Below are 57,030 nucleotides of genomic sequence, written 5' to 3' on the forward strand. Positions count from 1 at the left end.
GGCGAGGACGAGCTGGACCGCACCGTGCGGGGTGTGATGACCACCGACCTCCGCGACCCCAGCCGCTACCTCGCGGGCGGTGAACTGGTGCTCACGGGCCTGGCCTGGCGCCGGGACGCCGACGACTCGGAGCCGTTCGTCCGGATCCTGGTGCAGGCGGGCGTGACGGCCCTCGCCGCGGGCGAGGCCGAGCTCGGGGACGTACCGGAGGACCTGGTCGTCGCCTGCGCCCGTCATCGCCTCCCGCTCTTCGCGGTGCACGAGTCGGTGGCGTTCGCGACGATCACCGAGCACGTCGTACGGCAGGTCTCCGGCGAGCGCGCCGGCGACCTCGCGGCGGTCGTCGACCGCCACCGCCGGATGATGACCTCGGGCCCGGCGGGCGGCGGCCCCGACGTGGTCCTGGACCTGCTCGGCACGGACCTGGACCTGCGGGCCTGGGTCCTCTCCCCCACCGGCCGCCTGATCGCGGGCTCGAAGGCGGCGGGTCCCGCCCTGCCGCCCGAGGCGTGCGCCCGGCTCGCGGGAGAGCACCTGGCCGCCACCCGCACGGGCCGCCGCGGCCCCCACCGCGTGGTCCTGGGCGCCATGACGTACTCCCTGTTCCCGGTCCGCTCCACGGGCCGCTCCCCGCAGCCGGCCCGGGACGACCGCGAGACCGTCCTGTCGGACTGGCTGCTGGCCGTGGAGGCGGACGCCGGGGACTGGCCCGAGGAGCGCCTGGACCTGCTCTACGGCGTCACCCAGCTGATCGCGGTCGAACGGGACCGCCGCGACGCGGCCCGCTCGGTCCGCCGCCGCCTGGCCCAGGAGGTCCTGGAACTGGTCCAGACGGGCGCGGCGCCCGCCGAGATCGCCGCCCGTCTGCGCGTCGCCGCGCCGGTGCTGCTGCCCGGCCTGGGCGCCGCGCCGCACTGGCAGGTGGTCGTGGCCCGCGTCGACTGGGAGGGCGAGGAGATCGAGGCAGGCCCGGTGGCACAGGCACTGCTGGAGGAGGTCCTCGTCGACCCCGCGGTCGCCGGGCCGGAGCACTCCGACCGCATCGCCGTGGCCCACACGGGCGGCGAGGCCATCGCACTGGTGCCCCTCCCGGCCGTCTCCTCGGAGCACGACGGCTCGGAGACGGGCGTTCTCGCGGAGGTCCTCCTGGAATCGGTACGGGACCCCCTCACGGCGGGCCTCGACGACGGCCGCCTCACCCTGGGCGTCAGCGCGGCCGTCCACTCGGCGGAGGGCCTGCGCGGCGCGCTGGAGGAGGCCCGCCACGCACGGCGCGTCGCCGCGGCCCGCCCGGGCCGGGTCTGCGCGGCCGGCCACCAGGAGCTGGCCTCGCACGTCCTGCTGCTGCCCTTCGTCCCGGACGACGTCCGCCGGGCCTTCACGGCCCGCCTCCTGGACCCCCTGCGCGACTACGACCGCCGCCACCGCGCCGAGCTGATCCCGACCCTCGAAGCCTTCCTCGACTGCGACGGCTCCTGGACCCGCTGCGCCACCCGTCTGCACCTGCACGTCAACACGCTGCGCTACCGGGTCGGCCGAATCGAGCAGTTGACGAGCCGTGACCTGTCGCGGCTCGAGGACAAGCTGGATTTCTTCCTGGCCCTGCGCATGAGCTGATACGCGGGGTGTCCCGGCGGCAAACCGGGGCACCCCCGAGTCCCACGACTTTGTGAAATCCTTCACCCGCCCCCTTGGCCCGGCCCGCCGATTCGTGCTGAGATGCCGCCACCACTCAACAGCTCGATGGCGTGCTCGGGGAGGGCAACGTGGCGCATACCGCCATGTCTGGTAACGGAACGACCGCCGGTGACGATCCCCTCCAGACCGCGGTATGGCGGCTGCGCTCCCGCGGGTGCTGGGCCGACGCGGCCGCCCTGCTGCTGCCGGCCACACCGGCGGCGGCGCTCCAGCGCGCGTCGTTGCTGGTGGAGCGGTGTCTGTACACCGAGCAGGGCTGGGAGGAGGCCGAGGACGCGCTGCGCACGGCCGAGGCGATGGCCCACAGCGACGACGAGCGGGGCGCGGCCGCTTGTGAACGCGGGTACTTGGCCTACGCGGCGACGCTGCTCGCGGTGCGGGACCGGGCCGACGAGGCGCGGGCCGCGCTGGGGCGGGCGGCGGCGCTGATCCCTCCGGGGGCTCCGGCGCGGGCTCTCCTCGACTTCCGTCGCGGGCTCCTGGCGGAGAACCTGACGAGCGCGCCCCAGGCCGCCCGCGCCGCGTACCGTCGCGCCCACGCGGGCGCGACGGCGCACTCCGACCCGCTCCTGCTGTCCTTCACTTGGCGCCACCTGGCGGGACTCGCCCTGCGGGAAGGGGAGTTGGCGGAGGCGCGGCACGGTTTCGCGGAGTCGCTGCGGATCCGGGAGGAACTGGGCTATCTCGTGGGCACGGCCCCGGCGTTGGTGTCCCTCGCCGACACCGAGACGGAGCCGGAGGCCTCCCGACTGCGGGAGGAGGCCCGCCGCTTGTTCCGCCTGCTCGGGGGCGTACCGACCTGGCTGTCCCGCCAGTTGGCCCCGCCGGTCCCACCGGCCGCGACGGCCTGAGGGGGTGCGGGGCGCTCGGCGCTGTCGCTGAGGACGGGTAGGCGCGCGGCCCGGCGTGACGGGGTGCCTCCCCCGAGCTCTCGGCTTCGCTCGAGCAGGGGACCCCGATCGCCCACCCGTGGCCCGCAGCTCAGCGGAAGCGGCGGCCCGCCCCCACGCGCCCGCAGCCGCCGCACGACGGAAGGGGCCGGGTCGGGGGGTGTCCGCCCGCAGAGGTTGGCGCGTCAACGCCGGTCAGTCGGTATGACACCCCATCGCGCCGTTCCGAGGACGGACACCCCCCGACCCGGCCCCGACTCACCCCCCGGCATCACGCGAAGCACGCGCACCCCCACCGCCGCTCAAGCTCAACCGGCCGCAGCCGCCCCCGCGAAATGCTCCCCCACCAGCGCTCGCACCACATCCAGATCCCGTGCGACCAGCGCGTCCAGCAACGCCATGTGCTCGTGCGCGTCCGCCACCAGGTCGGCCCGCCCCCGGCCCGCCGGTCCACCCCCGACGAGCGGCCACTGCGCCCTGCGGTGCAAGTCCTCCGCGATCTGGACCAGTTGCCCGTTGCCCGAGAGGGACAGCACGGCCCGGTGGAACCCCCGGTCGGACTCCGCGTAGGTCGCACGGCAGCCGGAGGACGCCGCGCGGACCGTCGCCTCGGCGAGGGGCCGCAGCTCGGCCCAGCACTCGGCGGGAACGGTACGGGCCAGCCGCAGCATCACCGGGACCTCGATCAGCGCCCGGACCTCGGCCAGTTCCGCCAGTTCCCGCACACCCCGTTCGACCACCCGGAACCCACGGTTCGGCACGACCTCGACGGCCCCTTCGAGGGCCAGTTGCTGCATGGCCTCCCGGACCGGCGTCGCCGAGACGCCGAACCGCTCGCCCAGCACCGGCGCCGAGTACACCGCTCCGGGCCGCAGATCCCCGGCCACCAGCGCGGCACGCAGCGCGTCCAGGATCTGCCCCCGCACCGAGGCCCGCTGGACCACCGGCCGAACCCGCGGAGCGACCGGCACGGGCGGCTCACCGTGCGTGTGCTCCCCTCGCACCGCCCCGGCCTGCTGCGGCACCCGCGGCTGCGACTGCACCTGAGGCTGCGCCTGCGCCCGCCCGGCCGGCACACCCGGTCCGGCCGCCGAACCTGCCGCCGCCCACGGAGTCCCCGTGTCCGCGGAGCCCTGCGCTCCCTGCTTCACGGGTCCTCCTCCGGACGTATCAGTACTTGGGGTCATTACGACGGGTTGTTACTCGTCCGTCAAGCACCATAAGCGCCCCGGCCCCCAGTTCAAATCCCAGTTCAATTTCCCGCGATCTTGAGTAAGGTTAGGCTTACCTTCAAAAGACCCCGTTTCACCCGGACGGATCGGTGATCACATGCCTGCGCCCCTTTCGGCCGTCTCCGGCGCCTACGCCCGCCTGGCCGAGGTCCTCCCGGGGCTCGCGGTCACCGAACTGAACGCCGGCGACGAGACCCCGAACGGCGGCGGCTGGACCGCGGCCGCCGACCTCGCGGCCGCAGGCCCCGCCCTCGACCGCTTCCTGGCGTGGGACGTGGACCAGATCCAGCGGGACTACGACCAGCAGGCCCGCCCCGACGTCGTCGCCAGCTTCGGCCTGCACCGCTACGCCTGGCCCGCCTGCCTCCTGATCACCGTGCCGTGGTTCCTGCACCGCCGGGTCCCCCGCTACCCCGTGACACACGTCTCGTACGACCGCACCGCCCCGGGCCACACCCTCGGGCACCTGGCCGTCCGCCCCGCCGGCTTCGCCTGCCTGCCCGACGACGAGGCGGCCGCGCTGCCCGGTGCCCGGATCGTCCCCGACGAGGAGGCGCTGCGCGCGGAGGTGCGGGCGGCGGTCGCCGAGCACCTGGAGCCGGTCCTGACCGGATTCGGCCCCCGGATGCGACGCCGCGGCCGCGCCCTGTGGGGCATGGCGACCGACGAGATCGTCGAAGGGGTCTGGTACATCGCACAGTTGCTCGGCGAGATCGAGGAGCGGCGCGCGATGCGCGAGCTGGAGCTGCTCCTGCCGGGCGCGACCAAGCCGTACGTCGGCACGGCGGCGTTCCGGGAGCTGACCGGCCCCGGCGGCGAGCCGCTGCTCACCCGGGACCGCGCGAGTTGCTGCATGTTCTACACGCTGCGCCCGGAGGACACCTGCGCCACCTGCCCGCGCACCTGCGACACGGATCGCGTCACCAAGCTGCTGGCCACGGCCAGTTGAGCGCTCGCGGACCCCACCGCTCCCGCCGTCCCGTAAGATCATCGCGGAACCGGGCCTCCACAGGCCCGCAGGCGATTCACAATCCCCTCACGCGTCACGGGAACTATCCGGAGAACCACTCGTACGGGTAGTCTTGTTCGAACTCAACTCCCGCCCCTCAAGCGGCAGTTCGAGCAGAACGCCGCCCTGGGCATTCCCTTGCACTTCCTTGGCGGCCTCTTGCCCCGAAACCCCCTGAGGGCCGATGGGATTGGGCCACTATGGCGGGCGTCACGCCCTATCCCAATGCAAGGGACCACCCAGATGAGACTGACCGACATATCGCTGAACTGGCTGCTTCCGGGCGCCGTGCTTCTCCTGGGCATGCTGGCGGCGGTGGCGGTGCTCGCGCGCGGCAAGCGCTCCTCGGTCAAGGACACGAGCGCGGACGACTCCTGGGAGCGCAGCGAGGAACGCCGCAGACGCAAGGAAGCCGTTTACGGCACCCTCTCCTATCTCCTCCTGTTCTGCTGTGCGGCCGTCGCCGCCCTGCTCTCCTTCCACGGCCTGGTCGGCTTCGGCGAGCAGAACCTCGGACTTTCCGGGGGCTGGCAGTACCTCGTCCCGTTCGGCCTGGACGGCGCGGCGATGTTCTGCTCCGTCCTCGCGGTGCGCGAGGCCAGCCACGGTGACGCGGCGCTCGGCTCCCGGATACTGGTCTGGACGTTCGCCTTCGCCGCGGCCTGGTTCAACTGGGTGCACGCGCCCCGGGGCATCGGCCACGCTGGTGCCCCCCACTTCTTCGCGGGCATGTCCCTGTCGGCCGCGGTCCTCTTCGACCGCGCGCTGAAGCAGACCCGCCGGGCCGCCCTGCGGGAGCAGGGCCTGGTGCCCCGCCCGCTGCCGCAGATCCGTATGGTGCGCTGGCTGCGGGCCCCCCGGGAGACCTACCGCGCCTGGTCGCTGATGCTCTTGGAGGGTGTGCGCAGCCTGGACGAGGCGGTCGACGAGGTGCGCGACGACAAGCGCAAGAAGGACGAGACCCGCCAGCGGCGGCGCGACCAGCAGCGCGTGGAGCGGGCCCAGCTGAAGGCGATCAGCCGCGGTCACCGCGGCCACTTCGGCCGTGGCGGCGGACGGCAGCTGGAGGTGCAGGTGGAGCGCGGCTCCTCGCAGGTCTCCGCGGAGCCTGCCATATCCGCGCCGGAGCCCCTGCCCGTGCGCTCGCGTCCCTCCCTTCAGCCGGTGCGCAAAGGAGCTGACCCTGTGACCGTCGACCTCACCGCGGAGGACGACACCATGGCGCTGCCGCGTCTGGACTCCCTGGAGCGCAAGCTCAAGGACCTGGAGCAGCAGTTCGGCTAGCCGAGCCGCATCAGAGCGGCGAGGGGGCGTGGCCTGCGGGCCGCGCCCCTTCGGCGTTCACGCCGCCTCGGACTCCAGCTCGAACCAGACGGCCTTGCCCACGCCGTGCGGCCGGACCCCCCACGCGTCCGCGAGGGCCTGTACCAGGAACATGCCTCTGCCGTTCGTGCCCTCGTCGGCGACGGGCACCCGCACTCGGGGTCTGCGGGCCACGAAGTCCCGTACCTCCACCCGCAGTCCGCGGGGTCCGACGGTGGCCGTGAGGACCGCGTCGTGGTCGGTGTGGACGATCGCGTTGGTGACGAGTTCGCTGGTGAGCAGCTCCGCCACGTCGGACCGCCCGTGCCTCCCCCACTGTCCGAGCAGCTCCCGCAGTGCCCTGCGGGCTTCCGGGACGGCCCGCAGGTCCGCCCGCCCGAGTCTGCGCCGCAACTGCGGCGCCGGATCCCGCTCCGTGACGTCGTCGGTCCTGTCCTCCACCGTCTTCGCCGAGAAGCCCCCGATCGTTATGGGACCGCCTCGTCGTACCTGCCTCTCCATGACCCCCGCCCGCGCGCCGATGTCGGTTCCCCTCCTGCTCGAACACGTTCACGGGGATCCATGCCCAGGCGGGAACGCGGCAGTCATGCCGAATCGTCAACGACCGGGTGTTCGGCCACCGGAACGGGGCGGGCGGCCCGGGCGGCGGGCGACCGGGCAGTACGGCGGTGGAGGGGAGGGGGACAAGAGGGTAGCCGGTCAAGGCACTCGGGCGGAGCCCGACCGCCGTAGATCGGACGATGGGCCGATGACCGGCTGTCGATCGCGGCGTACGCGGTGAAGGGCTGGGGCGGCGGGCCCCCGTGGGCGGGGCTCCGGTGAAGTTGGCCGAAGTGCGACGGTCTTGACGGCCGCCACGACCGGTACGGGGCCGTCCTCCCCACCCCCGTGGCGGGAGGACGGCCCCGGTCTTCCGGCGGAGGCGCGGTCAGTACAGCTTGTTGACGGCGGTGGTCGTCGTCTTCTTGAAGGCCGCCACGGGAGCGTCGTCGAAGTCGCCCATCTGACCCCACGACACGACGGTGACGGTCCTGCCGTCCCGTCCGACGGACAGCAGCGAGATGTCCGTGGCGCCCCAGGACGTCTCGGTGTGCAGGCCGCGGACGCGGGCGCCTTCCTCGACCGGCAGCGAACCGTAGTCCCGGCCCTCGGCCTCGACGTCCGGGTCGTTCTCCTCGATGCGGTCGGCGCAGGTGCGGATCAGGTCGTCGTAGTGCTTCGCCAGGGCCTTGGCCTGGGCGGCTGTGCCCGTCACAACGGTCAACTGCACGGCGCCGGTGTCCAGGTCGGTCCGGAACTCCCGGTGCCGGTAGTCGTAGTCGAGCACGCCTTCCGTGCTCACGCAGAAGCCGAGTCCCTCCGGGAAGCCTTCGGTGACCGGGCCGGCCGTCCAGGCCGAGGTCGGGTGCGGCGGCAGCTGGGACGCCGACAGGAACTTCGGTGCGGCGGCCTTCGTCGCGGCCCCGGCGGCCGGTGCCGTGAGGACCGTGCCCGCCGCGAGGGCGGCGACGGTCAGGGCGGTGAGAGCGCTTGCTCGAATGCGCATGGGCATGGGTGTTCCCCCGTGGACGAGTGCGTGGGTGACGAGTGCGTGGATGTGGATGCCGCGGTGAGGCCGGCTGGTCGGCCCGGGCCTGGTCGGTGCGACACCAAGAGCATCGGCGGTCCCACCGCCCGGATGCAACAGCTCGCGTCCGATCCGGCACGGTGGAACCATCCCAGCCCGTCTGACGTGCAGGTACATGGGGTGCCTGGGATGCCGTTCCGGGCCGGGCCGAGCGATGAGGACGGGGGAACGGTGTCGGTACAGGACGACGTCGACGACGTCGGGGAGTTCGCGGCGCTGCTGAGGACGCTGAAGGAGCGCACGGACCGCAGTTACGGTTCGCTGGCCCGGCGCCTGGCCATGAACACCTCGACCCTGCACCGCTACTGCGCGGGCGAGGCGGTCCCGCTCGACTTCGCACCCGTGGAACGCTTCGCCGCCCTGTGCGGGGCGTCAGCGGAGGAACGTCTGGAGCTGCACCGCCGCTGGCTCCTCGCGGTGGCGGCCCGGCAGCGTCCCCGGCCGGCGAGCGCTGCCGGTACGGCGGACACGAATACGGACACGGACGCGGACACCGCCACGGTGGACGGCCCTGTCGACATCCCTGCGGAAGCGGACCCGCTCCCCGGCCGCCCCTGGTACCGCCGCAGACGCCTCACGGTCGGACTGGCCGCCGCCTGCGCGGTGTTCGCGGCGCTCGGGAGTCTCGCCGCGCTGCCGGACGGGCGGCGTGCGTCAGCCGGCGACCGGCCCGGCACTGCCGCTGCGGCGCCGTCCGGTACGGCGAAGACGGAAGCCCCGGACGGGAAGAGCCCCTCCCCCACCTCGAGCGGCGCCACCCCCGCTCCGCGGCGGTCCTCACCCTCCGCCACCCCGAAGCGACTGGAGCCCTCCCCGTCATCCTCCGCCCGCACCACCCCGCCCACCGGCGGTACCGCCTCCGCCCCACCTCTCACCTGGTCCGCCGACTCCCAGGCGTGGAAGCTGGGCTGCGGTCACGACTACGTCGTCGCCGCGCCGCCCGAGCAGGTCCCACCGCCGCCGGTCCCCCAGGACGCCGGGGTCTGGGCCGCGTCGCAGAACGCGGTGCACGGAGGCGAGACACTCGTGCGACTGTCCGTGCAGGGGCGGACCGACACGGCCGTCGTGCTGGAGGCCCTGCGCGTGCGCGTGGTGGGGCGCTCGGCACCCGCGCCGGGCAACGCCTATGCCATGGACCAGGGCTGCGGCGGTTCGATCACCCCGCGCTCCTTCGACGTGAACCTGGACAAGGACCGCCCCATCGCCCGCGCGGTGGCCGGGAGCGACGCGGGTACGCCGATCCCGGCGGTGCGCATGCCCTACCGGGTCTCCGCGCGCGACCCCGAGGTGCTGCTGGTCAACGCCAGGACCCAGGGATGCGACTGCCGCTGGTACCTGGAGCTCGACTGGTCCTCCCAGGGCCGCACGGGCACGGTCCGGATCGACGACGCCGGCCGCCCGTTCCGGACCAGCGGCATCAAGGGCCTGCCGCGCTACACCTACGACACCTCCGCACGTCAGTGGGTGCCCTACAGCTAGAGCACCACCCTTAGAACCGGGGCACGTTGCGCAGGTTGGAGCGGGCCATCTGCAGCATCCGGCCGACCCCGCCGTCCAGCACCATCTTCGAGGCGGACAGGGCGAATCCGGTCACCATCTCGGCCTTGATCTTGGGCGGGATGGACAGCGCGTTGGGGTCGGTGACGATGTCGACGAGGGCCGGTCCCTTGTGCTTGAAGGCGTCCTTCAGGGCCCCGGGGAGGTCCTTGGGTTTCTCGACGCGCACGCCGTACGCACCGCAGGCGCGGGCGACGGCGGCGAAGTCGGGGTTCTTGTTCGCGGTGCCGTACGACGGGAGGCCGGCGACCAGCATCTCCAACTCGACCATGCCGAGGGAGGAGTTGTTGAACAGGACGACCTTCACGGGCAGGTCGTACTGCACCAGCGTCAGGAAGTCGCCCATCAGCATGGAGAAGCCGCCGTCGCCGGACATCGACACGACCTGCCGCCCCCGGTCGGTGAACTGTGCGCCGATCGCCATGGGCAGCGCGTTCGCCATCGAGCCGTGGGAGAAGGAGCCGATGACGCGGCGGCGGCCGTTGGGTGAGATGTAGCGGGCGGCCCAGACGTTGCACATGCCGGTGTCGACGGTGAACACGGCGTCGTCGGCGGCGATGTCGTCGAGCACGGACGCCACGTACTCGGGGTGGATCGGCGTGTGCTTCTCGACCTTGCGGGTGTAGGCCTTCACCACCCCCTCCAGCGCGTCGGCGTGCTTCTTCAGCATCCGGTCGAGGAAGCGCCGGTTCTTCTTCTCCTTCACCCGCGGGATCAGGCAGCGCAGCGTCTCCCGTACGTCGCCCCACACCGCGAGGTCCAGCTTCGAGCGGCGGCCGAGGTGTTCGGGCCGGACGTCGACCTGGGCGATCTTCACGTCGTCGGGGAGGAATGCGTTGTAGGGGAAGTCGGTGCCGAGCAGGATCAGCAGGTCGCACTCGTGGGTGGCCTCGTAGGCGGCGCCGTACCCGAGCAGTCCGCTCATGCCGACGTCGAAGGGGTTGTCGTACTGGATCCATTCCTTGCCGCGCAGGGCGTGCCCGACCGGGGACTTGATCTTCCCGGCGAACTCCATGACCTCGGTGTGGGCGCCGGCCGTGCCGCTGCCGCAGAAGAGCGTGACCTTGCCGGCGTCGTCGATCAGCTCGACCAGCCGGTCGATCTCGGCGTCACCGGGGCGGACCGTGGGCCGGGAGGTCACGAGGGCGGTCTCGGCGGCCTTCTCCGGGGCGGGCAGGTCGGCGACGTCGCCGGGCAGGGTGACGACGCTGACGCCGCTGCGGCCGACGGCGTTCTGGATGGCGGTCTGGAGCAGTCGCGGCATCTGCTGCGGGTTGGAGATCATCTCGCTGTAGTGGCTGCACTCGGTGAACAGCCGGTCGGGGTGGGTCTCCTGGAAGAAGCCGAGGCCGATCTCGCTGGACGGGATGTGCGAGGCGAGGGCGAGGACCGGGGCCATGGAACGGTGGGCGTCGTAGAGGCCGTTGATGAGGTGGAGGTTGCCGGGGCCGCAGGAGCCGGCGCAGGCGGCGAGCCCGCCGGTGATCTGCGCCTCCGCGCTGGCGGCGAAGGCGGCGGTCTCCTCGTGCCGGACGTGGATCCAGTCGATGGCGGAGTTGCGGCGGACGGCGTCGACGACGGGGTTGAGGCTGTCGCCGACGACTCCGTAGAGGCGTTTGACCCCGGCGCGGGTCAGGATGTCGACGAACTGTTCCGCGACGTTCTGTTTGGCCATGGCTCTCGTCTGCCCCTTCGGTCTCCTGGGATCCCTCCGGGTTCCATCAAGTCACACCGGTCGCGCTCACGCCTCCCACACCGCGGCGGCCGTACGGTCGTCCGCGTAGCCCTTGACCCGTACCTGGGCGTCGGCGAGGAACGCGGCGAGGCCGGGCGGTTCGGGCCGGGACCACCGCTCGGCGAGGTACTCGCCCAGTTCGGGCTCGCCGCGCAGAGGGTCGGCGAGGCCGCCGCTGCACATCAGGAGCGTGTCACCCGGGCGGGCGACGGAGGTGCGGAAGCGGAAGGGCTCCCGGGGCGGCTCCGGGGCCGGTTCGTACGGGCTGGGCGGGGTCGGGATGCCCAGGTCCATGGTGAGCCGGTCGCCCTCGGGGGTCTCGGCGGGCGGCGAGCCGAAGCCCACGACGGGTTCGCCCCTGGTCTCGGCGACCTGCGGCTCGATGTCCTGCCATTCCCCCTCCCGCAACCGGAACAGTCCGCCCGGTCCGACCCCGAAGAACACCCGCGTACGGCACTCGGGGTCGGCGGACAGCAGCAGGCAGCGCAGGCTGGCCGCGTACTCCTCCGGGTCGACGCCCTGCTCGGAGGCGCTGGCCCGGAGCTTGCCGAGGCTGCGGTCGGTGAGCCGGTGCAGTCCGGACTTCAGGTCGCCACGCCGGCCGTCCCTGATGTCCTCGACCAGCCGTGCATGGCTGCGCCCGACGGCCCGTCCGATCCAGCGACAGGCCTCGGCGGCGGCCCGGTGCGCGCCCGGCGTGGCCCGGGCCCCGGTCGCCATCGCCACCAGCAGCAGCGCGTGCTCCCCCGCGCCGAACCGGGCGGTGAGCAGCGAATCCCTGCGGGGCTCCCCCCGGTACCGCGCGGAGTCCCCCCGCACGGAGACGGCCCGCAGCGTGCAGGCCCCGTACCGGGCCCCGTCCAGCACGGTGTCCGCCACGAGGTCGTCGAGATCATCCGGATCGGCCGCCGGGAGAGCGGTGGGTTCGGCGTCGTAGGTGGGCGGCCGGGTGCCTACGTGGCCACGGGACCGGGGAGTGGGCGCGGGCCGCTCGATCCGGGACCCGGTTTCCTCGGGTGGGGGGTCCGTGGCGGGGCGTGGGGCCGCGGACGGCGGGTCGGCGGGGAGCGGCGGCACGGGCGCCTGATCAGCCGGGTTCGACTGGGCATGCGGTGGGGCGCCGGGGCGTGGCGGCCGGTCGGTCGGGGTCGAGGACGGCGGCGGCGAGGCGGCAGGGCGCGGCGGCACGGGCGGCCGGCCGGCCGAGGCGGGGTGCGCGGCGTCGCCGGGGTCGGTGGCGGGTGCCGGCTCGGCGCGACCCGGTGGTTTCGCCGCGGTCGGGAAGCTCATGGGCCCGGTGGGCCGGGCCGGTGGCGGCTCCCAGGGCGCGCGCTGCGGGGCCCGGCCGTTCGGGCGGAGCGTGTCCAGCACGTCGTCGGCCCCGGTCCGAGGCGCCGGAACCACCGGCTCCGCGCCGAGTGGCCGCGCCACCGGCCGGTCCGAGGAGCCGGTCCGTCCCTCCGCCCCGTCTCCCACCGCCCCGGACGCCGACGCGAACCGGTCGTCCAGGGAATCCCGTGCCGGTGCGGGGCCCGTGTCGTCGGTGGAGTCGTCGTACAACTCCCTCCACCAGTCGTCCTCGTGACCGGTGGGCCTTCCCCCCTGCTGGCTCATGCCCGTAATTGTCCACCGCACGAGCCGGATGAAAACGGGGCTTGTGGAAAAAACCGGCCTGCCACGGGACGGTGAACGGCACGTCGAGTGACTCGTAGAACGGTCATGCGAAATCGGGCGCCCAGTGGGCCGCGCGTGGCTGACCTGCGGGTCTGGGCCCCAGCCACGCTTCTGACCTGCGCGTTCTCGTGCCTTCCGGCAGTCTGGTCAGATGGGAGTGTGGGACCTCCTGCTGGTCGGGCTGGTCATCCTGCTCGGACTGTGCGGAGTGCTGCTGCCCGCCATGCCGGGATCGTGGCTGGTGTGGGCCGCTGTCCTGTGGTGGGCGCTGAAGGATCCGCAGCCCGTCGCCTGGTGGGTGCTGGTCGGCGCCACGGTCCTGCTGCTCGTCTCCCAGGCCGTCCGCTGGGCGCTCCCGCCCCGGCGGCTGCGGATGAACGGCACCACCCTCCGCATGCTGGCCTGCGCCGGAGCCGGTTCCGTCCTCGGCTTCGTCCTGATCCCCGTACTCGGCGCGATCCCCGGATTTCTGGCCGGTGTCTACCTCTTCGAACGGCTCCGCCTCGGCCGTCACGCCGACGCGGTCGCCGCCCTGCGCACGGTCATGCGCGCGGGCGGCTCCAGCATCCTGGCCGAACTGTTCACCTGCCAGCTGATCGCGGCGGCCTGGCTGGGCGCGGTCTTCTGGGGCTGAGCCCTCAGGCGGGCAGCACACCCTCGTGCGTCAGCAGCCGTACCTTGCGGTCCAGGCCCCCCGCGTAGCCGGTCAGTGCGCCGTCCGCGCCGATCACCCGGTGGCACGGGCGGACCACCAGCAAAGGATTGGCCCCGATCGCACCGCCGACGGCCCGCACGGCCGCCCGGGGCGCTCCGATGCGCGCGGCGATCTCGCCGTAGGTCGCGGTCGAGCCGTAGGGGATGTCGTCCAGCGCGGCCCAGACCTTCTCGCGGAAAGCGGTGCCCTCGGTGCGCCAGGTCAGGCGGAACTCCTTCAGTTCCCCCGCGAAGTAGGCGGCGAGCTGCTCCTCGGCCTCCCGGAAGGGCCCGGGGTCGCGCCGCCAGTCGTCCCGCACCTCGCGTCCGCCCTTCTGTCCGGGCACGGACAGGGAGGTCAGCTCGCCGGTCGGGGCGGCCGTGAGGAGCAGCGGCCCGAGGGGGCCGGTCACACTCGTCCAGTAGGTCGGGCAGGTCATCACAACTCCCACTCCCCTGCTGCGCGCAGGTGGTTCACAGCGTACGAGCGCCAGGGGCGCCAGTGGTCGGGGACGTCGAGGCCGGGCGGGGCCACGTCCGGGTCGCCGAGGGCGCGGGTGCGGATCTCGGCCACCGTACGGGCGTCCAGTCCGGGCACGGCACGCAGGGCGTCCTGCGCGTCGTCCCGGTCGGCGCCCGGGTCCAGGCGTACGGCGTGGTCGGCGAGGGCGGCGGTGAGCGCGCCGAGGGTGCCGCCGGGCTCGGCCCCGGCGAGGACGGCCGGCTCGGGGAAGAGGTGGGTGAGGCTCCCGCAGGGGGCGTCGAGGGCCTTGCCGTAGCGGCGTACGAGCCGTTCCGCCTCCGTGCGGCCGGTCAGGGCGCGCACCGCGAGTTCCTCCGGGTCGGCGGTGCCCGGAGAGCGCAGCCCGGGCCGGGCGGCGACCAGGGGTGCGAGCCGCGGGTCGGCCGCGAGACGCTCGTCGACGGCGTAGGGATCGGCGTCGAGGTCGAACAGCCGCCGCAGCCGCTGGACGGCGGTCGTCAGGTCGCGCGGGTCGGTCAGGTGCAGCCGGGCCTCGAGCCAGCCGCCCGGGTAGGCGCCGAGCCCGGTCCGGGCGGTGCCCGGGCGTTCGTCGACGGCGACGATGCCGGTGCCGTAGGGGAGGCGCAGGGTGCGCCGGTAGGTGCGGGCGCCGGGCGGGCCGCTCATCTCCTCGATGCCGGGTACGGCCTCGTGTTCCAGCAGGTCGAAGACGGGTCCGGCCCGGTAGGGGCCGCGGTGGGCGAGCCGGAGGGGGATGCCGGCGTTCGGGGTGGCCGTGCGGCGGCCCCGGCCGTGTCCCGGCGCGGCGGCGCGCAGCCGGCTCGGGGTGGACGCGTACACCGCCCGGATCGTGTCGTTGAACTGCCGCACGCTGGCGAAGCCCGACGCGAACGCGATCTCGGTGATCGGCAGCTCGGTCGTCTGCACCAGGACGCGCGCGGTGTGGGCCCGCTGGGCCCGGGCGAGGGCGACCGGCCCGGCGCCGAGCTCGGCGGTGAGCTGCCGCTGCACCTGCCGTGCGCTGTAGCCGAGGCGGCCGGCGAGCCCGGCGACGCCCTCACGGTCGACCACGCCGTCGGCGATCAGCCGCACGGCCCGGCCCACCACGTCCGCGCGGACGTTCCACTCGGCGGAGCCGGGCACGGCGTCCGGGCGACACCGCCGGCAGGCCCGGAAGCCCGAGCCCTGCGCGGCGGCGGCCGTGGCGAAGAACCGTACGTTGGCCCGCTTCGGGGTGACCGCGGGGCAGCTCGGCCGGCAGTAGATGCCGGTCGTCTCGACGGCGAAGAAGAACACGCCGTCGAAACGGGCGTCGCGGCTGCGTACGGCCTCGTACCTGGTGTCTTCGTGCGTTCCCTGGTCCCTCACAGGTCCAGTCTCCGCCGCCGGCCGGGCGACCGCTGGCGGAAATCGGACACCGCGATCGCGTGGAGAGCGGGCGGCGGGACGCGGAGCGGTTACGAACGCCAGTGCGTTCCCCGCTTCGCTTCCATCGCGGCCCTGCCGATCGCCCCCTTCCGCTTCCAGTCCTTGCGGATCTCGGCCCGGAGGCGGGCGTCGGTCTTCGCGACGATGCGCTGGTTCTCCCGCAGCAGCTTGCGGTAGCTCTCCAGCCGCCGCACCGGCAGCTCACCGGTCTCGATGGCGTCCAGCACGGCACACCCCGGCTCCGCCTCGTGGGCGCAGTCGTGGAAGCGGCACCGCTCGGCCAGCTCCTCGATCTCGGAGAACACCTGCGCGACGCCGGTCTCGGCGTCCCACAGGCCGACGCCCCGCAGCCCGGGGGTGTCGATCAGGACGCCCCCGCCGGGCAGCGCGAGCAGGTTGCGGGTGGTCGTGGTGTGGCGGCCCTTGCCGTCGACGTCCCGGGTGCTCCGGACGGCCATGACGTCCTCGCCGAGCAGCGCGTTGGCGAGGGTCGACTTGCCCGCGCCGGACTGCCCGAGCAGCACGGACGTCCCCCCGCCGACGATCGCGGCGAGCACGTCGAGCCCGTCCCCGTCCACGGAGCTGACGGGCACGACCGGCACGCCCGGCGCGCTCGTCTCCACGTCCTGGACGAGGTGCCCGAGGGTCACGGCGTCCGGCACGAGGTCGGCCTTGGTGAGGACGACGACGGGCTGGGCCCCGGACTCCCAGGAGAGCGCGAGGAAGCGCTCGATGCGGCCGAGGTCCAGCTCGACCGCGAGGGACACGGCGACGACGGCGTGGTCGACGTTGGCCGCGAGGATCTGCCCCTCGGACCGCTGGGAGGAGGTGGAGCGGACGAAGGCGGTACGGCGCGGCAGGCAGGTGCGGACGTAGCGCGGGTTCCCGCCGGGTTCGACGGCGACCCAGTCGCCGGTGCAGACCACGCGCAGGGGGTCGTGCGGGGTGACGAACGCGGTGTCGGCCCGCAGCAGCCCGCCGGCGGTGACGACGTCGCACTGCCCGCGGTCGACCCGCACGACCCGGCCGGGCAGCAGCCCTTCGGCCTCGTACGGGGCGAACGCCTCGGCCCAGGCTTCGTCCCAGCCGTAGGGAGCGAGCGCGGAGAAAACGGATGAAGCAGAGGAGGAAGACAAGGGTGACCCTTCCCAAGGTCGGCCCCCGGCCCGACAGTCGGTCGGATCAGCCGACGGCCATGGAGGTGGACGTGACGAACTGGATGCGGGCAGCGCTCATCGCAATGACAGCCATCGGTCGACACCTCCTCGTCGCTCTGCTCTTCCCTGCACGGAACCGCCCTGTGCGCGGAACCGACGTCACGCTATCCCGTCACGACACAGGCGCGTCAACCGCTTTTCGCGCAGGCGTGACCGTTCAGCTCGAAGTCGTGCGGCGGGGAGTTCTTGCCGCGCCAGGAGGCGAGGAAGCCGAAGGCCAGGTCGCCGCCCGCGGGGACCGACTTGTTGTAGTCGGCGGCCGTGGCGGTGACGCGGGAGCCGTCCTGGGAGACGGAGCCGTCCCACATCTGGCCGACCCGCTGGCCGTCCCGGAAGGACCAGGCGACGCGCCAGGAGTCGAGGGACTCGGTGCTGGTGACGGTGACGGTGGCCTGGAAGCCGTCGGGCCACTGGTTGACCAGGTCGTACTCGACCCGGCAGACGGGGTCCTCGCTCTTGCCGGGTTCGGTCCGTTCGGTGGGCGAGGAGGTGCCCTGCGGTTCGGTGTGGCGGTTCTTGTCCTCCGGCTTGCCGGGCTTCTCCGGCTGCTTCGTGCCCTGGGTGGTGCGGCCGGACGGCTTCGAGGTCGCGGGCGGCAGGGACGGGGCGGACGGCAGGGGCGGAGCGGGGTCGGCCACCGGCTGGCGGTCGGCGCCGGATGCGCCGAGGTCGTCGTCGGTGCCGCCGAAGGGCATCAGTGAGACGCCGAGGGCCAGCACGGAGACCAGGACGGCGGCGACGAGGAGGCCGTTGCGGGCGACGCGCGCCTTCTGCTCCCCCTCGTCCGGCTCTCCGGCCGCCTTGTCGCCGGAGCCGGGGCGGCCGGCTCCGAGCCGCACCTCGGCGGCGCGGCGGCGGCGCTCCAGGTAGGCGAGGCCACCCCAGCCGATCACCCCGCCGGCCAGCGCCCCGGGCAGGGCGCCGCCGTGCAGGCGCAGGCAGGCGGCGGCCTCGGCGCACTGCACGCAGGTGGCGAGATGCCGGGAGAGGTCGCCGGGGGTCTCGGCGGCGGAGGAGCGGGTGACGGCGTCCAGCAGCCGGGCGTAGCTGCGGCACTGGGCGTCCATCGGCGTGTCGAGATGGTTGCGGTGGCAGCGGTCCCGGAACAGGGTGCGCACCTGCTGGAGTTCCTCGGCGGCCCCGGCCGGGTCGAGGCCCAGACGGCGGGCGACCAGGGGCAGCGGCAGCGCCTCCACCTCGGCGAACCACAGCAGTTCGGCGTCCGGCTGCTGCAGATCGCGCAGGCCGCGCAGCGCGAGCGGGCGCTGCAGGGGCGGGCCGGTGTAGCGGGCGGCCTTGTCCGAGTTGAGCCACAGGCGCAGGTCGGGGTCGAGTTTGTGGCCCTGCCCCTCCTCCTCCCAGGCCGCGGCCGTGGTGCGTACGGAGGTCAGCAGCAGGGGTATGCGGGGCAGGCGGGCCGGGCGGCGGCCGGTGCCGCGGACCGGGCCTGCGTCGGCGGCCCGGGCCTCGCGTATGCCGTGCGCGAACGCCTCGCGGCCGAGCTGTGCGGCGGCCGTGGACCCGGACGTGCACAGGTCCGCGTACGCGAGGACCGCGTCCCAGCACTCGGAGAACAGCGCGGCCTCGGTGGCGTCCTGAGGGGTCGGCAGGTCGGGCATGAGTCTCCTGCATCCACAAGCGAGGTCAACTCACCACATCGGCATTGGAGTTGGGGGAAACCTCGCGGCAATGCAAGAGCTTTTCACGCCTCTCACACAACTGACAAGCGCCCTGTTCAGATATCACGACAGGACGGCCGCACCCCCATGGCTCCGGCCTCGGAGTGTCATACGGGTGCGGCCGCCCTGCGACTCAACGTCGTGCCGTCCCGAAGGGCGACGTCATCGAAGTGTTATCAAACAGCGGTGGGTTCGTCGGCCGGAAGGCTGTCCATGAAGGAGCTGACCGAGAAGACCGCGTTGCCCGCGCCGGGCGGACCGTAGCCGGGAGGCGAGGAGAGGCCGAAGTCCTCCATGGTCTGCCGGTAGGCCTGGAGCAGGCGGATGTGGTACTCCAGCGGCGCGCCCTGCGGGTTGGCCTTGCCGAGCGGCGTCGTGGGCTCCGGGCACCAGGTGGTGAAGCGGGGCGTGATGCCGTGCGACATGAAGAAGCGCAGGCCCTCGGTGGTGGAGTCGATGGCCTCGTCGACCGTGGTGAAGCCGAACGGCTCGGCCATCTCCACACCCGCCACGAAGTTGGGGATGACGTTGCGCGCGCCGAAGATCTCGGCCGAGTCGAGGATGCGCTTGTGCCACTCGTCGCGGCCGACGTAGCGCTCCTTGCCCGGGCAGTACAGCTCGAACAGGCGGCGGTCCCACACCTCGTAGTTGGGGTGGTAGATCTGCACGCCGTAGTCCTTGAAGCGCTGGACGTCGTCGCGCGGCAGCGCCTGGGCGACGACCTTGCCGATCCAGCGGCCGGGGAAACGCTCCTCGATGGCCTTGGCGTAGTGGCCGTAGAAGTCGGCCTCGTCGCGGCCGGCGACCGTCTTGGTGATGGCGCCGCCGGTGAGGGTGTAGGCGGTGGAGGCCTTGGCGGTGTCGTAGCGGTCGATGATCTCGAGCGCCTCCAGCACCTCCTCGACGTCCTTCACGCCCGTGTAGGGCCGGCCGGCGGCCTTGTGCTGGCGCCAGTTGTGGTTGATGTCGCAGTACTGGCACTCCTCCTTGGCGCCGAAGTACTGGCAGACCCGGAAGACGGTCAGATAGATCAGGTAGCCCCACTGGATGGTCGGGGCGACCTCCATCACCGACTTCCCGCTGGCGAGGGTGTGCCGGTAGTACTCGGGCATCGGCGGCACACCGACGTCGGAGATCCGCTTGCCGTCGAGGTAGAGACCGAGCACGCCGTCGTCGTTCGCGGCGACGCGGTACGGCGAGGACGGGTTCACACGCACCGAGACGACGGTGCGGCGCAGGTCGTAGGGGCCGCCGGTGAGGATGATCTCCTCGGGCGGCCGGCGCAGCGCGGCCTCGCCCAGCTCGGGCAGGGTGCCGTGGTCGAAGGAGAAGATGAAGTACGACTTCGGCTTGACCTCGCCGCCCTCGTTGTCGCTGAGCGCGGACGGGTCGAAGGCGACGCCGCCGCGGAGCAGGTCCTCCTTGAAGACGGCCTCCCGCGGCACGTGCGGGAACCGCTCCATCAGATCCTCGACCAGCGCGGTACGGCTGCCCATCCCGATTCTCCTCCCGGTTCGGACGTACGACTCCTCACGGTATGCCCATGGGTGTGCGTGACCGGTACCGGGTCCCCCCGAGCCGCGGAAATGTCCCGTTCGCTGCGTTTTGCCTGGGGTGACTGTCAGGCTTCGCGTTCCAGCGCCGCCCAGTCGACCGGGTACGCCGGCTTCTCCCCGGCCAGCAGCCGTTCGGCCTCCTCGGCGACCGTCAGGCCGAGCCGGGCCAGCTCGTTGCCCTGGGATCCCGCCAGGTGCGGGGTGACGAACGCGCCGGGCAGGTCGTAGAGGGGCGAGTCGGAGGGGAGCGGCTCCGGGTCGGTGACGTCGAGGATCGCGGTCAGGCGCCCGGCGCGCAGTTCCGCCACGAGGGCGTCGTGGTCGACCAGGGTGCCGCGCGCGGTGTTGATCAGCACCGCCCCGTCGGGCATCAGGGCCAGCTCGCGGCGGCCGATCATGTGGCGGGTCTCGGGCGTCTCGGGGGCGTGGACGGTGACGATGTCCGACGTGCGCAGCAGCTCGTCCAACGGCAGCAGGGGGACGCCGAGCGCGGCGGCCTGCCGTTCGTCGACGTACGGGTCGGTGAGGACCGGCCGCAGATCGAAGGGGCGGAGCAGTTCGAGGACGCGGCGGCCGATACGGGAGGCGCCGATGACGCCGACCCGGCGGCCGTGGTTGCCGATGCCGGGGATGACGCCCCACCCGGCGGAGGTGCGGGCCGTGCGCATCCGGTCGCGGGCGGCGAGGACGTCCTTCCCGGCGAGCAGGATCATGGCGAGGGTGTACTCGGCGACCGGCAGCGCGTTGGCGACGGCCGCCGAGGAGACGGCGATGCCGCGCTCCCGGACGGCGGGGGTGGCGAAGGACTTCACCGAGCCCGCCGAGTGCAGCACGGCGCGCAGCCGGGGAGCGGCGTCGAGGACCGTCTCGTCGAGCCGGGGGCACCCCCAGCCGGTCACCAGGATCTCGGCCCGGGCCAGCGCGCCGAGGACGCGCGGGTCGGCGAAGTCCTGGGCCACGAGGCCCGGATCGATGTCCACGGACTTCCGCAGCCGCGCCAGCACTTCGGGCGGGAAGACCTGCGGCACGTTCTCGGCGGCCATGGCGAACAGTGCCTGGGGACGCTGGCTCAAGGAGGTGACCTTCCGGCTCGGGGGACGCTGCTGGAACGGCTCCCGCACCACGGATAGAAACCGCTCTCTACAGGCTCTACGGTAGGCCGCGCCGGGCGGTGGCGGCAATGGACACCGGGGCCGGGGTAGGTTCCGGCGGGGGCTTCCCGGCCCCCGCTGCCTCGGGGAAGGACGACGCGATGAACGGCACCGTGACCAACTGGGCGGGCAACATCACCTACGCGGCCAAGGAACTGCACCGGCCCGGCACGCTCGCCGCGCTGCGCGCACTCGTCGCGGACGGCGACCGGGTGCGGGTCCTGGGCAGCGGGCACTCGTTCAACGCGATCGCCGAACCGGGCCCCGAGGGCGTGCTGCTGTCGCTGGCCGAGCTGCCCCCGGAGGTGGACGTCGACACGGTGGCCCGGACGGTCCGGGTCGGCGGCGGCGTGCGGTATGCGGAACTGGCTCGTCAGGTGCACGGGCAGGGACTCGCACTGCACAACATGGCGTCCCTGCCGCACATCTCGGTGGCCGGGTCGGTCGCGACCGGCACCCATGGCTCGGGGGTGCTCAACGGCCCGCTCTCCACGTCCGTGCGCGAGGTGGAGCTGGTCACGGCCGACGGCTCGGTGGTGGCCATAGGCCGGGACGAGGAGCGGTTCGGCGGGGCCGTCACCTCACTCGGCGCGCTCGGCGTCGTCACCGCGCTCACGCTGGATCTGGAGCCGGCCTACGAGGTCGAGCAGCACGTGTTCACCGAACTGCCGCTGGAGGGCCTGGACTCGGGGGCGTTCGAGACGGTGATGGCGACGGGGTACAGCGTCAGCCTGTTCACCGACTGGCGGGAGCCGGGCTTCCGGCAGGTGTGGCTCAAGCGGCGCACCGACCAGCCGCTGCCCACCTTCCCCTGGGCCGCTCCCGCCACGGAGAAGATGCACCCGGTGCCGGGCATGCCCGCGGTCAACTGCACCGAGCAGTTCGGTGTGCCGGGGCCGTGGCACCAGCGGCTGCCGCACTTCCGGGCGGAGTTCGTCCCGAGCAGCGGGGCGGAGCTGCAGTCGGAGTACCTGCTGCCGCGCGGGCACGCCGTGGAGATGCTGCACGCGCTCGACGCGATCCGGGAGAGCGTCGCCCCCGTCCTGCAGACCTGCGAGGTGCGCACGGTCGCCGGCGACGACCAGTGGCTGAGCCCCACCCACGGGCGGGACACCGTCGCGGCGCACTTCACCTGGGTCGAGGACACAGAGGCGGTACTGCCGGTGGTACGGCGCGTCGAGGCGGCCCTGGCCCCCTTCGGCGCCCGGCCGCACTGGGGGAAGGTCTTCACCCTCCCCGCGCCCGCCCTGCGCGAGCTGTATCCGCGACTCGGCGACTTCCGGGCGCTGACGCGGGAACTTGACCCGCGGGGGAAGTTCGCCAACGCCTTCGTGAGGGATGTGCTCACGCAGGCGTAGACGACACCGGGGCCGGGCCGGGCCGACCGGCCGGGTGCGGATGGCGCGGCGGTGGGGTGGCGGCGTGCGGGCGGCGCGGTGGTCAGGCCGGTCCGTGTGGGCGGCCCGCCGGGCAGGCCAGGGCGAGCGGACGGCCCACCAAGCAGACCGCGGCGTGCGGACCCGCCGGTCAAGCCGGGGTGTGGGGACGGCCCGGGGTCACGTCGCGGCGTGTGGGCGGGTGCGGGTGGCGGCGATTGTGGCGCGGTCGGCCTCATCCTTGACGAGGAGGGACATCAAAGACGCCACGGTCAGGCCCGCCTCGGCCGGGTGGCGCAGCACCTTGCCGGGGTCGATCCGGTACGTGTTGGTGCGCCCCTCCCTCGTGTGGGAGAGGTATCCGTCCTGCTCCAGGTCGGCGATGATCTTCTGCACGGCTCGTTCGGTGAGCCGGCAGTGGGCCGCTATGTCGCGAATGCGGGCATGGTGATTGTCGGCAATGGTGGCCAGCACGCGGGCGTGGTTGGTGAGGAACGTCCATCCGGTGTGTGGCTCGGGCACTCCATCCATGCTCCAACTCTAGCGACCGAACATTCACGCACTCAAAAACACGTACTTCGTTTCATGTATCGATTGACGTGCGTGGGGTAGAGGGGCAACGCTGGAAGCGGAGGCAAGGCGAACAGAGCAAGGGAGAACAGGGCCATGCCGGAGCCTGCGTACTCTGCGCGGTCTCACTCGCAGGAGGACGCCGTACCCACGGCGGGCGATGGCGCGCCGGCGACGGTCCCACCCTGCATGGCGACCATGGACGTCACTCCGGACGGCGACCGGATGACCGTGACGGTGTGGGGCGAACTGGACCTGGGCAGCCGACGCCTGCTGCCCGAGCTGTACGACATGCTCACTCTGTCCGGCGGCGGCATCGATCTGCGTCTGGACGCGGTCGGGTTCTGCGACTGCTCCGGCCTCAACGCACTGCTCGATCTGCACACGCGCGCCGCCGACCAGGGCAAGACGGTCACCGTCCGATCCTGCGGCGTCGCGGTCGAGCGCCTTCTCGACCTGACCGGCACGCGGGAGCTGTTCGCCGGCTCCGGCCGACCGGAGAGCGCCGCACCCCCGGCCCCGCTCGGCACCACCGCGCCGGAGGGGGGTGGCCAGGACCTCCGCGCCGAAGTCGCCCAGCTGCGCCGCGCCATGCAGACCCGGCCCACCATCGACCTGGCGCGCGGCATCCTGATGGCCTCGTTCAGCCTGAGCCCCGAGGCGGCCTGGAGCGTGCTGGTCAGGACCTCCCAGAACACCAACACCAAGCTGCACGACCTGGCCCAGGACCTGGTGGGCACCGTGCGCGGCAGCACGCTTCCGGAGCAGGTGCAGCAGCAGCTGGCCGCCGCGGTCGCCGGCGCGAGCAGCCACCCGGGCGAGCCGGCGGCGCACTCCACGGGCGGAACCGTCGAGAGCCGGGGCTGACAGACCGGACCAGCCCCCGCACCCGCACCCGCACCCGCACCCGCACCCGCACCCGCACCCGCACTGAGGCATCATGGGCAGGCCATGGTCGGCCACCACCGATCCGCACCGGGCGAGCACTTTATAAAGCCCCTTTCCAAACCCCTTGTCGAAAGTCCCGGCAGCCCATAGCCTTGCGCCGCGCCGGTGCCGACATCGACCCGGCCCGGCCGGTCTGGGAAGGAATGGGGCACCCCGGTGAAGCGCACATCACGTGACATCCGCACCGCGAACCGCTACGAGGTGCTGCGCCAGATCATCGCGGAGTCACCCACCTCCCGGCAGGAGCTGGCAGCGGCCACCGGCCTCAGCCTCGCGACGGTCGCCACCCTCGTCGGCGAGCTGCTCGACCTCCACATGATCACCGAGGTCGGCTTCGAGGACTCGGCGGGCGGGCGCCCCCGGGGCCTGGTCGCGGTCAACACCTCGGGCGGCGCGCTGATCGGCGTCGACATCGCCGAGACGTACGTCCATGTCGAGCTGTTCGACCTCGGACTGAACGTGCTGGCCCGCGCCGAGGAGGACGTCCGGCCCAGTGAGAGCCTGCCCGAGCAGGTGGTGGGCCATGTGGCCACCGCCGTCGGCTCGGTGGTCATGCAGGCCGGCATCGAGGGCGCCCGGGTGCTCGGGGTCGGCGTGAGCGTGCCGGGGCAGGTGGACCGCGCGACCGGCATCTCGGAGTACGCGCCCAACTGGGACTGGCACGACGTACCGCTGCTCGACCTGCTCACCGAGCACATCGCCTACCCGCTGTACCTGGACAACCCGCTGCGCGCCAGCGCGGTCGCCGAGCTGTGGTTCGGGGCCGCGCGCGGGCGCGGGGACGCCGTGGTGGTCAACCTCGGCACCGGCGTGGGCGCCGGGCTCGTCCTGGGCGGCGGGCTGCACCGGGGAGTCAGCAACAGCGCCGGCGAGTGGGGCCACACCACGATGGTGCTGGACGGACGCCTGTGCCGGTGCGGGAACCACGGCTGTGTGGAGACGTACGTCGGCGCGCGCGGCATCATGCTGAACCTGCGCGAACTCAGCCCCGACAGCGCGCTGCTGCACGCCGAGGACCAGACGGCGACCATCGACGCCCTGGCCCGCGGGGTCGCGGCGGACGACCCCGTGGCGCGCCGGGTCGTCCACGACACCGCCCGCTATCTGGGCGCCGGTGTCGCGGACCTGGTCAACCTGTTCAACCCCGAGATCGTCGTGCTGAGCAGCTGGGTCGCCCGCACCCTGGGCGAGCCGCTGCTGCACGAGGTGCGCGAGGCCGTGAACCGGCACGCGCTGCCACGGCCACTGGCCGCCACCGAAGTCGTTCTCTCCCCGATCCCCACCGACCCCGTGTGCCTGGGCGCGGCGACGTTCGCGCTCGAGGGCGCGCTCCAGGCCGTCGGGCAGAAGAACGGCAAACGCACCGCCGCCGTGAGGAGCCGCACCACCGCCCCACCGTCGTAGCGGCCTCGCGGCGGCGGAACCAACTCCTCCACACCCCCCGCGTGTTCGAAATCGCGAACCGGATACAACGCTTCGTACAGACTTCGTCCAACCCCTTGCCGAAGCCTTAGCCGAAGCTCTAGCGTCCCGCACCGCACCTCTCTTTGAGCCATCTGGCGCGAGCCCCCGGGCCGTGCGCCGTCAGGCAGTGAGCCGCAGAGCCACAGCCGTACTCGAGACAAGGACGTCAGCATGTCGGCATCGAGCAACATGAACTGGGACCGCCGAAACGTACTGCGGGCCGCGATGGGCCTGGCCGCCGCCGGCGGACTCGCCGCGTGCGGCAGCAACACCGGACGGAGCGGTGGGTCGGGGTCGGGCAAGAACCTGGTCCAGTACTTCCACGCGTACGGCGAGGCCGGTACCGAGCAGGCCATCAAGAAGTACGCGAAGGCCTACGACAAGGCCAACGTGACCACGCAGTGGATCACCAGCGCCGACTTCGAGAGCAAGCTCTTCGCGACGCTGCTCACCGAGAACGCGCCCGACCTGTTCGAGTTCCACCCGCAGATCCAGATGATCAAGAGCGGGCAGGTGGCCGACCTGACCGACATCATCGATCCGGTCAAGGACGACTTCAACCCTGCGGACATCAAGTCGCACACGGTGGACGGGAAGATATACGGCGTCCGCATGATCGACGACCCGCAGTTCTTCTTCTACCGCAAGTCGATGCTGGAGAAGGCGGGCGTCGACGTGCCGACCACGCTCGACGAGCTGATGGAGGCCGCCGCCAAGCTCACCACCGGCAAGGTCAAGGGCCTGTACATGGGCAACGACCTGCACAGCGTCAACGACACGTTGATCTGGTCGGCCGGCGCCCAGCACCTCGACGAGAAGAACGAGATCGCCTACCACACGGACGGCGTCATCGAGGGCCTGAAGAAGATGCGCAAGCTGTTCACCAGCGGCGACCTTCTCCTCGGCGCACCGACCGAGTCCTGGGACCCCTCCTCGTTCAACCAGGGCCTGTGTGCCATCCAGTTCTGCGGTATGTGGGCGATGCCGGCGATCCAGGACGCGCTCGGCGACGACTGGGGGGTCTTCCCCTTCCCGAAGGTCACGGACTCCGGCAAGCAGTCCGTCTACAACGGCGGCTGGTCGATGTTCGTCAACGCCAAGGGCAAGAACGTCGAGGCCGCCAAGGAGTACGTCAAGTGGCTGTGGATCGACCAGAAGCAGTACCAGGAGGACTGGGCCACTTCCTACGGCTTCCACATTCCGCCGCGTACCTCGCTCGCGGAGTCCGCCGACAAGCTCAAGTCGGGCAACGCCGCTGAGGGCGTCAAGCTCTTCAACGAGTTCGGGCACTTCGACAACATCGGCTGGACCCAGGCCATGCGCACCTCGTTCGAGGACGTCTTCGCCAACTGCGTCCGCAAGAACATGGACCCGGAGGCGGCCCTCGACAAGTGCGACGCGGCCGTCAACCGCGAGCTCAAGAAGCTGTTCGGATAGGCCGCGGGACGGACCACGAGATGTCGACGACCAAGACGCGCGACCTCGCGCGCCCCGCCGCGGTGAAGGCCTCACCGGCCAAGCCGCGGCGGGGTCTGCGGGGCAGCCCCACGTTCAACTTCTGGCTCTTCACCGGGCCGTTCCTCATCGGACTGGGGATCTTCGTCTACGCCCCGATCCTGTGGAGCCTCTGGCTCAGCTTCTTCGAGGCCCGCTTCACCGTCACGCCCGACAAGTTCATCGGTTTCGACAACTACGTGTACATGCTGACGAATGACGACTTCGTCGGCTCACTCGTCACGTTCACCGTCTTCGCCGCGTTCATCGTGCCCACCACCTGGGCGCTCTCCCTGGGCCTGGCCCTGCTGGTGAACCGGCTGCGCTTCATGCGGGCGTTCTTCCGGTCGGTCTTCTTCCTGCCGACCGCGTGCAGCTACGTGGCCGCCTCGCTGATCTGGAAGATGTCCATCTTCAGCGGGGTCCGCTTCGGCCTGATGAACACGGTCCTGAGCTGGTTCGGGATCGAGAACATCGCCTGGCTGTCCGACCCCAACCCGCCCTGGTACTGGCTGGTCATCGTCACCGCACGGCTGTGGCTGCAGTCCGGCTTCTTCATGATCCTCTTCATCGCGGCGCTGCAGAACATCCCGGACGAGCTGTACGAGGCCGCCGCCATCGACGGCGCCAAACCGGGCTGGCAGACCTTCCGGTACATCACGCTGCCCCAGCTGCGTGCCACGTCCACGGCGGTGGTCCTGCTGCTGCTCATCGCCGCCTACCAGGCCTTCGACGAGTTCTACAACCTCCTGTCGAAGACCACGTGGGGTCGTCCGCCCCTCGTCGAGCTGTACTACAAGGCCCTGGGCGAGAGCCAGGACTACGGTTCCGGCAGCGCGGGCGCGGTCATCCTGACCGTGCTGATCTGTGCCGTGACCCTGCTCCAGGGCAAGTTCATGGGCTTCGGAAGGGGGGAGGAGTCCAAGTGACCACCACGATGCCCGAGGTGCGCGAGTCCGCACCGTCGTCAGGCAAGCCCCGCCGCGACAAGCGCGGTGGCGGCGTGATGAGCTCCACCGGCCTCTACATAGCCACCGGGATCGCCGGCTTCCTCTTCCTGATCCCGTTCTACCTGATCATCCGCAACGCCCTCTCCACCGAGGCCGAGATCACCGGAGAGAACTGGCAGTTCTTCCCCACGGACATCCAGTGGGGCAACATCAGCGAACTCTTCACCGACGAGACGGTGCCCTACGCCCAGTCCCTGTGGAACTCGGCGATCGTGGCCACCCTGCACACCGTCGGCGTCCTGCTGGTCTGCTCCCTCGCGGGCTACGGCCTGGCCCGCATCCCGTACAAGCACGCCAACAAGGTCTTCTACGCCGTCCTGGGCACCCTGATGGTCCCGACGGCGGTCACCTTCGTCCCGAGCTTCGTCCTGGTGTCGTCGCTCGGCTGGGTGGACACGTACCGGGGTCTCATCATCCCGGGCCTGTTCAGTGGTTTCACGTGCTTCCTGTTCCGGCAGTACTTCCTCGGGTTCCCCAAGGAGCTGGAGGAGGCGGCGCGCGTGGACGGACTGGGTTACTGGGGTGCCTACTGGCGCATCGTGGTGCCCAACTCGTTGAACTTCTTCGCGGCGATGGCGACCATCACCTTCATCAACGGCTGGAACTCCTTCCTGTGGCCGCTGGTCATCGGCCAGGACCCGGGTTCGTGGACCGTCCAGGTCGCGCTGTCCAACTACATGACCAACCAGACCGTCGTCTTCCATCTGATCTTCATGGCCACCGCCTTTTCCATCCTGCCCTTGGTGTTCGTGTTCCTCTTCCTCCAGCGCTGGCTGGTGCAGGGGATCGCACAGACCGGCATCAAGGGCTGAGCTAGGAGACCGATGTCTTTCCGCACGACCCCATCCGTCGACTACGTCGAGGACGTCTCCCCGGGCAGCGGTGCCCTGCCGCCCCGCGCCTGGTACGCGGCCTCGGACGCGCGGTCCCTGTCGCTGAACGGCAGCTGGCGTTTCCGGCTGTCGGCCACCGCCGGCGCCGAGGACGACTCGTTCGCCGAGGAGGGCTACGACGCCGGGAACTGGGCCGAGGTCACGGTCCCCGGGCACTGGGTTCTCCAGGGCGACGGGGCGTTCGGCTCCCCGATCTACACCAACCACCTCTACCCCTTCCCGGTGGATCCGCCGTACGTCCCGACGGAGAACCCGACCGGTGACCATCTGCGGGTCTTCGACCTGCCGTCCGACTGGCCGTCGGACGGCGGGGCGGTGCTGCGCTTCGACGGTGTCGAGTCCTGCGCCCGCGTCTGGCTGAACGGCACGGAGCTAGGCGAGTTCAAGGGCTCCCGGCTGCCGCACGAGTTCGCGGTCGGTGAGCTGCTGAAGCCGGGCGGCAACGTGCTCGCCGTGCGCGTGCACCAGTGGTCGGCGGGCTCGTACCTGGAGGACCAGGACCAGTGGTGGCTGCCGGGCATCTTCCGTGACGTCACCCTGCTGCACCGCCCGGCGGACAGCGTGGGCGACTTCTTCGTGCACGCCTCCTACGACCACACCACCGGCGAGGGCACCCTGCGCGTCGACTCCGACGTCGACGGGCGGGTGACCGTCCCGGCCCTGGACATCGATGTCGCCACCGGCGAGCCGGTGACGGTGGCGGTCGAGCCGTGGACGGCCGAGACGCCGAAGCTCTACGACGGGGTGCTGGCCACGGGCGGGGAGCGGGTGCCGCTGCGGATCGGCTTCCGTACGGTCGCCCTCGAGGACGGGCTGGTCAAGGTCAACGGCAGGGCCGTCCTCTTCAAGGGCGTCAACCGGCACGAGTGGCACCCGGAGCGGGGCCGCGCGCTCGACCTGGAGACCATGCGCGAGGACGTGCTGCTGATGAAGCGGCACAACCTCAACGCCGTGCGCACCTCGCACTACCCGCCGCACCCGGCCTTCCTCGACCTGTGCGACGAGTACGGGCTGTGGGTCATCGACGAGTGCGACCTGGAGACCCACGGTTTCGTCGAGCAGGACTGGCGGGACAACCCGGTCGACGACGACCGCTGGACCCCGGCCCTGCTGGACCGCGCGGCACGCATGGTCGAGCGGGACAAGAACCACCCGTCGGTCGTGTTCTGGTCGCTGGGCAACGAGGCGGGCACCGGCCGCGGGCTCACCGCCATGGCCGAGTGGATCCACGACCGCGACCCCGAGCGGCTGGTGCACTACGAGGGCGACTGGAACTGCCGCGACACGGACGTGTACTCGCGGATGTACGCCTTCCACGACGAGGTCGAGAAGATCGGGCAGCAGCTCGACGGCGGCACCCACAAGCGCCGGGAGCTGCCGTTCATCCAGTGCGAGTACGCGCACGCCATGGGCAACGGCCCGGGCGGGCTCGCCGACTACCAGGAGCTGTTCGAGAAGTACGAGCGGCTGCAGGGCGGGTTCGTCTGGGAGTGGATCGACCACGGTGTCAAGCACGCCGAGCTGGGCTACGCCTACGGCGGTGACTTCGGCGAGGAGCTGCACGACGGCAACTTCGTCTGCGACGGGCTGGTCTTCCCGGACCGGACGCCGTCGCCGGGCCTGATCGAGTACAAGAAGGTCATCGAGCCGGTCCACATCGAGGGCGACGGCGCGAACGGCATCGTGCGGGTCACCAACAAGCAGGACTTCGCGGACCTGTCCGCGCTGGCGTTCGAGTGGTCGTGCCAGGTAGACGGCGAGACCGTCGAGTCGGGTTCGCTCGCGGTGCCGGCGCTCGCGCCGGGCGAGAGTGCCGAGGTGAAGCTGCCGGAGCCGCCCGTGGACGGCCGGGGCGGCGAACGCCAGTGGACCGTGCGGGCGCTGCTCGCCGACGACACGTCCTGGGCCGCGAAGGGGCACGTGCTGGCCTGGGGCCAGTTCGCGGTGGGGGCACGGCCGCTGCCGTCCTTCCCCGCGACCGACCGGCCCGTGCGGGACGAGGGCCGGATCACGCTCGGCCCGGCCGGGTTCGACGCCCGCACCGGTGCGCTGCTCTCGATCGGCGGGGTGGAGGTCGGCGCGACGCCGCGGCTGGATGTGTGGCGGGCGCCGACCGACAACGACGACGGTGCCGAGTGGCAGACGGACACCCGCTACGGGATGCTGTGGCGCACGCTCGGCCTGCACCGGATGCGGCACCGCCTGGTCTCGGTCGAGGCGGGCGACGACGCGCTGACGGTGCGGACCCGGGTGGCACCCGCCGCCCGCGAGGTGGGCCTGGACACGGTGTACCGCTGGACGTCCGACGGCGAGCGGCTGCGGCTGAGCGTGTCCGTGACGCCGGAGGGCGACTGGACGGTGCCGCTGCCCCGGCTCGGGGTGCGCTTCGGCCTGCCGGAGGCGGACCGGGTGGAGTGGTTCGGCGGCGGTCCCGGCGAGGCGTACCCGGACTCCAGGACGGCGTCCATGGTGGGCCGCTGGCAGTCGACGGTGGACAGGCTGCAGACACCGTACGTCCGTCCGCAGGAGAACGGCGCCCGTGCCGACGTCCGGTGGGTGGAGCTCGGCGGTCTCCGGATCGAGGGCGACCCGGAGTTCTGGTTCACCGCGCGGCGCTGGACGACCGAACAGCTGGACGCGGCCCGGCACCGCACCGACCTCGCGGCCGGCGACACGGTGTGGGTCAACCTCGACCACGGGCAGCACGGCATCGGCTCGCAGTCCTGCGGCCCGGGTCCGCTCCCGCGGTACTTCCTGAGGGCGGAGCCGGTGGAGTTCTCGTTCGTGTTCTCGACCACCACGTAAGAAGCTGATTAATCGATTGACCGATTGATCGACATTCCGACAGTCTCGGGGCTGTCATCCGCGGCCGGTCGGCCCTTGAGCCGACCGGCCGCTGCTGTGTTCACCTGTGTGCACCGCAAGGGAGTTGGTGGGTCAGTTGAGTGTCGCCATCGAGGTCCGCGGGCTGTCCCGTACCTTCCACACCACCGTCCGCCGCCCCGGCTTCGCGGGCGCCGTCCGTTCCCTGGTCAACCCCGAGCGGGTGGCCAAGCACGCCGTCTCCGACATCACCTTCGACGTGGCCGCGGGCGAACTCCTCGCCCTGCTCGGGCCGAACGGCGCCGGCAAGTCCACCACCATCAAGATCCTCACCGGCATCCTCACTCCCACGTCCGGCGAGGCCCGGGTCGCGGGCGTGGTGCCGTACCGGGAGCGGGAGCGCAACGCCCGGAACGTGGGCGCGGTGTTCGGGCAGCGCACCCAGCTGTGGTGGGACCTGCCGGTGCGCGAGTCGTTCGCGATCCTGCGGGACATCTACGAGGTGCCGAAGGCCGAACACGCCGCCCGGCTGAAGGAGTTCGACGCCATCCTGGAGCTGTCGTCGTTCTGGGACACCCGGGTCCGCCATCTCTCGCTCGGCCAGCGGGTGCGCAGCGATCTGGCCGCCGCCCTGCTGCACGACCCGCCGGTGGTCTTCCTCGACGAGCCGACCATCGGCATGGACGTGGTGGTGAAGGAGCAGGTGCGGGAGTTCCTGCGGCACCAGGTGGAACAGCGCGGCCGTACGGTGCTGCTGACCACGCACGACATGACGGAGGTCGAGCGGCTCGCCGAGCGGGTCGTGCTGGTCAACCACGGCCGGCTGATGCTGGACGGCACCCTCGACGAGATCCGCCGGAAGTTCGGCTCGACCTGGCAGGTGCGGGCGACGCTGGCCGACCCGCACTCCGAGGTCGTACCGCCGCCGGGCACCACGCTGCTGCGGCACACCGGCGCACAGGTCGTCTTCGGACCCGACGGGCCGGACGCGCCCACCGTCCAGCAGGCGCTGAAAGCGGTGATCGAGCGGTTCGAGGTGACGGACATCGCCCTGGACGAGGCGGACCTCGAGGACGTGATGCGGGCCGCGTACGCGCATGCCGGGGAGGTCTGACGTGGCCGTGCTCCATGCCTGGCGCGCCGCCCGGGTCACCCCGCTCGGCGAGCTGAACGCACCGCCCCGGATGACCGCCGTGGCGCTCCGGCTGGCCGTGCAGGTGGTGCTGGTCTGGTCGCTGTGGAGGGGCCTGTACGCGCAGACCGGCACGACCGCGGGGCTGAGCCGCGACCAGGCGGTCACCTACGCCGTGCTGGCCGTACTGGCGTCCCGGCTGCGGGAGCTGGACCAGTACGCGGGGCGGGACACGGTCCTGCAGCACATGCACTTCGGCACCATCGTCTACTGGTACCTGCGGCCGCTGCCGCCGCAGCGCTACTACGCCCTGCGGGCCGCCGGAGAGCAGCTGTACGGGCTGGCGTGGGCGCTGACGGGCTATCTGATCTGCCTGGCCGCGGGCGTCGTCGGGCCGCCCGAGTCACCTGCGGTGGCCGGGGTGTTCGTGCTCAGCATGCTGCTGGGCCAGTGGGTCCTGTACTACGTCATGCTCGTGCTCGACCAGTTGTGCTTCTGGACGATCCGCAACACCGCGGCCATGCTCATCCTGCTGTTCGCGCAGAACCTGCTGTCCGGGGTGTACGCGCCGCTGTGGTTCTTCCCTGACTGGTTCGTGACGATGAGCGCGTTCCTCCCGTTCCAGGCCACGCTGAGCGTGCCGCTGTCGCTGTACGTGGGGCGGATCCCCCTGTCCGAGGCGGCGTTCCAGCTCTCCGTGCAGGCCGCGTGGGTCGTGGCGCTGGCGTTGTTCACCCGGCTGCTGTGGCGGCGGGCCGCCCGGCGCGTGATCTCGCAGGGAGGCTGAGATGTCGCTGAAGGCTCTGCGGATCGTGTGGCGCGTGACGGCGCTCAACTTCCGCGCGCAGATGGAGTACCGCACCGAGTTCCTGCTGATGATCGCGATCGGGGCGATCTGGCAGGTGTCGGTGATCGTGTTCGCGACGGTGCTGCTGTCGCGGTTCGCCGGGATGGGCGGCTGGGACAGCTCCGACGTGCTGCTGATCCCGGCGACGCGGATGCTGGCGCACGGGCTGTTCGTGCTGTTCCTCGGGCGCATGCACTGGGCCGGACGGCAGATCCAGGAAGGCCGGATCGACATCTACCTGATGCGGCCGATGCCGGTCCACCGCCAGATCCAGCTGGCGTTCTTCCCGACCAACGCCATCGGGGACCTGACGGTGGCGGCGGGCCTGATGGTGGGCGCGCTCTCCCGCAGCGACCTGGACTGGACGACGGGCCGCATCAGCTACCTCGTCGCGGCCGTACTCGGCGGCATGCTGCTGGAGGCGGCCCTGTTCACGGTCGTGGCCGGCGCGTCCCTGCGCTTCCCGGCCGCCGACATGTGGGGCCGCTGGCTGGAGGAACTCCTCGGCACCTTCGGCAGTTACCCCCTGAACGTCCTGCCCAGGGCGGTGGGCGGCTTTCTGACCTACGGCCTTCCGCTCGCGTTCGTCGCCTACTTCCCGGCGGCGGTCCTGACGGGCCACGGCCACACGACCGGAGTCCCGTACTGGCTCGCGGCGGCCTCACCGCTGCTCGGGCTGCTGGCGTACCTGGGGGCGCGGGCGCTGTGGAAGTGGAGTCTGCGGCACTACAGCGGGGTCAACGGATGACCGCGAGGAGGTGGGGTGCCCGGTGGTTCCCGCAGGAGGAGTACGTCGTGTTCGGGCCCCAGTGCTCCCCGGAGGGGTCAGGAGCGGCCCGCCCCGCGGATCGGGGTGAACCAGGCCGTCGCCGCGAGCAGGACGCAGGCCGCTCCGGCCGTCAGAGCGACCGGGGTCGTGCCCTGTGTTTCCGCGGCCCAGGCGAGGACGGCCGCGCCGATGGGGGCCGCCGCGTACTGAAGGGTCCAGAAGGCGGAGGTGACGCGGCCCAGGAGGTGTTCCGGGGTCACCTCCTGGCGCAGGGACATCGATGCCGGACACGACGGGGTCCTCGACGCCTGGGGCACCGATCTGAGGCTCCTGCGTCCCTCCTGACGCCAGGACATCTCCCACTGTTTGCGCGACTCCCCTTGCGCAACAAGGGCGTTGCCCTCGAACCTGAGCCCCGTTCAACTTCTCCCGCTCTCCTCCCCCACCGGAAGACACCCCCATGAAGAGACTGATCGGCACGCTCATGGCCGCCGCCCTGGCCGTCACGGGCCTGGCCACCACCACCGCGGCACCCGCCGTCGCCGCGGACTCCGGCACCTTCAACGTCCTCACCTACAACGTGGCAGGCCTCCCCGAGGGGCTGAGCTCCGGCAACCCGGAGAAGAACACTCCGCTGATCTCCCCTCGTCTCGGGGCGTACGACCTCGTCAACGTGCAGGAGGACTTCAACTACCACGCCGCGCTGTACGCGGGCGACGACCATGCCCACCGCACCGCGACCAGCGGCGGTGTCCCCTTCGGAGACGGCCTCAACACCCTCTCGGACCACCCCTTCGAGGACTTCCAGCGGGTGAAGTGGAACAAGTGCACCGGTACCAACTGCCTGACACCGAAAGGCTTTTCGCTGGCGCGGGTACGGCTCGCCGAGGGTGTCTTCCTGGACCTCTACAACGTGCACACGAACGCGGACGCCACGGACGACGCGCTCGCCGCCCGCCGCGCCAACGTCGAGCAGCTCTCCGACTTCATCCAGGCGAACTCGTCCGGCAACGCGGTGATCGTCATGGGCGACACGAACACGCGGTACACGCGCACCGGCGACAACATCCGCACGCTCGTGAGCGAGAACGGCCTGACCGACGCATGGGTCCAGCGGGTGAAGGGCGGGACGCCCCCGGCCCAGGGCAGCGATCCGCTCGTCTGCCCCACGACGGCACCCACGAACGACTGCGAGGTCGTGGACAAGGTCCTCTACCGCGGCGGCAAGCTGCTGAGCCTGAACGCGACCCGCTACAGCAACGAGTGGGCGTCCTTCCTGGACCCCTCTGGCGCCAACCTCTCCGACCACTTCCCGCACACGGTCGACTTCTCCTACACGCTCAACTCGTCCCTGCGGGCGAGCGACTTCTTCGGCGGCCCGCACGGCACGGCCTTCAACGACGCGGACGACCTGCCGTCGACGCCGTCCCCGCGCACGCTCACCCTGCGCGGCGGCGCCCGTCTGGACGCCGTGTCCCTCACCCACGACGGCGGCACGACCCTCACCCACGGCGGCACGGGCGGCACCGCGGCCTCCCTGACCCTGGCCGCCGGTGAGCACCTGACCTCGGTCAGGCTGACGCAGGGGCAGAAAAACGGTCGTACGCGCCTGTTCTCGGCGTCCTTCACGACGGACCGGAACCGCACCCTGTCCACCGGCACGGCCACATCCGACGCGAAGACCTTCACGGCTCCGGCCGGCTGGCGGATCGTGGGCTTCACGGGCCGCGCGGGAGACGAGGTCGACAAGCTGGGGGTGGTGTACGCGCCGGTGCGCTGAGCGGGCCGGCCGACAGCCCGTCGCAGCCGTCGCGCAGGGCCGGGACGTGGTCACGGCCCTGCGCGACGGCGTACGGCACGGACCCGTGGCCTGGCACGGGGCCCGGGCCCGGGTGGCGGAGGAGATCGGCCCCTTCAAGACGGGGCGCGCGAACGCGGTGGGGCGGAGTGACCGGCGGGATGTGACGCCCTCGCGCCTCCCGCCCGCACCGGCGGCTACGATCACTCCCGGCTCCTGTAGGGCCTCACCAACGACACGGCCCTCTTCGAGAGGTAACCCCGCCCCCATGCCCAGAGCCGGTCTCACCCCCGAGCGCCTCGTCGCGGCCGCAGTCGAGCTCGCCGACGAGGTCGGGGTCGAGGGCGTCACCCTCTCCGCTCTCGCCCGCCGCTTCGGGGTGAAGGACGCGAGTCTGTACACCCACGTCCGGAATCTGAAGGACCTGCGGACCCGCATGGCCCTCCTCGCCGGGGGCGAGATGATCGACCGGATCGCGGAGGCGGTCGAGGGGCGGGAGGCCGGCAGGGACACGCTCGCCGCCTTCGCCGCCGCCTACCGGGCCTACGCCCTGGAGCACCCCGGCCGGTACGCGGCGACCCAGATCCGGATCGACCAGGAGCTCGTCACCGACTCCCCCGCGATGCGCCGCACGGCCGACGTCACGTACGGCATGCTCCGCGCCTACGGCCTGGAGGAACCCGACCTCACCGACGCCGTGCGCCTGCTGCGCAGCACCTTCCACGGCTACTGCGCCCTGGAGTCCACCGGCGCCTTCGGCGCGCCCCGTGACGTGCAGGCCTCCTGGGACAGGGCGATCGACGCCCTGCACGTACTGCTCCGGAACTGGCCCCGCGAGAAGAGGACACCCGATGGCTGAACGAGCCCGATCCGATGACACGGCCGGTGGCTTAGCCGAGATCTACGCCCTCGGCACCGGCCCCTGGACCCTGGCACCCGTCGCCCGGGGCGCCCTCGGCCAGATCTGGAAACTCTCCGGGAACGGCCGCTCCTGGGCCGTGAAGGAGCTCCTCTTCGGCTGCGACGAGGCCCAGGTCGCCCGCGAGGCCGCGTTACGGGACGCCGCGGCGGACCTGGGCATCGTCTCACCCAGGCTCCACCCCGACCGGCACGGCGCACACGTCTCCCGCCTCGGCTCCCCGAGCGGCGGGTCCTGGGTGAAGCTGTACGACTGGATCGACGGCGCCGAGGCGGACGCCTCCGACCCGGACGTCCTGGACTGGTTCGGCCGGACCATGGCGCTGCTCCACCAGGCCGGTGAGGGAGCCGTGGAGAGCCCGGGCGACTGGTACGAGCGGTGCCCTGACGACGCCGAATGGGAGGACGTACTCAAGAAGGTGCGCGACGCCGGCCTGCCGTGGTCGGGCGAACTGGACCGGTTCATCGCCACGGCCGCGCCCCAACCGGCCCACTGGGTGGCCCCGTCGGCGCACGGCGGCCTGGTGACCTCGCACCTCGACCTCCAGCCGCGGAACGTCCTGGTCGGCCGGGACGGACCGGTCCTCCTCGACTGGGACAACGCCGGACCCGTTGCGGCGGAACGGGAGTTCGCACACGCCGTCTACGTCTGGTCCGGCGGCAACGACGTGAACATCGCGTCCGCGCGACGCCTGGCCCGGGCCTACCGCGAGGCCGGGGGCCGCGCCGTCCTCACCGGCCCGGAGTCCTTCTCGCTGCTCTTCGCCACGGCCCTGAACTACATCCACGAGCAGGCCGAAACGGCCGTCGATACGACCGTGACCGCCGCACAGCGCGAGTTCGGGGCCCGGCAGACCGTCACCTGCCTGCGCGACGCGCCCGACCTCGCCGCCGTCTCCCTGCTGGTCGCCGCGCTCGACACCTAGAACGTGAGGTCCCCCGCGGGCCTGCCCCCGGTGGTGCGTTCTAGTGGTGCGCCTCGGGGTCGAAACCCGCGGGCGCCCGGTCGAGGAAGGCGGTGACGGAGTCGATCATGCCGTCCTCGTCGAGCCGGATCACATCGGTCCCGGTGGCGAAGGGCGCGCCGGCGCCGTCCTCGGTCAGGATCTGCCACCGGAGCCTGGCGCGGTGGTGGTGGACCTGGGGCTGCTCCCGCAGGCGGAGCGCGGCCGTGCCCATGTGGGCGACGAACTGGTTCCGGAAGTCCATCAACGCCTGTGCCCCGTTGAGGATTCCGATCTCCGCGCGGTACTCGACGCCGTCGGTGAAGGTCGCTGCCGCGAGTTCGCGCTGCTCCTGCTCGGTGCCGGCGTTCCAGAACCGCACGTACCGGTCGAGCTGCCGCTCGACGAGGTGCTCGGACCGCGCTGTCGTTTCGGTCATGACTGGTGTCCCTTCCGTCCGGTGCCTCACGGCGCCACGCGTTGTGGTTCCGGCTTTCGACTCTGGGGCCGCCGGCGAGGCCTGTCGATGACCTGCGAGGTCATTGCCGTCGTACGCGCGGCCGGGCAGCCTGGAGCCCATGACGACCACCACCGAGCCGGTCGGGGTGCTGGTGCGGCGCTGGCGCGAGCGTCGCCGCCGCTCACAGCTCGACGTGTCGCTCGCCGCCGAGCTGTCCACCCGGCATCTGAGCTGCATCGAGACGGGGCGCGCGAACCCGAGCCGGGACATGATCGGGCGGCTGTGCGACGAGCTGGACGTGCCGCTGCGGGAACGCAACGCGCTCTATCTGGCGGCGGGGTTCGCGCCGGTGCACGCCGAGCGTGCTCTCGCCGATCTGGGCGCGGCGCGCGCCGCGGTGGAGGCCGTCCTGGCCGGGCACGAACCGAACCCGGCTCTCGCCGTCAACGTGCGCTGGGAGTTGCTGGCCGCGAACCGTGCCATGGGGCTGTTTCTCGGCGACGTGGCGGGAGAGCCGGCGGGGCCGCCGTTCAACGTGCTGAGGGCGACCCTGCACCCCGACGGCCTGGCCGGACGCATCCGGAACCTCACGCAATGGCGTGCGCACGTGCTGCGCCGGGTCCGCCGCCAGTTGGATCGGACGTCGGCCGCCGGCCTGGCGGAACTGCTCGCGGAGCTGGAGGGCTATCGCGCCCCTGCGGGAGACACCGGCGAGGTCTCCTCGAAGGGGCCGGGGGACGACCTCGTGGTCCCGCTGCTCCTGTCGACCGAGTACGGCGAGCTGGCGCTGCTGTACACCACGACGGTGTTCGGTTCGCCCCGGGACGTCACGCTCGACGAGATCGCCATCGAGACGTTCTTCCCGGCGGACCCGCGCACGGCGGCCACGATGCGCGCGGCCGCCGCCCAGATTCACTCCCGCGCAGGACCCCGGCCGGGAGCGCGGCCCGGCGCGGCGAGCCCCGCCACGTCGTCGTAGGACGGTGCCGCACCCGTCGGTGTCCGGCCCGCGCGGAGGTCCGCCACCGTCTCCAGGGCCGCGCCCAGCGCCCGCCGGTACAGCAGCGAGCCCAGGCTGATGCGGCGTACGCCGACGTCGGCGAGGTGGCGGACGGGCGGGCCGCCGGGCGAGTAGAGGATGTTGAGGGGCGCGTCCAGGTGACGCACCAGGGTCTCGATCCCCCGCAGGTCGCAGAGGCCGGGGACGAACACCCCGTCCGCGCCCGCCTGCCGGTAGGCGTCGAGCCGCGCGAGGGTGCCGTCGCCGTCGCCCAGCCAGTGGGTGTCGGTACGGGCGTTGACGAACAGGCCGGGAGCGGCCCGCTTGACCGCCGCGATCTTCGCCGCGTGCCGGGCGGCCGGCCCGAGAGCGTCCTCGAGGTTGATGCCGACCGCTCCGGCCGCGGCAAGCTCCCGTGCGAACTCCGCCACCTCGTCCGGGTCGTCGCTGAATCCGCCCTCGGCGTCGACGGACAGCAGAAACGGCTCGGCCCCCAGGGCCAGGGCCAGCCGCAGCGTCTCCTCCCGGGTCGCCGCCGCCCCGTCGGGCAGACCGGCGGCCGCGGCGACGCCCAGGCTCGTCGTCCCGACAGCCCGGAACCCCTGCTCCGCGAGGGCCCGGGCGGAGGCGTGATCCCAGGCGTTGGGCAGGAGCAGGGGCTCCTCGGCGCGGTGGAGGCCGGCGAAGGCGGTACCGGCCCGGCCGGGCGGCCTCTGCTGCGGGTCTGCGGTCATGCCGCCACGCTAGACCCGGCTCGCTTCGGCGCGGACCGAAGTACGGCGCCCGTCGGCGAACCCGTTGGTGAGAGGGGTCAGTCGACGTTCACACCGGACCCGTCCAGCCGGACCCGTACCGCGGGCCCCTCGCTCCAGCGGACCGTCAGCTCCCCCGCGCCGGAAGCGGTCACGGCGACGGTTTCCGCCAGCGGAGCGGGATCCGCCTCGGCGGTGAGCCTGGCCAGGGCGACGAACAGGGTGGAGTCCCCGGTGGTGACGCCGGTGAGGTCGTCGTCGAGGCCGACGGCGGGCAGCAGTTCCGCCCGGGTGCCGTCCGGTGCGGTCCAGCCGGTCACCCGGACCGCCGTCCCCGGCTCCGCCCCCGCGACCAGATGCGCACGCACCTCCGCCGCCCCGCGCGCCAGCACCACACTCGTCACCCGCGCTCCCCCGCCCGCCGTGTGCCGCGACGCCGCCCAGCCTTCGCCCGCACCGAGCGGCTCGATGCCGGTGCGGCTCGGGTCGCCGCCGACGAGGACGCTGTTGTCGTAGGAGTCCACGGGTCTCGTCACGGTGGAGTACGCCAGCCGCGTGTAGTACGGGTCGTAGCGGACGTCCTCGCTGCCGTGGTTGTGGAGTCGGACCACGCCGTCGGAACGGGTGGACTGCAGAAGCCAGTTGGGCGGACCGACGGGGGTGACGGAGTCCACGCGTTCGGCGGGGGCGGCTTCCTCCCGTGCCGTCCAGACCTCGTGGTCCGGGGGCAGGAGCAGGCCGAGGAAGCCCTTGCTCGCCCAGTACGGGGAGGCCGGGCCCGAATAGCCCTGCAGCACGGACTCGTCGGGGCCGTGCCAGCCGAGGGAGAGCAGGCCCCGGTCGTCCACCGCGCCCCGGTCCAGGAAGTACTTCAGCGCGCCCGAGGCGAGCCGCCTGGTCCCGCCGGGGGTCAGGGGCGTACGGCCGGTCAGCGCGCCCAGCCACAGCGGGGCCGTGGTCGCGAAGCGGTACGTCAGGGAGCGGCCCTGGTGCAGGGGGGCGCCGTCGCCGCCGAACAGGCGGGCGTAGTCGGCCAGGTGCCGGGAGAGGCGGTCGCCGTACAGCGCCAGCAGCCGCTCGTCCTGCTCCAGCCAGGCGTGCAGCACCGGGTAGAGGTGCATCGCCCAGCCGTTGTAGTAGTCGTACTTGCGGCCGTCGCCGTCGGTGTACCAGCCGTCCCCGACGTACCACTGCTCGATGCGTTCCAGGCCGCGGTCGATCGCGGCGCGGGAGGCGTCCGGCTCGTGGCCGATCTCGGCCAGGAAGCCGCCCACGGTGACGGGGAACAGCTCCCAGTTGCAGGGCCAGGGCTCGGCCGTGAGGGCGTCGGCCAGCCATGCGGCCGCCCGCTGGCGTACGCCCTCGTCCAGGCGGTCCCAGAGCAGGTCCCGCGTGAGGCGGAGGGCCAGGGCGATGGACGCCGCCTCCACCAGCGGCTGGCTGCGGTCCTCGATGCGGGGCCAGACGCCCGAGACGCCGGCGGCGAGTCCGGTCGCGTAGCGCTCCAGGGCCTTCTCGTCGCGGCGGAAGGCGGCGAGCAGCAGGGTGCGGGCGTAGCCCTCCAGGCCGTCGGAGAGGCGGCCCGACCAGCCGGCCCGGCCGCCGGGCAGGTGGTAGAGCGCGCGGTCCTCGGTGGCGTACGGCTCGACGGCGGTGAGCAGGGAGCCGGCCGCCGCCTCCCAGTGGGCGCGGGTGTAGCCGGTGAACGGGGACGTCGTGCGGTCGGCGGGAGGCAGCTGCATCGGTTGTCTTTCGTGCTCGGGCCGGTCGGAACGGATCGGACTCGGGACGGATCAGACCTGGAGCGCCCCGGTTCCGGTCGGGGCGCCCCAGGGGTTCATCCCACCCGCACCTTGCCCTTCGGCACCAGATGCCGGGTGACGAGTTCGTCGCGGACGAGGCCCGCGTAGGCCGTCGCACCGCGCACCGAGGTGTGCGTGTTGTCCCGCGCCTCGTTGGAGAGGTACAGCGCCTTGGAGCCTTCCACGCCGAGGGACTCCACGAGAGCCTTGGTCTTCGCCGTGAGGTCGATCAGCGGGACGTCCCGCGCCGCCGCGACCGAGCGGGTGACGGCCGGGTGGTCGACACCGAGGCCGTTGACCAGGAGCGCGGTTCCGTTGTTCAGCGTGCCGTCGGGGTTGAACCAGCGCCGCACGATGGGAGTGACAAGGACCGGCTGTCCGCCCCGCTCCCGGACGGCCGCCACCAGGGTCTCCAGGTTGGCCCGGTAGGTGGCCTCGTCCGTGGTCTTGTCGTTGTGGGCGAGCTGGACCAGGACCAGATCGCCGGGGCGGATCAGGGGCCGTACGGTGGCCCACAGCTTCGGGTTCCCCAGATACGTGACCGTACTCTCGCCGGAATCGGCGTAGTTGGCGACGGAGACGCCCTGGCGGAGGTACTGGGGCAGTTGCTGGCCCCAGCCGGAGTAGGGGTCGCCGGGCTGGTCGCAGACGGTGGAGTCGCCGACCAGGAAGATCTGACGGGCGTGCCGGGCGGGTGTGACCTTGATGCCGGCCAGGGCGGGGGCGGTTCCGCCGATCCGCAGGTCGAGGCCGGGGGTTCCCTCGGGTCCGGTGGGCTCGCCCTCGGGGGTGCGGACGTTCACGGTGAAGCTGCGGGTGACGCGTTCGCCGGCCGGGGCCGCCGTCTCGGGGAGGAGGGCGCGGCGCGTCTCGCCGCTGATGCTCGTGCCGGACGCCGCCTCCCCGCCGAGGGTGACCCGTACGTCGTACGTGCCCGGCGGGACGTCGAAGTGACAGGTGCCGGCGGTGCAGTGGGCGAGGCCCCGGCCTCCGCTCCCCCCGCCCGCGTGGGCGGGTACGGACGACAACGCGGTACCCAGGGTCACCGCCGCCACGACGGCGATGCTGAAACGTCTCACTCCGGGCTCCTCCCAGCACACGACAAGACCTGGAGGGGGACCGTACCGCTCAGGACAAGCGCTTTCTAGACCCCGAGCAGCATTCACCGGATCTCCGTCCGAACATGAGCGAAAGCCCTTTCGCGAAATCGATTCAACTGTCACCCTCGCTCCCACCGCACTCCCCCCACCTCTCGCAGGAGGCACCCCCCCCCATGCCCGGAGCCACGAACAGACCGGTCGGCCGCCGCACCGTCGTCCTCGCCGCCACCGCCGGTGCCGTCGGCGCGGCCCTCACCCGCACGGCGCACGCCGCCGGTTTCGGCTACTCCGACGACGGCTCGCACTACGTCGTCGACACCGGCGCCCAGCTCGTCTTCAAGGTCAGCAAGTCCACCGGCGATCTGACCTCCCTGGTCTACCGGGGCACGGAGTACCAGGGCTACGGCGGTATGAACTCGCACATCGAGTCCGGCCTCGGCGCCTCCACCGTGAGCATCAAGCAGTCCGGTTCGACGATCCTGATCTCCGTCACGCACGGCACGCTGAAGCACTACTACGCGGCCCGCAGCGGCGAGAACAACGTCTATCTGTGGACGAACAAGGCCGACGCGTCCGTCTCCGCGACCCGGTACATCGTGCGCGTGAAGAAGGGCGCCTTCCTCAACGACGAGCCCGACTCCTACACCTACGCGCCCACCACCATCGAGGCCTCCGACGTCTTCCGGAAGTCCGACGGCCAGACCCGCTCCAAGCACTACTCCAAGCGGCGCGTCATGGACTACGACTACGTCGGCTGGTCCGCCGGCGGCGTCGGCCTGTGGATGGTGCGCAGCAACCACGAGAAGGCCTCCGGTGGCCCCTTCTACCGCTCCCTGCTGCGCCACCAGAGCGCGGACGGCGGCGGCCTCTACGAGATCCTCTACTACGGCCAGAACCAGACCGAGGCGCAGCGCTTCGGCCTCCAGGGGCCGTACGTCATCGCCTTCACGGACGGCGGGGCACCCTCCTCGGCGCTGTACGCGGGCACGCTGACCACACCGTGGGCCGACTCGCTCGGCATCGCGGGGTACGTGCCGGCGAGCGGCCGGGGCAAGGTGGCGGGCGTGGGGATCTCCGGGCGGAACACGGCGTACCCGTACACCGTCGGGATCGCCAACTCGACGGCGCAGTACTGGGGTTCGGCGCGCTCCTCGGACGGCTTCTTCTCCCTCTCCGGTGTGCTGCCGGGGACGTACACGCTGACCGTCTTCAAGGGCGAACTGGCGGTGTACACCACGTCGGTGAGCGTGTCGGCGGGCGGTACGACGACTCTGAACACGCTCGCGATACCGTCCTCCAACGACCCGTCGAACGCGGGTGCGATCTGGCGGATCGGCGACTGGAACGGCACGCCGGGCGGGTTCAAGAACGCGGACCTGATGACGTACGCGCACCCGTCGGACGTGCGGGCCGCGACCTGGACCGGGAACGTGGTGATCGGCAGCGGCGAGACGGCGGCCTTCCCCTGCTACCTGTGGAAGGACGTCAACAGCGGGATCCTGGTGTACTTCCGGCTGACGGCGGCCCAGGCGGCCGCCGCGCACACCCTGCGCATCGGGGTGACGACGGCCTACGCGAACGGCCGGCCCCAGGTCACCGTCAACGACACCTGGACCTCGGCGATCCCGTCCCCGCCCACCCAGCCGAACACCCGGTCGCTGACCAACGGTTCCTACCGGGGCAACAACCACACGTTCACGTACAGCGTCCCGGCGTCCGCCTGGAGGACGGACACGAGTCAGTACAACGTGCTCAGGATCGACGTGGTGAGCGGGTCGGGGGCGAGCGGGTTCCTCAGCGCGGGGACGGCGGTCGACGCGATCGACCTGCTGGCCTGAGGCGGGTCAGGTACCGCGCGTCCACTGCTGGTTGGTGCCTCCGTTGAACGTGTACGTGATGAGCGCGGCACCGTTGGCGGTGGACGCGCCGTTCACGTCGAGGCATTCGCCGCTCGCGCGGGACCTGACGTTCACGTACGAGCCGGTGGTGGTCAGCGACCACTGCTGGCTCGTCGCGGAGGAGGCGCAGTTCTCCTGCGTGACCGTGCTCGCGTTCTCCCGCACGCACAGGCTGCTGTTCCTGACCATCAGCTGGTAGTAGCCGCTTCCGACGGACTTGAACCAGTACTTCTGGCTGGTGCCGCCGTTGCAGTCGTACTGCTTGAGCTGGGCGCCCGCCCGGAGCGACTGGCTCGTCACGTCCGCGCACTTGGAGGAGTGGCGGGCGATCAGCGTGTGGTACGTGGCGCTGGTGCCGGTGACGGTCCCGGCGGCCGTGTCGATCGTGACCTCGGGCGACCAGGACATGGACATCGTGGTCGAGTTGGAGAAGGTCAGCGGCAGCCACACGTACCGGGAGTCGTTGACGGTGCCGCCGAAGGAGTTGCCCCAGCGGTCGCCCAGGTAGAGGTACGAGGTGCCCGAGGTGCCCTGCACGGGCAGGACGAACGCGGTCTGCGAGCCGTACGCCGTCGAGTCGCCGATGTTCTTCATGGCCGACCAGGGGCCGCCGATGCTGGTGGCCGTGGCGTACTGCTGCTGGTTGGGGTTCCAGCCGGTGGCGCCCGAGGTCAGCATGAAGTACACGCCGTTCCGCTTGAACAGGGCCGGGGCCTCGCGGTGGCCGCCGGGCCAGGGGTTGGCGACCAGGCTCGCGACGCCGGTGTAGTCGGCGGTGAGGCGGTAGATCTGGAGGTCGTAGTTCTCGCGGGCGGCGGAGATCATGTAGCCGGCGCCGTCGGTGTCGACGAAGACCGTGATGTCGCGGGACATGTGCTGTCCGAGCGGCCGGAAGCTGCCCTTCCAGGTGTAGTTGCCGTCGACGGTGTCGGAGACGGCGACGGCCGCGCGGGCCTCGCTGTAGTCGGTGCCGTTCTCCTTGTGCATCCACATGACGAACGTGCCGGTGGAGGCGTTGTACATGACCTTCGGCCGCTCGATGTTGGCGGTCGCGAGCTCCGGGTCGCTCGCCTCGGTCAGGACGTGGTTGCGGAACTCCCAGTTCTTCAGGTCGGTCGAGCGGTAGGCGTCGACGTACCGGAAGGTGTTGTCGGCGTTGCGGTGCTCGCCGAACCAGTAGTAGTAGGTTCCGACCTTGAGGACTCCGCCGCCGTGCGCGTGGACGGGGCTGCCCGAGGTGTCGGTGAACTGGGTGCCGTTGGGGACGGTCTGGGGCGCGGCCTGGGCGGGCCCGGCGGCGGCGAGGGTGCCGAGCAGCCCGAGGCAGAGGGCGAGGAGGATCGCGTACGCACGTCTCATGTCATCCACTCACCTTCACCGTGTCGGCGACCGGGACGCCGAAGTCGGGGGTGCCGTCGCGCTTCCAGCCGAGCTTCTGGACGCGGGTGTGGCGGTTGGGGTCGTTCAGGGGGTCCCCGTTGATCTCCTTGTACTGGCGGGCGTGGTAGACGAGGACGTCGGTACAGCCGTCCTCGGCGACCGTGAAGCAGTTGTGGCCGGGGCCGTACTGCTTGGTGGTGTCGTTGCTGGTGAAGACCGGGGTCGGCGACTTGGTCCAGCTCATGGGGTCCAGGAGGTGACTGTCGGCGTCGGCGGTCAGCAGGCCCACGCAGTAGTTGAAGTCGGTGGCGCTGGCCGAGTACGTCATGAAGAGGCGGCCGTTGCGCTTGAGGACGTAGGGGCCCTCGTTGACCTTGAAGCCGATGCACTCCCAGTCGTACTCCGGGGTGGAGAGCCGTACCTGCGGGCCTGTCAGGGTCCACGGGTTCGCCATCTCCGAGAGGAAGATGCCGGTGTTGTTGTCCAGGCCGGGCTCGTGCTGGGCCCAGGCGAGGTAGCGCTTGCCCCGGTGGGTGAAGGTGGTGGCGTCCAGGGAGAAGGTTTCCCACGCCGTCTTGACCTGGCCCCTCTCCACCCAGGTGCCCTGGAAGGGGTTGGGGTGGGCGTTCTCCAGCACCCATATGCGGATCGCCCAGACGTCCTCGGCGGGCGCGGAGGCGAAGTAGATGTACCACTTGCCGCCGATGCGGTGGAGTTCGGGCGCCCAGATGTGGGCGCCCATGGGGCCGGTGGGATGGGCGCGCCAGATGACGGACTCGTCCGCCGTGCCGAGGCCGTTCAGGGTGCGGGAGCGGCGCAGGATGATGCGGTCGTACTCGGGGGCGGTGGCGGTGAAGTAGTAGAAACCGTCCTTGTGCCGGTGGATGTGCGGGTCGGCACGGTTGCGGACGAGCGGGTTCACGAAGGGGGCCGGCTTCGGGTGCCTGGCGGGTGTTCCGGCAGCGGTTTCTCCCTGGGGCGCCGCCTCGGCGACGCCGGGGAGGGCGGGGACGGCGGCCAGGGCGCCGGCGGCTGCGGCACCCTTCAGCAGCAGTCTGCGGCTGGGGGGTTCGGGCAGAGCGTGGTCGCGGTCGCGGCTCATGCGGTGGGGCCTGCCTCTCACTGGGGACACACGGCGTTGTCGTCCGATGCGACGTCTGAAATTTCGAACACCATCTGTCATTACGAACGCCGAAAAGGTAAGGGGGTGACACGAGGAGGTCAACGGGTCTGACGGGACGAAGAGATCGGGTCCTGGAACCGCAACCCCTTCAACGCCGTTCAGGCGCCGGGGACGCGGGCGGTCAGCCTCAGATACTCATCCGCAGCGGCGCCCACCGCCTCGGGGGGCGGCCTTGGTCATCACCGGCAAGGACAGACACCAGTCAGCCAGGGGAAGCGCTTCGGCGAGCAGTCGACGGGCGGTGCGCCGGTCCGCCTCGCCGGCCGCGTCCGCGAGGTCGTCCACCAGGTCGAGCAGTGCGAATCGGCGGTCGGGGACGGAAAGGGCTTGGGTGTGCCCCAGGGCAGCGTGCCGCAGCCGCTCGGCGCGGCACCGGTCCCCGCTCGACGCGGCTCGGGTGGCTAGGGCGCACAGCGCCTCGACAGGCCACATGCCGTCGAGGTCCCCCGCCAAGGCCTCGACCCGGTCCGGGTGGCCCGCTTCGGCGAGGCGGACGGCAACGTAGCCGAGCACCCGCTGCCGGACATGCCGGTCGGTGACACGTCGGGCGAAGTCCTCCGCGGCGTGGAACAGTCGGTCGGACCGCTCAGTGGCTACCGCCTCCGCCGCCATCTCCACCCGCCTCGTGGGAAACACCTCTCGGCCGCTGTCCCCGTCGAGCGCCGCGGCCGCGGAGTGCTCGGCCCTGCGCAGTAGCCGGAATGCCCGGACTCGGTCGCCTGCCGCCGCCGCGTCGCGTGCCAGACGGGCCAGGATGAGAGGCTCCTCCTCTCGTGCGTACTTGGAGGGGACCAGGAACGGTGCGACGTACTCCTCGGCGTCGTCCAGCAGCCGGGCAGCGTGCGCTCCGTCACCAGCACGAGCGGCCTCTCCCGCGAGGACGCCGAGTAGCCGGATGCGTATGGACTCAAAGCGGGCGAGCTCCGCCAGGCGCTCCGCCCGGTCCGGCGCCCCGGACCGGGCCATAGCGATGACCAGCCGGTCCATGAAGCCGGTTGGCGGGAAGGTTGATCTCGCCAGCTCGCGGACGAGGCTCTCCGCCCGCTCGGCGTCGCCCAGGAGTCCGGCCGCCTCGGCCAGGGCACACAGTTCCCGGTCTCTGGCGGGGAAGGGGCCGGTCATGCGCTCGACATCGGCGACGAGCCGCCGTGCGCGCTCCTGGTCACCCGCCCGCGCCACCACCACCGCCAGCAGGCCGATCGCCTCGGCGGGATAGGTCAGTGCGCGGGCGAGGTTCTCGGCGCGTACGTACTGCCCCATCCGAGCCCAGATCGCCGGAAGACCGGTGGGAAGGGCGCGGTTGCGTTGCCGGATGTGCGCCTGATGCACACTGAGCCGCTGCGTGATCTGGCCGGCCGTTCCCAGCGTGAGCATCCAGCAGAGATCCGCCAGCTCTTTGGTAGCGCCATGGAGAAGCTCGGGATCCAGATCCCGGACTTCGAGACTGCTGAACGCTGCCTCCTGCATCACCTGGCGGCAGAGCTGTCCGCCGGCGCCATGTCACCGAAGGAGGCCGCAGCTCGAGTCTGGCAGGGGATTGAGGCGTTGACAGAATGTGAGCGGGAGTTCGTGGCGGCCGTGGGCCCGGAGTACTACCTCGACTATCTGCCCCCTGAAGGCCTTCGGGCCTGGGAGACCGCTGTACGCCTCGCCGCAGAGACTCTGGCCGGAACGGTCTTCCCACACGTGCGGTAGGACATTCTTGTACTTGGACGTCTGCGTCTACGGCCCTCAGGACAGGTGTGGTGCAGGCCGTTCGAGGCTGTGGAGCCGTCCGCGACTTGCTTTGGACGAAGGGCATCGAGAGCTCCGCGGGCTGGTTCCACTGCGCGATAGCTCGGGACCACGTCGGCTATCGGACTTGGCTGGAGCGGGACCTCTGATCCTGATGGACCGGGATCCGCATGTCGCAGGCATCTCTTCACAGCAGTCTGACTGCAGGGGCACGACCGCATTCGTTCGCGGCGGCACGAGCCTGACTACTTCGTACGGCTCGCCCGACGGTCGCGGCCGTGTCTTGGACGGCGAGCCGAATCGGGACGAAACCTGCCCTGATGGCACGGCTGGGCCGCTGAGCGAGCGACGATGGAGGGAACTCGTCGGCCGGGCTCCCCTTCACCGGGCGCGCAGTCCCGTCGCTGCGCGCGGAATCCGTACGCGCGAGCGGTGGTGTGGGACGCTCCCAGGTGCGTCCCACACCACCGTCCTCACAGCAGATCCAGTGCCTGCTCGATACGGAGCACCAGTGGCGCAACCGCGATGAAGCCGCCGCCGCCCCAGCCCAGAGCGGCGGGGAGGCCGACGCCGGCTGCTGCCCCGATGATGCCGACGGTGAGCGCAGCGACGATGCCGATGAGAACTGCGACGATCACGGCCATGATCTTCACCGTGTTCGTTACGGGAGGACGCTGCGGGCTCATCGCTGTGCGCCCCCCGATTTTTCGATCATGTAGTGATCATTGTGCATGTGTACCTTCATAAGTGGGCCCCTTTGGCGGCTCGAAGGAAAGGACCCTGTCTGCTGAATCCCCGGCAAGGTTGCAAGCAGGCAGGGTTCTTGCCAATCGCCCGAGCCATGGCGGTGTCCGCCGTAGCCCCGGCGTTCTCAACTGAAGCACACAGTTCGGGCGTTATGGCTGGTGGGGCGACAGGGGGCGCACCATGCGCTCCGGCTGGACCGGAACACCTGATGCCCCTGTGATAGGCGAGTTGAAGCTTTGAGCGGCCTTTACTAAATATCGCCGTGAGAACAGATGCAGATGTGGCGCATGCGTCAATTCAAAAAGATATTGAAGCAAGCCCAAAGCATGGCTGCGGGAACACGCGGACAGTGGCCGTGAGCACGGCGTCTCACAGGCCCGGCCACAGTCTCCGCGGGAGGACCGGCACGCAGGAAAGCATGCTCCGCAGGCTCGTGCTTTACTGCGCCCCTTCATGCTTGCGTGCGCCTTCCGTGCAATTTGCTGACCTCCAAAAGCTCTCCGGCTGGTGATCTTGCTACTGGCAGCCCTGCCGCCGCCCCCTCAAACCAGGGCGCTCTGGGACAGGCCATGACCGTGCGGCTGTGGCGACCGGGCCGGTGCCGCGCGCTCGACGTCTCGGTGCCGACGGCGACGGCAGCCTGGATGGCGCCCAGGTCACGTGTGACGTCGAGCGCCGGTACGCCTGCGCGCGGGAGATGCCCAACTCCGCGACGAGCAGATCACTGTGGGCACTAGCCAACTGATAGTCCAACCCCGATGGATCACCGAAAGCTGGCCGACGGACGCGATCCGAACGTCCCCGCCTTCCGGGTCGTCGGCGTCCCACTGCGGGTAGCCCCACGGGGCGCCGGCCGCCAGGTCCAGGACGTCGTGCACCGGCTGCGCGTCCTGATCGATGTGATCAGGACGGACATCTGATCCGCGGCCATGGACGTCGACCTCCTGACAGGGCGTGGTCCATGAACGCGGGACGTACAGTTCCCGGTCCACTGCCGCGTGCCCGCGCCGGCCGGCGTAGACCAGGTAGACGGCGACCTGGGCATTTTCGATCCTGCCCGCGGTGCCGGTGTACTGGCGCTGGACGCCGACCGTGCCGGTGCCCTTCTTCACGTCCCCGGTCTCGTCGACCACCAGTACCGCCTGGTCGTCGTGCAGGTGGTCCACCACGTAGTCACACACATCGTCGCGGACCCGGTCGGCGTCCCACTTGGCCCGCCCCAGCAGATGCTGCATGCCGTCCGGGGTTCTCTCCCCGGCCCATTCGGCGATGGTCCAGCAGTTCTCGCGCGGCAGGTCGACAGCAGTCCGAGCACCAACTTCCGGACCCGGAACGGGTTTCGACCCGTGTGAACCGTCCCGCTATCCGGCTCATCAGGCCCTCAAACGCCTCCTGCCAGCGAGCAGGGTCTACGCTGTGACCTGCGGCCACCGCGTGATCGTTTGTCTTCACACACCGATGATCAACGGGTGGCCGCACCCGTCTCCACAGCGCGTCGGGGTCGCGCAGCGTCCGCCCGCCGTCCTGTGTCAGGAGGACATGTGCAACGTGGCGAAGTCTGGTGGGTCCAGTTCGACGAGCGGCGGCCGGTCGTGCTGCTGTCGGGAGACGACGCGTCCGGGATCCGGGTGATGCAGGTCGTCGCTCGGGCGGGTGTCGACATCACCGGTCTGGGCGTCGAAGTGCAAGTAGACGCCGTGGAAGGACTGCCCTTTGAAGGCGTGCTTCGGTTCGCGTTCCCGCGTCCGGGCTTTACCCCTTGCACGTGGCTGACCACCGTGTCCCGGGACGACCTGATCGAGCGGGCGGGCGCCCTGTCCTCCGCGAAACTCAACGAGATCGAGAACGCCCTCCGTCTCGGTGGACTCGGGTAGGCGGAGAAGGAACGGACGCCCGCGACGGCGTGGTCGGCCTCGTCCAGATGATCGACGCTGCCAGCTGCCTCCTCGGCGCCCCTCACGATCGAGATCACGAACTACGGCTGGAGTACTAACGGCCTGGGGAGCGATTGCCAGTGACGGCTGGTCGGTCAGGGCCAGGAGACGTTGAGCGGCAGAACTCGGTGGAAGACGGCCATGGCTCGGCCGGGGCCGTTGTAGTCGTCGACGGTCTTCGTGTCGAAGCCGAGGCTGCGATGGAAGGCGATCGAGCCGGTGTTCTTGATTGATGTGATCGCCCTCAGCTGCCGTGCACCATGACGTTCTGCGACCTCAGCGAACGCCGCATATAGACGACGTCCGAGACCGGTGCCGCGGGCGTCGTCCCGCGTAGCGATCAGATGCACGTACCCGGTGGCGTCGGGGTGACGAACCCGAAGATGTATCCACGGATTCCGTCCTCGGCCCGGGCAACCAGGCAGGTCGAGCCAAACTCCTGCACCAGTGCCAGAAGGTGCAGCGACCGAAGGTCGCGTTCGCCCCAGTAGCGGGAATGATCGGACAGGACCTGGTGGAAGTCGGCCATCCCGGCCGGCACGATCTGTATGCCCATGCCGACGATCATGGCAGGAGCCCTGGCCGTTACAGACGAAGGCCCGTACGGGTTGGGCAAGTTGTGACGCAAACCTGGGCCCGTGCGGCCTGTTCCCACCCTGCCCTGTCGGGCATCTCCCGTGCACACTTCGGGGCGAGTTGCTCGAAGAACTCGCCCCGAAGTGGGAAGCCCGGGAGTCGGCACTCCACGAACGGCGCGGCGGAGTCCGGCGACGGGCCGCCGGAGCAGGCCCCAAGCAACGATCGGTGTTCATCGACCGGCTCCTGGTCACACTGGTGCACCTGCGGCTGGGGCTGCCGCACGCCGCGCTGGCGGAGCTGTACAGGGTGGATCGCTCCACCGTGTCCGGAGCGATCCGTGAGGTCCGCCCCGTGCTGGCTGCTCACGGCTTCGCCGTCCCCGACCGTCCCGGGCTGCGGGTGCGCACGCTGGAGGGTCTGTTCGCCTATGCCCACGCGGAAGGCGTGGACCTGCGGATCAACGGGATCGAGGTGCAGGTCCGGCGCCCGCGCGCGGGCCGCCCCGGCCGCAAGGCCTTCGTGTCCGGCAAGAAAAGCCGGAACACCATCAAGACCACCATGTTCAGCGACGCCCAGGGACGGACCCTGTTCAGCGGGGTGATCAGGCCAGGCCGAATGCACGACCAGACCGCCGTGCGCACCGAGGGCATCGCCGAGCAGTTCCGCTGGCACCCGAAGGTGAGGGCCGAGGCCGACGAGGGCTACCGGGGTCTGGCCAAGGAGTTCCCCGCCCAGGTCGGCTCCCCGCCGAAGAAGCCGAAGGATGACGCGCCGCTGGGCGAGCACCACGCCTGGCGCGAGCAGCGGCGCCGCCAGTCCTCCGCTCGGATTTGCGTAGAGCACACAAACGCAGAGTACAAGCAGTGGCGCCCGCTGCAGCGGTTCACCGGTCGCCGCGAGACCTACGCGGACACCCACCTCGCGATCGCCGGACTGGTCTCCGACCGCTCCGCCCGGCGGGCGACCCACCGCAAGACCAGCACCGAACTGGTGCTCGTCCGGCAGGGCTGATCGAACCCCTTGATGATGTCGTCAAGGGCCTTGTTTAGTTCGGGGTCCGTGATGAAGTCGGCGATGGCGTTGATCGCGATGATGCCGTAGTAGACGGCGCGGCCGAGGGCAACGGCCGTCTCGATGCCGTGTCCGACCTCCAGGGTGATCTCGCGCAGTTGCTTCTCAGCCTGGTCCTCCAGCTTCTTGATTTCTGCTTTGGCCCGCGGCGACAGGTTGTCGCTCGATGTGAGGCGTGCCTTGCTGAGAGGAGGTCCGCGTACTGGTTGATGTGCCTTTCGATGTCGGCCTTCAAGAACGCGTCGTCCCGGTGTTCGTTCGTGGCGGCGTGCGTGCCGTGCGCCACGATCAGCAGCACCGGAATCCCGTAGATGGAGACGCGGCCGAGCTTCGCGAGACACGTCAGCCGCTTATCCAGGGGCGTGTTGTCGCAAGCGGTCATCGACTTCTTCGCCGATGCCCCGGTCGCCGCCGAGGCGGCGGTCGCTCCGCCGGTCAGCAGGACCGAGAGGGCCGTGGTCAGGGCGGCCAGTCTGAGAGTGAGGCGGTGCTTCATTGCTTTTCGCGGTTGGTCGGTCGTCTGTGACACCGCGAGGAGGGGCAACGAGGACGGGCCCGGCACCGAGGATTCCCACACCTCGGACACATGCTGCGCTTCCCCCGCATATCGCGTGAAGAAGATGTAAGCACACATGGCGACTCGCTTGTTACTCGCGGGTAGTGATTAAAGGGAGAACTGAGATTGACGCTCGCAAACCGGCCGGACGCCGCCGCGACGCTGGTGGCCGCGCGGTCGCCGCCCGCGCCCCAGCCAGGTGCCCGGCCCCTCGCTCCGCCACAGGCCGACGCGGTGGCCGTCCGGCAGCGCGGTCAGGGCGGCGATCGTGGGCTGCCGGCGGTCGACGTGCGGCAGCTTGCCGCGACGCACACGCGGGGGTGCCCATGAACACGTCGGCGAAGCCGAGGGTGTTGGACCCGGTTGAGTGCGAACCGGCGAAGACCCGCGCACCGTCGCGGTGGGTCACCGCGGTGGCCCGGTCGGCGGGCCTGCTGCGTGAGGGTCGTGGGCTCCTGCTCGACCTCGTCCGACCGCGCGGAGGTCCGCGACACCGCGGCCGCGTGGACCGGACGGGTCAACACCGTCACCGCCCGCACGGACCGGGTGGACGTCGACACGTTGCTCATCCGGCCCGACGGCCGTGTCGCCTGGGCCTTGCCTACCGGGCGGAACCTCGACGCCACCACGCTGGTGCGTGCGCTGGGCACATGGTTCGGCCAACCGGCCTGAGCACCGCTTTAACAGTCGTCCAAGGTTCGCTCGGTACGAAGTAGGCGTCCAGACAAGCGATGCAACCCGTATGTAGGAGGCTAGTGATGGCAGTCAACACAGCGCCGTCCGGGGAAGCGCCGGCCGGTCGGTTGGCAGGCCGGTGGGTGCCGTGGTTAGTGATTGGCTTGTGGCTGGTGCTGGCGGCGGGCATGGTGCCATTGAGCGGAAAGTTGAGCTCGGTCACCACCGACAGTGCCGTAGACACCCTGCCGGCCGGTGCCGAGTCCACCAAGGTGGCGGTGCTGGACGACAGTCTCCCCGGCGGCGACAACAACACCTTCGTCTTCGTGTACCACCGCGCCGACGGCATGACCGACGCCGACCGCGCGACGGTCGAGCGCCACTACAACACCCTTGCCAAGCGGTACCCGCCGAAGGCGACGGCGTCGGCCGGCGAGGACGACGAGGGCTCACCGACGAGCCTCTCCACCGATCGCAAGGCGATGATGTTCACCCTTGAGGTAGGCACGGCCTACGGCGCACCGGAGGACATCGTCGGCCCGTTGCGTGACGCCGCGAAGGACCGCCCCTCCGGCCTGGAACTCGACGTGACCGGCCCGGGCGCGATCGACGGCGACATGGACGCCGTCTTCGACGGCATCGACGTGCAGGTTCTCCTCACCACCATCATCGTCGTCACGCTCCTGCTCATCCTCACCTACCGCAGCCCGGTGTTGTGGATCATCCCGCTGGTGGCCGTCGGCGCGGCCGCACTGACCGCGATGGGGACCGTCTACCTGCTCGTCAAGGGCTTCGGCATCGTGGTCAACGACCAGAACTCGGCGCTGCTGACGATCCTGGTATTCGGCGTCGGCACGGACTACGCGCTGCTACTCATCGCCCGATATCGGGAGGCACTGCACCACCATGAGAACGTCCGGGTCGCGATGGTCCACGCGTTACGCGGCGCGGCGCCGGCCATCGTCGCGTCCGCGGCCACCGTGGTCGCCGGCCTGCTCTGCCTGCTTGTCGCGGACCTGAACAGCACCAGCGGGTTGGGCCCGATCGGTGCGGCCGGCATCCTGTGCGCGCTGGTGGCCATGCTGACGCTGTTCCCGGCGGTGCTCGTGGTGCTCGGCAGGCGGATCTTCTGGCCGGCCATCCCGAGGTTCAGCACGGCCGTGGAGGAGAAGCCGGGGCTGTGGGGACGGCTCGGCACCGCCATCAGTCGCCGCCGGTGGGTGGCGACGCTCGGCTCGCTCGGAGTCCTCGGCGTGCTCGCCATCGGGCTGGCGGGCAACACCGGCGCCCTGCGGGAGCAGGACCAGTTCCTGTCGGCGCCGGAGTCGGTCACCGGCTTCACCGTTCTCCGCCAGCACTTCCCGGAGCTCGGCGGCCAGCCGATGACGATCTTCACGCGGCCGGCGCACCAGGAGCGGGTGCTCGACATCGTCAAGGACACTCGCGGTGTGGCCCTGGCCATCCCAGAGCAGACCAGCGGTGGCTGGGCCAACATCTCCGTGTTCCCGAAGGACGCGCCGGACACTGTCGCAGAATACGACACGATCAAGCGGGTGCGCACCGCCGTGCACGCGGTGAGCGGGGCGGAGGCGATCGTCGGCGGGCCGAGTGCGGAGAACCTCGACACCGAGGTGACCACCAGCCGCGACGAGAAGCTGGTGATCCCGCTGGTGCTCGTCGTCGTCCTGATCATCCTCGGGCTGCTGCTGCGCGCGATCCTGGCCCCGCTGGTTCTGATGGCCACCGTGATCGTCTCGTTCGCCGCAGCCTTCGGCGGCAGCGTGTTCGTCTTCGACACGATCCTCGGGTTCAAGGGGATCGACTATTCGGTGCCGCTGCTGGCATTCCTGTTCCTGGTGGCACTCGGCGTCGACTACAACATCTTCCTGGCCAGCCGGGCCCGGGAGGAGACCGTGCGTCTCGGCACCAGAGAGGGCATGCTCAAAGCCCTCTCGGCTACCGGCGGCGTCATCACCTCGGCAGGCCTGGTCCTGGCGGCCACGTTCGCGGTCCTCGCCACACTTCCGCTGGTGATGCTGATCGAGGTCGGGTTCCTGGTGGCCTTCGGCGTGCTGCTCGACGCCCTGCTGGTGCGGTCGGTCCTGGTGCCCGCCCTCACCTTGCTGATCGGCCGGCGGATGTGGTGGCCGAGCCGGCTGTCCCGTCCAGCGGCGGAGCTGCCGGACGGTCAACAGCCGCTCGCCGACGACGAGGAGCCCG

46 protein-coding genes and 3 pseudogenes (2 of these 49 running past the window's edge) are annotated in these 57,030 nt (G+C 71.2%); 26 read left to right on the forward strand and 23 right to left on the reverse strand.

Annotated elements, in window-relative coordinates:
• Together G3I77_RS18545 and G3I77_RS18550 are read left to right on the forward strand one after the other, a co-directional pair.
• Positions 1 to 1,617, forward strand: partial view of a PucR family transcriptional regulator ligand-binding domain-containing protein gene (locus G3I77_RS18545; protein ID WP_248505151.1) — the 3' portion only. The gene continues 54 nt to the left of window position 1, outside the view; the window shows 1,617 of its 1,671 coding nt (coding positions 55–1,671); its start codon lies off the left edge, out of view; its stop codon occupies positions 1,615 to 1,617.
• Between the two features lie 164 nt (positions 1,618 to 1,781).
• Complete coding sequence (locus G3I77_RS18550; protein ID WP_248505153.1) at positions 1,782 to 2,549, forward strand: hypothetical protein; 768 nt, start codon at positions 1,782 to 1,784, stop codon at positions 2,547 to 2,549.
• Positions 2,550 to 2,896: 347 nt separating this feature from the next.
• On the opposite strand, the gene G3I77_RS18555 is transcribed toward G3I77_RS18550, so the two are convergent.
• The gene (locus tag G3I77_RS18555) at positions 2,897 to 3,739 is read right to left on the reverse strand and encodes a GntR family transcriptional regulator (protein WP_248505155.1); all 843 of its coding nucleotides are present in this window, start codon (positions 3,737 to 3,739) and stop codon (positions 2,897 to 2,899) included.
• 178 nt (positions 3,740 to 3,917) lie between these two features.
• Between G3I77_RS18555 and G3I77_RS18560 the strand changes: the two genes are divergently transcribed.
• Together G3I77_RS18560 and G3I77_RS18565 are read left to right on the forward strand one after the other, a co-directional pair.
• Positions 3,918 to 4,769, forward strand: coding sequence for a (2Fe-2S)-binding protein (locus G3I77_RS18560; protein WP_248505157.1), 852 nt, complete (start codon positions 3,918 to 3,920; stop codon positions 4,767 to 4,769).
• Between the two features lie 303 nt (positions 4,770 to 5,072).
• Positions 5,073 to 6,113, forward strand: coding sequence for a DUF2637 domain-containing protein (locus G3I77_RS18565; RefSeq protein ID WP_248505159.1), 1,041 nt, complete (start codon positions 5,073 to 5,075; stop codon positions 6,111 to 6,113).
• Positions 6,114 to 6,170: 57 nt separating this feature from the next.
• Here the strand turns inward: G3I77_RS18565 and G3I77_RS18570 are convergent, their stop codons facing one another.
• Positions 6,171 to 6,653: an ATP-binding protein gene (locus tag G3I77_RS18570; RefSeq protein WP_248505161.1), complete on the reverse strand. Its 483-nt coding sequence runs from the start codon at positions 6,651 to 6,653 to the stop codon at positions 6,171 to 6,173.
• A gap of 427 nt (positions 6,654 to 7,080) precedes the next feature.
• The gene (locus tag G3I77_RS18575; protein ID WP_248505163.1) at positions 7,081 to 7,704 is read right to left on the reverse strand and encodes a hypothetical protein; all 624 of its coding nucleotides are present in this window, start codon (positions 7,702 to 7,704) and stop codon (positions 7,081 to 7,083) included.
• Positions 7,705 to 7,950: 246 nt separating this feature from the next.
• On the opposite strand from G3I77_RS18575, the gene G3I77_RS18580 reads away from it, so the two are divergent.
• A complete protein-coding gene (locus G3I77_RS18580; RefSeq protein WP_248505165.1) occupies positions 7,951 to 9,258 on the forward strand; it encodes a helix-turn-helix domain-containing protein in 1,308 nt (435 codons plus the stop codon).
• Between the two features lie 10 nt (positions 9,259 to 9,268).
• Here the strand turns inward: G3I77_RS18580 and G3I77_RS18585 are convergent, their stop codons facing one another.
• Both G3I77_RS18585 and G3I77_RS18590 read right to left on the reverse strand, forming a co-directional pair.
• Positions 9,269 to 11,011: a pyruvate dehydrogenase gene (locus G3I77_RS18585; RefSeq protein WP_248505167.1), complete on the reverse strand. Its 1,743-nt coding sequence runs from the start codon at positions 11,009 to 11,011 to the stop codon at positions 9,269 to 9,271.
• 66 nt (positions 11,012 to 11,077) lie between these two features.
• The gene (locus tag G3I77_RS18590; RefSeq protein ID WP_248505169.1) at positions 11,078 to 12,685 is read right to left on the reverse strand and encodes a protein phosphatase 2C domain-containing protein; all 1,608 of its coding nucleotides are present in this window, start codon (positions 12,683 to 12,685) and stop codon (positions 11,078 to 11,080) included.
• Between the two features lie 211 nt (positions 12,686 to 12,896).
• Between G3I77_RS18590 and G3I77_RS18595 the strand changes: the two genes are divergently transcribed.
• Positions 12,897 to 13,379 carry a DUF456 domain-containing protein gene (locus tag G3I77_RS18595; RefSeq protein WP_248505171.1) on the forward strand — a complete coding sequence of 161 codons (483 nt, stop codon included), beginning with the start codon at positions 12,897 to 12,899 and terminating at the stop codon, positions 13,377 to 13,379.
• Positions 13,380 to 13,383: 4 nt separating this feature from the next.
• Here the strand turns inward: G3I77_RS18595 and G3I77_RS18600 are convergent, their stop codons facing one another.
• The 6 genes from G3I77_RS18600 to G3I77_RS18625 form a co-directional block, all read right to left on the reverse strand.
• Positions 13,384 to 13,878 (reverse strand): methylated-DNA--[protein]-cysteine S-methyltransferase, encoded by a 495-nt coding sequence (locus G3I77_RS18600; RefSeq protein WP_248505177.1) that lies wholly within the window; start codon positions 13,876 to 13,878, stop codon positions 13,384 to 13,386.
• Positions 13,878 to 15,290 carry a DNA-3-methyladenine glycosylase 2 family protein gene (locus G3I77_RS18605; protein ID WP_248505179.1) on the reverse strand — a complete coding sequence of 471 codons (1,413 nt, stop codon included), beginning with the start codon at positions 15,288 to 15,290 and terminating at the stop codon, positions 13,878 to 13,880. Before G3I77_RS18605 ends, G3I77_RS18600 begins: the two co-directional genes overlap by 1 nt.
• 89 nt (positions 15,291 to 15,379) lie before the next feature.
• The gene (gene rsgA / locus G3I77_RS18610; protein ID WP_248505182.1) at positions 15,380 to 16,486 is read right to left on the reverse strand and encodes a ribosome small subunit-dependent GTPase A; all 1,107 of its coding nucleotides are present in this window, start codon (positions 16,484 to 16,486) and stop codon (positions 15,380 to 15,382) included.
• A gap of 209 nt (positions 16,487 to 16,695) precedes the next feature.
• A complete protein-coding gene (locus tag G3I77_RS18615) occupies positions 16,696 to 18,186 on the reverse strand; it encodes a cellulose-binding domain-containing protein (RefSeq protein WP_248505184.1) in 1,491 nt (496 codons plus the stop codon).
• Between the two features lie 236 nt (positions 18,187 to 18,422).
• Positions 18,423 to 19,742, reverse strand: a complete 1,320-nt coding sequence (locus tag G3I77_RS18620; protein ID WP_248505185.1) for a radical SAM protein — start codon at positions 19,740 to 19,742, stop codon at positions 18,423 to 18,425.
• A gap of 125 nt (positions 19,743 to 19,867) precedes the next feature.
• Entirely contained in the window at positions 19,868 to 20,875 is a 1,008-nt protein-coding gene (locus G3I77_RS18625; protein ID WP_248505187.1) for a hydroxyacid dehydrogenase, read from the reverse strand.
• A 179-nt stretch (positions 20,876 to 21,054) separates the two neighbouring features.
• Here G3I77_RS18625 and G3I77_RS18630 point away from each other — a divergent pair, with 179 nt between their 5' ends.
• Positions 21,055 to 22,311 carry a D-arabinono-1,4-lactone oxidase gene (locus tag G3I77_RS18630; RefSeq protein WP_248505189.1) on the forward strand — a complete coding sequence of 419 codons (1,257 nt, stop codon included), beginning with the start codon at positions 21,055 to 21,057 and terminating at the stop codon, positions 22,309 to 22,311.
• Between the two features lie 198 nt (positions 22,312 to 22,509).
• Here the strand turns inward: G3I77_RS18630 and G3I77_RS18635 are convergent, their stop codons facing one another.
• Positions 22,510 to 22,860 (reverse strand): helix-turn-helix domain-containing protein, encoded by a 351-nt coding sequence (locus tag G3I77_RS18635; RefSeq protein WP_248505191.1) that lies wholly within the window; start codon positions 22,858 to 22,860, stop codon positions 22,510 to 22,512.
• Positions 22,861 to 23,088: 228 nt separating this feature from the next.
• On the opposite strand from G3I77_RS18635, the gene G3I77_RS18640 reads away from it, so the two are divergent.
• The 9 genes from G3I77_RS18640 (at position 23,089) to G3I77_RS18680 (ending at position 34,258) form a co-directional block, all read left to right on the forward strand.
• Positions 23,089 to 23,766, forward strand: a complete 678-nt coding sequence (locus G3I77_RS18640) for an ANTAR domain-containing protein (RefSeq protein ID WP_248505193.1) — start codon at positions 23,089 to 23,091, stop codon at positions 23,764 to 23,766.
• A gap of 237 nt (positions 23,767 to 24,003) precedes the next feature.
• Complete coding sequence (locus G3I77_RS18645) at positions 24,004 to 25,251, forward strand: ROK family transcriptional regulator (RefSeq protein WP_248505195.1); 1,248 nt, start codon at positions 24,004 to 24,006, stop codon at positions 25,249 to 25,251.
• Between the two features lie 231 nt (positions 25,252 to 25,482).
• Positions 25,483 to 26,748 (forward strand): ABC transporter substrate-binding protein, encoded by a 1,266-nt coding sequence (locus G3I77_RS18650; RefSeq protein ID WP_248505198.1) that lies wholly within the window; start codon positions 25,483 to 25,485, stop codon positions 26,746 to 26,748.
• Positions 26,749 to 26,768: 20 nt separating this feature from the next.
• A complete protein-coding gene (locus G3I77_RS18655) occupies positions 26,769 to 27,734 on the forward strand; it encodes a carbohydrate ABC transporter permease (protein WP_248505200.1) in 966 nt (321 codons plus the stop codon).
• Positions 27,731 to 28,627, forward strand: coding sequence for a carbohydrate ABC transporter permease (locus G3I77_RS18660; protein WP_248505202.1), 897 nt, complete (start codon positions 27,731 to 27,733; stop codon positions 28,625 to 28,627). The genes G3I77_RS18655 and G3I77_RS18660 overlap by 4 nt, the downstream gene beginning before the upstream one ends.
• A 12-nt stretch (positions 28,628 to 28,639) precedes the next feature.
• Entirely contained in the window at positions 28,640 to 31,513 is a 2,874-nt protein-coding gene (locus tag G3I77_RS18665; protein ID WP_248505204.1) for a glycoside hydrolase family 2 TIM barrel-domain containing protein, read from the forward strand.
• Between the two features lie 136 nt (positions 31,514 to 31,649).
• Entirely contained in the window at positions 31,650 to 32,645 is a 996-nt protein-coding gene (locus G3I77_RS18670) for an ATP-binding cassette domain-containing protein (RefSeq protein WP_248505599.1), read from the forward strand.
• 1 nt (position 32,646) lies between these two features.
• Positions 32,647 to 33,450, forward strand: coding sequence for an ABC-2 family transporter protein (locus G3I77_RS18675; protein ID WP_248505206.1), 804 nt, complete (start codon positions 32,647 to 32,649; stop codon positions 33,448 to 33,450).
• Position 33,451: 1 nt separating this feature from the next.
• Entirely contained in the window at positions 33,452 to 34,258 is an 807-nt protein-coding gene (locus G3I77_RS18680; RefSeq protein ID WP_248505208.1) for an ABC transporter permease, read from the forward strand.
• A 77-nt stretch (positions 34,259 to 34,335) separates the two neighbouring features.
• Here G3I77_RS18680 and G3I77_RS18685 read toward each other — a convergent pair.
• A pseudogene (locus G3I77_RS18685) lies at positions 34,336 to 34,560 on the reverse strand (MFS transporter); the annotation flags it as partial.
• 179 nt (positions 34,561 to 34,739) lie between these two features.
• Between G3I77_RS18685 and G3I77_RS18690 the strand changes: the two are divergent.
• From G3I77_RS18690 to G3I77_RS18700, 3 genes are all read left to right on the forward strand, one after another.
• On the forward strand, positions 34,740 to 36,059 hold the full coding sequence (locus G3I77_RS18690; protein ID WP_248505210.1) for a jacalin-like lectin: 1,320 nt from the start codon (positions 34,740 to 34,742) through the stop codon (positions 36,057 to 36,059).
• Between the two features lie 286 nt (positions 36,060 to 36,345).
• On the forward strand, positions 36,346 to 36,936 hold the full coding sequence (locus G3I77_RS18695) for a TetR/AcrR family transcriptional regulator (protein WP_248505211.1): 591 nt from the start codon (positions 36,346 to 36,348) through the stop codon (positions 36,934 to 36,936).
• The gene (locus G3I77_RS18700; protein WP_248505212.1) at positions 36,929 to 37,921 is read left to right on the forward strand and encodes a phosphotransferase; all 993 of its coding nucleotides are present in this window, start codon (positions 36,929 to 36,931) and stop codon (positions 37,919 to 37,921) included. Before G3I77_RS18695 ends, G3I77_RS18700 begins: the two co-directional genes overlap by 8 nt.
• Positions 37,922 to 37,961: 40 nt before the next feature.
• Here the strand turns inward: G3I77_RS18700 and G3I77_RS18705 are convergent, their stop codons facing one another.
• Positions 37,962 to 38,378, reverse strand: a complete 417-nt coding sequence (locus G3I77_RS18705) for a nuclear transport factor 2 family protein (RefSeq protein ID WP_248505213.1) — start codon at positions 38,376 to 38,378, stop codon at positions 37,962 to 37,964.
• Positions 38,379 to 38,517: 139 nt separating this feature from the next.
• Between G3I77_RS18705 and G3I77_RS18710 the strand changes: the two genes are divergently transcribed.
• Positions 38,518 to 39,378: a helix-turn-helix domain-containing protein gene (locus G3I77_RS18710; RefSeq protein ID WP_248505214.1), complete on the forward strand. Its 861-nt coding sequence runs from the start codon at positions 38,518 to 38,520 to the stop codon at positions 39,376 to 39,378.
• On the opposite strand, the gene G3I77_RS18715 is transcribed toward G3I77_RS18710, so the two are convergent.
• From G3I77_RS18715 to G3I77_RS18725, 3 genes are all read right to left on the reverse strand, one after another.
• A complete protein-coding gene (locus G3I77_RS18715) occupies positions 39,312 to 40,133 on the reverse strand; it encodes an isocitrate lyase/phosphoenolpyruvate mutase family protein (RefSeq protein ID WP_248505215.1) in 822 nt (273 codons plus the stop codon). The genes G3I77_RS18710 and G3I77_RS18715 overlap by 67 nt on opposite strands.
• A gap of 77 nt (positions 40,134 to 40,210) precedes the next feature.
• Complete coding sequence (locus tag G3I77_RS18720; RefSeq protein ID WP_248505216.1) at positions 40,211 to 41,893, reverse strand: DUF2264 domain-containing protein; 1,683 nt, start codon at positions 41,891 to 41,893, stop codon at positions 40,211 to 40,213.
• Between the two features lie 95 nt (positions 41,894 to 41,988).
• Entirely contained in the window at positions 41,989 to 43,032 is a 1,044-nt protein-coding gene (locus tag G3I77_RS18725; RefSeq protein WP_248505218.1) for a rhamnogalacturonan acetylesterase, read from the reverse strand.
• Positions 43,033 to 43,226: 194 nt separating this feature from the next.
• Here G3I77_RS18725 and G3I77_RS18730 point away from each other — a divergent pair, with 194 nt between their 5' ends.
• Positions 43,227 to 44,891 (forward strand): rhamnogalacturonan lyase B N-terminal domain-containing protein, encoded by a 1,665-nt coding sequence (locus tag G3I77_RS18730; RefSeq protein WP_248505220.1) that lies wholly within the window; start codon positions 43,227 to 43,229, stop codon positions 44,889 to 44,891.
• A 6-nt stretch (positions 44,892 to 44,897) separates the two neighbouring features.
• On the opposite strand, the gene G3I77_RS18735 is transcribed toward G3I77_RS18730, so the two are convergent.
• From G3I77_RS18735 to G3I77_RS18745, 3 genes are all read right to left on the reverse strand, one after another.
• Positions 44,898 to 46,310 (reverse strand): RICIN domain-containing protein, encoded by a 1,413-nt coding sequence (locus G3I77_RS18735; protein WP_248505222.1) that lies wholly within the window; start codon positions 46,308 to 46,310, stop codon positions 44,898 to 44,900.
• Between the two features lies 1 nt (position 46,311).
• Positions 46,312 to 47,433, reverse strand: coding sequence for a family 43 glycosylhydrolase (locus G3I77_RS18740; protein ID WP_248505224.1), 1,122 nt, complete (start codon positions 47,431 to 47,433; stop codon positions 46,312 to 46,314).
• Between the two features lie 216 nt (positions 47,434 to 47,649).
• On the reverse strand, positions 47,650 to 48,774 hold the full coding sequence (locus tag G3I77_RS18745) for a hypothetical protein (RefSeq protein WP_248505226.1): 1,125 nt from the start codon (positions 48,772 to 48,774) through the stop codon (positions 47,650 to 47,652).
• Positions 48,775 to 48,837: 63 nt separating this feature from the next.
• Between G3I77_RS18745 and G3I77_RS18750 the strand changes: the two genes are divergently transcribed.
• Positions 48,838 to 49,209 (forward strand): hypothetical protein, encoded by a 372-nt coding sequence (locus tag G3I77_RS18750; RefSeq protein WP_248505228.1) that lies wholly within the window; start codon positions 48,838 to 48,840, stop codon positions 49,207 to 49,209.
• 512 nt (positions 49,210 to 49,721) lie between these two features.
• On the opposite strand, the gene G3I77_RS18755 is transcribed toward G3I77_RS18750, so the two are convergent.
• Positions 49,722 to 49,892: a hypothetical protein gene (locus G3I77_RS18755; protein WP_248505230.1), complete on the reverse strand. Its 171-nt coding sequence runs from the start codon at positions 49,890 to 49,892 to the stop codon at positions 49,722 to 49,724.
• A 1,055-nt stretch (positions 49,893 to 50,947) separates the two neighbouring features.
• A pseudogene (locus G3I77_RS18760) lies at positions 50,948 to 51,369 on the reverse strand (transposase); the annotation flags it as partial.
• A 167-nt stretch (positions 51,370 to 51,536) separates the two neighbouring features.
• Here G3I77_RS18760 and G3I77_RS18765 point away from each other — a divergent pair.
• Positions 51,537 to 51,869, forward strand: a complete 333-nt coding sequence (locus G3I77_RS18765; protein WP_248505231.1) for a type II toxin-antitoxin system PemK/MazF family toxin — start codon at positions 51,537 to 51,539, stop codon at positions 51,867 to 51,869.
• 155 nt (positions 51,870 to 52,024) lie between these two features.
• Here G3I77_RS18765 and G3I77_RS18770 read toward each other — a convergent pair.
• Positions 52,025 to 52,497, reverse strand: a pseudogene (locus G3I77_RS18770) (N-acetyltransferase family protein).
• A gap of 128 nt (positions 52,498 to 52,625) precedes the next feature.
• Between G3I77_RS18770 and G3I77_RS18775 the strand changes: the two are divergent.
• From G3I77_RS18775 to G3I77_RS18785, 3 genes are all read left to right on the forward strand, one after another.
• Entirely contained in the window at positions 52,626 to 53,519 is an 894-nt protein-coding gene (locus tag G3I77_RS18775) for a transposase family protein (RefSeq protein WP_308311398.1), read from the forward strand.
• A 1,054-nt stretch (positions 53,520 to 54,573) separates the two neighbouring features.
• Positions 54,574 to 54,807 (forward strand): hypothetical protein, encoded by a 234-nt coding sequence (locus G3I77_RS18780; protein ID WP_248505233.1) that lies wholly within the window; start codon positions 54,574 to 54,576, stop codon positions 54,805 to 54,807.
• 86 nt (positions 54,808 to 54,893) lie between these two features.
• Positions 54,894 to 57,030 carry the 5' portion of an MMPL family transporter gene (locus G3I77_RS18785; protein ID WP_248505235.1) on the forward strand. The gene runs 14 nt beyond the window's last position, so 2,137 of the gene's 2,151 nt are visible here — the first part of the coding sequence; it begins with the start codon at positions 54,894 to 54,896; its stop codon lies off the right edge, out of view.

The sequence above is a fragment of the Streptomyces sp. D2-8 genome (assembly GCF_023184515.1).
Taxonomy (GTDB): Bacteria; Actinomycetota; Actinomycetes; order Streptomycetales; family Streptomycetaceae; genus Streptomyces.

Excerpts from the sequence above, each read along its gene's own strand:
- G3I77_RS18745 (WP_248505226.1), bottom strand. The coding sequence starts at position 48,774 with ATGGGGCAGTACGTACGCGCCGAGAACCTCGCCCGCGCACTGACCTAT.
- G3I77_RS18720 (WP_248505216.1), bottom strand. The coding sequence starts at position 41,893 with ATGCAGCTGCCTCCCGCCGACCGCACGACGTCCCCGTTCACCGGCTAC.
- G3I77_RS18710 (WP_248505214.1), top strand. The coding sequence starts at position 38,518 with ATGACGACCACCACCGAGCCGGTCGGGGTGCTGGTGCGGCGCTGGCGC.
- G3I77_RS18680 (WP_248505208.1), top strand. The coding sequence starts at position 33,452 with ATGTCGCTGAAGGCTCTGCGGATCGTGTGGCGCGTGACGGCGCTCAAC.
- G3I77_RS18595 (WP_248505171.1), top strand. The coding sequence starts at position 12,897 with ATGGGAGTGTGGGACCTCCTGCTGGTCGGGCTGGTCATCCTGCTCGGA.
- G3I77_RS18585 (WP_248505167.1), bottom strand. The coding sequence starts at position 11,011 with ATGGCCAAACAGAACGTCGCGGAACAGTTCGTCGACATCCTGACCCGC.
- G3I77_RS18630 (WP_248505189.1), top strand. The coding sequence starts at position 21,055 with ATGAACGGCACCGTGACCAACTGGGCGGGCAACATCACCTACGCGGCC.
- G3I77_RS18655 (WP_248505200.1), top strand. The coding sequence starts at position 26,769 with ATGTCGACGACCAAGACGCGCGACCTCGCGCGCCCCGCCGCGGTGAAG.
- G3I77_RS18665 (WP_248505204.1), top strand. The coding sequence starts at position 28,640 with ATGTCTTTCCGCACGACCCCATCCGTCGACTACGTCGAGGACGTCTCC.
- G3I77_RS18590 (WP_248505169.1), bottom strand. The coding sequence starts at position 12,685 with ATGAGCCAGCAGGGGGGAAGGCCCACCGGTCACGAGGACGACTGGTGG.
- G3I77_RS18575 (WP_248505163.1), bottom strand. The coding sequence starts at position 7,704 with ATGCCCATGCGCATTCGAGCAAGCGCTCTCACCGCCCTGACCGTCGCC.
- G3I77_RS18715 (WP_248505215.1), bottom strand. The coding sequence starts at position 40,133 with ATGACCGCAGACCCGCAGCAGAGGCCGCCCGGCCGGGCCGGTACCGCC.
- G3I77_RS18560 (WP_248505157.1), top strand. The coding sequence starts at position 3,918 with ATGCCTGCGCCCCTTTCGGCCGTCTCCGGCGCCTACGCCCGCCTGGCC.
- G3I77_RS18550 (WP_248505153.1), top strand. The coding sequence starts at position 1,782 with ATGTCTGGTAACGGAACGACCGCCGGTGACGATCCCCTCCAGACCGCG.
- G3I77_RS18640 (WP_248505193.1), top strand. The coding sequence starts at position 23,089 with ATGGCGACCATGGACGTCACTCCGGACGGCGACCGGATGACCGTGACG.
- G3I77_RS18695 (WP_248505211.1), top strand. The coding sequence starts at position 36,346 with ATGCCCAGAGCCGGTCTCACCCCCGAGCGCCTCGTCGCGGCCGCAGTC.
- G3I77_RS18620 (WP_248505185.1), bottom strand. The coding sequence starts at position 19,742 with ATGGGCAGCCGTACCGCGCTGGTCGAGGATCTGATGGAGCGGTTCCCG.
- G3I77_RS18700 (WP_248505212.1), top strand. The coding sequence starts at position 36,929 with ATGGCTGAACGAGCCCGATCCGATGACACGGCCGGTGGCTTAGCCGAG.
- G3I77_RS18730 (WP_248505220.1), top strand. The coding sequence starts at position 43,227 with ATGCCCGGAGCCACGAACAGACCGGTCGGCCGCCGCACCGTCGTCCTC.
- G3I77_RS18740 (WP_248505224.1), bottom strand. The coding sequence starts at position 47,433 with ATGAGCCGCGACCGCGACCACGCTCTGCCCGAACCCCCCAGCCGCAGA.
- G3I77_RS18750 (WP_248505228.1), top strand. The coding sequence starts at position 48,838 with ATGCACACTGAGCCGCTGCGTGATCTGGCCGGCCGTTCCCAGCGTGAG.
- G3I77_RS18600 (WP_248505177.1), bottom strand. The coding sequence starts at position 13,878 with ATGACCTGCCCGACCTACTGGACGAGTGTGACCGGCCCCCTCGGGCCG.
- G3I77_RS18635 (WP_248505191.1), bottom strand. The coding sequence starts at position 22,860 with ATGGATGGAGTGCCCGAGCCACACACCGGATGGACGTTCCTCACCAAC.
- G3I77_RS18705 (WP_248505213.1), bottom strand. The coding sequence starts at position 38,378 with ATGACCGAAACGACAGCGCGGTCCGAGCACCTCGTCGAGCGGCAGCTC.
- G3I77_RS18735 (WP_248505222.1), bottom strand. The coding sequence starts at position 46,310 with ATGAGACGTGCGTACGCGATCCTCCTCGCCCTCTGCCTCGGGCTGCTC.
- G3I77_RS18755 (WP_248505230.1), bottom strand. The coding sequence starts at position 49,892 with ATGGCCGTGATCGTCGCAGTTCTCATCGGCATCGTCGCTGCGCTCACC.
- G3I77_RS18650 (WP_248505198.1), top strand. The coding sequence starts at position 25,483 with ATGTCGGCATCGAGCAACATGAACTGGGACCGCCGAAACGTACTGCGG.
- G3I77_RS18570 (WP_248505161.1), bottom strand. The coding sequence starts at position 6,653 with ATGGAGAGGCAGGTACGACGAGGCGGTCCCATAACGATCGGGGGCTTC.
- G3I77_RS18690 (WP_248505210.1), top strand. The coding sequence starts at position 34,740 with ATGAAGAGACTGATCGGCACGCTCATGGCCGCCGCCCTGGCCGTCACG.
- G3I77_RS18565 (WP_248505159.1), top strand. The coding sequence starts at position 5,073 with ATGAGACTGACCGACATATCGCTGAACTGGCTGCTTCCGGGCGCCGTG.
- G3I77_RS18615 (WP_248505184.1), bottom strand. The coding sequence starts at position 18,186 with ATGCCCGACCTGCCGACCCCTCAGGACGCCACCGAGGCCGCGCTGTTC.